Source organism: Bradyrhizobium sp. LMTR 3 (genome assembly GCF_001693485.1).
GTDB lineage: Bacteria > Pseudomonadota > Alphaproteobacteria > Rhizobiales > Xanthobacteraceae > Bradyrhizobium.
In genome coordinates this window covers 115,344-173,014 of sequence record NZ_MAXC01000053.1, presented here as the reverse complement: position 1 = coordinate 173,014, position 57,671 = coordinate 115,344, and the positions used below count along the sequence as shown (strand labels likewise).

The 57,671-nt window shown below is 58.9% G+C and carries 37 protein-coding genes and 7 pseudogenes (1 of these 44 only partly in view); 29 read left to right on the top strand and 15 right to left on the bottom strand.

Going from position 1 to position 57,671, the window contains the following annotated elements; genetic code table 11:
* The 4 genes and pseudogenes from hemN to LMTR3_RS37115 form a co-directional block, all read left to right on the top strand.
* Window positions 1–587 carry the end of an oxygen-independent coproporphyrinogen III oxidase gene (hemN, locus tag LMTR3_RS33000; RefSeq protein ID WP_065749130.1) on the top strand. It extends 748 nt beyond the left edge of the window, so only the last 587 of its 1,335 coding nucleotides appear in the window; the start codon falls outside the window, past its left edge; it ends in the stop codon at window positions 585–587.
* A 1,370-nt stretch (window positions 588–1,957) separates the two neighbouring features.
* Window positions 1,958–2,167, top strand: a complete 210-nt coding sequence (locus tag LMTR3_RS37120) for a transposase domain-containing protein (protein WP_141686928.1) — start codon at window positions 1,958–1,960, stop codon at window positions 2,165–2,167.
* A 287-nt stretch (window positions 2,168–2,454) separates the two neighbouring features.
* Window positions 2,455–2,670, top strand: a pseudogene (locus tag LMTR3_RS40470) (hypothetical protein); the annotation flags it as partial.
* Between the two features lie 464 nt (window positions 2,671–3,134).
* Window positions 3,135–4,727, top strand: a complete 1,593-nt coding sequence (locus LMTR3_RS37115; RefSeq protein WP_084029960.1) for a carbohydrate porin — start codon at window positions 3,135–3,137, stop codon at window positions 4,725–4,727.
* A 591-nt stretch (window positions 4,728–5,318) separates the two neighbouring features.
* Here the strand turns inward: LMTR3_RS37115 and LMTR3_RS32990 are convergent.
* Window positions 5,319–5,750, bottom strand: a complete 432-nt coding sequence (locus LMTR3_RS32990; protein WP_065749129.1) for a hypothetical protein — start codon at window positions 5,748–5,750, stop codon at window positions 5,319–5,321.
* A 476-nt stretch (window positions 5,751–6,226) separates the two neighbouring features.
* Window positions 6,227–7,132, bottom strand: a pseudogene (locus LMTR3_RS32985) (TauD/TfdA dioxygenase family protein); the annotation flags it as partial.
* 1,415 nt (window positions 7,133–8,547) lie between these two features.
* Between LMTR3_RS32985 and LMTR3_RS38195 the strand changes: the two are divergent.
* The gene (locus LMTR3_RS38195) at window positions 8,548–8,958 is read left to right on the top strand and encodes a hypothetical protein (protein WP_141686926.1); all 411 of its coding nucleotides are present in this window, start codon (window positions 8,548–8,550) and stop codon (window positions 8,956–8,958) included.
* A 1,628-nt stretch (window positions 8,959–10,586) separates the two neighbouring features.
* On the opposite strand, the gene LMTR3_RS32970 is transcribed toward LMTR3_RS38195, so the two are convergent.
* The 4 genes and pseudogenes from LMTR3_RS32970 to LMTR3_RS40465 form a co-directional block, all read right to left on the bottom strand.
* Window positions 10,587–10,976: a response regulator transcription factor gene (locus tag LMTR3_RS32970; protein ID WP_065749337.1), complete on the bottom strand. Its 390-nt coding sequence runs from the start codon at window positions 10,974–10,976 to the stop codon at window positions 10,587–10,589.
* Window positions 10,977–11,073: 97 nt separating this feature from the next.
* On the bottom strand, window positions 11,074–11,748 hold the full coding sequence (locus LMTR3_RS32965) for a response regulator transcription factor (protein ID WP_065749126.1): 675 nt from the start codon (window positions 11,746–11,748) through the stop codon (window positions 11,074–11,076).
* Entirely contained in the window at window positions 11,745–14,345 is a 2,601-nt protein-coding gene (locus tag LMTR3_RS32960; protein ID WP_065749125.1) for a PAS domain S-box protein, read from the bottom strand. The genes LMTR3_RS32965 and LMTR3_RS32960 overlap by 4 nt, the downstream gene beginning before the upstream one ends.
* Before the next feature lie 597 nt (window positions 14,346–14,942).
* Window positions 14,943–15,030: pseudogene (locus LMTR3_RS40465) on the bottom strand (IS5-like element ISRhru5 family transposase); the annotation flags it as partial.
* 493 nt (window positions 15,031–15,523) lie between these two features.
* Here LMTR3_RS40465 and LMTR3_RS32950 point away from each other — a divergent pair.
* Entirely contained in the window at window positions 15,524–17,620 is a 2,097-nt protein-coding gene (locus LMTR3_RS32950) for a prolyl oligopeptidase family serine peptidase (RefSeq protein WP_141686925.1), read from the top strand.
* A 277-nt stretch (window positions 17,621–17,897) separates the two neighbouring features.
* A complete protein-coding gene (locus tag LMTR3_RS32945) occupies window positions 17,898–19,862 on the top strand; it encodes a glycoside hydrolase family 127 protein (RefSeq protein WP_065749123.1) in 1,965 nt (654 codons plus the stop codon).
* Window positions 19,863–19,894: 32 nt separating this feature from the next.
* On the opposite strand, the gene LMTR3_RS32940 is transcribed toward LMTR3_RS32945, so the two are convergent.
* Entirely contained in the window at window positions 19,895–20,974 is a 1,080-nt protein-coding gene (locus tag LMTR3_RS32940) for a hypothetical protein (protein ID WP_176722048.1), read from the bottom strand.
* Window positions 20,975–21,664: 690 nt separating this feature from the next.
* Here LMTR3_RS32940 and LMTR3_RS39665 point away from each other — a divergent pair.
* The 11 genes from LMTR3_RS39665 (at window position 21,665) to LMTR3_RS38805 (ending at window position 38,739) form a co-directional block, all read left to right on the top strand.
* Complete coding sequence (locus LMTR3_RS39665) at window positions 21,665–26,551, top strand: Ulp1 family isopeptidase (protein WP_065749121.1); 4,887 nt, start codon at window positions 21,665–21,667, stop codon at window positions 26,549–26,551.
* A gap of 4,104 nt (window positions 26,552–30,655) precedes the next feature.
* On the top strand, window positions 30,656–30,844 hold the full coding sequence (locus tag LMTR3_RS32925) for a hypothetical protein (protein WP_176722047.1): 189 nt from the start codon (window positions 30,656–30,658) through the stop codon (window positions 30,842–30,844).
* A 940-nt stretch (window positions 30,845–31,784) separates the two neighbouring features.
* The gene (locus tag LMTR3_RS40460; protein WP_084029956.1) at window positions 31,785–32,162 is read left to right on the top strand and encodes a sigma 54-interacting transcriptional regulator; all 378 of its coding nucleotides are present in this window, start codon (window positions 31,785–31,787) and stop codon (window positions 32,160–32,162) included.
* A gap of 530 nt (window positions 32,163–32,692) precedes the next feature.
* Complete coding sequence (locus tag LMTR3_RS32910) at window positions 32,693–32,887, top strand: 4Fe-4S binding protein (RefSeq protein WP_065749117.1); 195 nt, start codon at window positions 32,693–32,695, stop codon at window positions 32,885–32,887.
* Between the two features lie 10 nt (window positions 32,888–32,897).
* Window positions 32,898–33,083: a hypothetical protein gene (locus tag LMTR3_RS38185; RefSeq protein WP_141686924.1), complete on the top strand. Its 186-nt coding sequence runs from the start codon at window positions 32,898–32,900 to the stop codon at window positions 33,081–33,083.
* A complete protein-coding gene (gene sufB, locus LMTR3_RS32905) occupies window positions 33,077–34,576 on the top strand; it encodes a Fe-S cluster assembly protein SufB (protein WP_065749116.1) in 1,500 nt (499 codons plus the stop codon). Before LMTR3_RS38185 ends, sufB begins: the two co-directional genes overlap by 7 nt.
* A 5-nt stretch (window positions 34,577–34,581) precedes the next feature.
* Window positions 34,582–34,770 (top strand): hypothetical protein, encoded by a 189-nt coding sequence (locus tag LMTR3_RS38180; RefSeq protein ID WP_141686923.1) that lies wholly within the window; start codon window positions 34,582–34,584, stop codon window positions 34,768–34,770.
* Window positions 34,771–34,798: 28 nt separating this feature from the next.
* Window positions 34,799–35,554, top strand: coding sequence for a Fe-S cluster assembly ATPase SufC (sufC, locus tag LMTR3_RS32900; RefSeq protein ID WP_065749115.1), 756 nt, complete (start codon window positions 34,799–34,801; stop codon window positions 35,552–35,554).
* Window positions 35,555–35,571: 17 nt separating this feature from the next.
* The gene (gene sufD, locus LMTR3_RS32895) at window positions 35,572–36,897 is read left to right on the top strand and encodes a Fe-S cluster assembly protein SufD (RefSeq protein ID WP_065749114.1); all 1,326 of its coding nucleotides are present in this window, start codon (window positions 35,572–35,574) and stop codon (window positions 36,895–36,897) included.
* Window positions 36,894–38,141 (top strand): cysteine desulfurase, encoded by a 1,248-nt coding sequence (locus LMTR3_RS32890; RefSeq protein WP_065749113.1) that lies wholly within the window; start codon window positions 36,894–36,896, stop codon window positions 38,139–38,141. Before sufD ends, LMTR3_RS32890 begins: the two co-directional genes overlap by 4 nt.
* Window positions 38,142–38,523: 382 nt before the next feature.
* On the top strand, window positions 38,524–38,739 hold the full coding sequence (locus tag LMTR3_RS38805) for a hypothetical protein (RefSeq protein ID WP_176722046.1): 216 nt from the start codon (window positions 38,524–38,526) through the stop codon (window positions 38,737–38,739).
* Between the two features lie 222 nt (window positions 38,740–38,961).
* Here LMTR3_RS38805 and LMTR3_RS39660 read toward each other — a convergent pair whose 3' ends face one another.
* Together LMTR3_RS39660 and LMTR3_RS32875 are read right to left on the bottom strand one after the other, a co-directional pair.
* Window positions 38,962–39,285 carry a DoxX family membrane protein gene (locus tag LMTR3_RS39660; RefSeq protein ID WP_245320088.1) on the bottom strand — a complete coding sequence of 108 codons (324 nt, stop codon included), beginning with the start codon at window positions 39,283–39,285 and terminating at the stop codon, window positions 38,962–38,964.
* A 139-nt stretch (window positions 39,286–39,424) separates the two neighbouring features.
* Window positions 39,425–41,725, bottom strand: coding sequence for an NADP-dependent malic enzyme (locus LMTR3_RS32875; RefSeq protein WP_065749111.1), 2,301 nt, complete (start codon window positions 41,723–41,725; stop codon window positions 39,425–39,427).
* Between the two features lie 728 nt (window positions 41,726–42,453).
* Between LMTR3_RS32875 and nifD the strand changes: the two genes are divergently transcribed.
* From nifD to fdxB, 8 genes are all read left to right on the top strand, one after another.
* Window positions 42,454–43,956, top strand: coding sequence for a nitrogenase molybdenum-iron protein alpha chain (gene nifD / locus LMTR3_RS32870; RefSeq protein WP_065749335.1), 1,503 nt, complete (start codon window positions 42,454–42,456; stop codon window positions 43,954–43,956).
* A gap of 69 nt (window positions 43,957–44,025) precedes the next feature.
* Window positions 44,026–45,585, top strand: a complete 1,560-nt coding sequence (nifK, locus tag LMTR3_RS32865) for a nitrogenase molybdenum-iron protein subunit beta (protein WP_065749110.1) — start codon at window positions 44,026–44,028, stop codon at window positions 45,583–45,585.
* 99 nt (window positions 45,586–45,684) lie between these two features.
* A complete protein-coding gene (gene nifE, locus LMTR3_RS32860; RefSeq protein WP_065749109.1) occupies window positions 45,685–47,349 on the top strand; it encodes a nitrogenase iron-molybdenum cofactor biosynthesis protein NifE in 1,665 nt (554 codons plus the stop codon).
* Window positions 47,350–47,358: 9 nt separating this feature from the next.
* The gene (nifN, locus tag LMTR3_RS32855; RefSeq protein WP_065749108.1) at window positions 47,359–48,765 is read left to right on the top strand and encodes a nitrogenase iron-molybdenum cofactor biosynthesis protein NifN; all 1,407 of its coding nucleotides are present in this window, start codon (window positions 47,359–47,361) and stop codon (window positions 48,763–48,765) included.
* Complete coding sequence (gene nifX / locus LMTR3_RS32850) at window positions 48,762–49,157, top strand: nitrogen fixation protein NifX (RefSeq protein WP_065749107.1); 396 nt, start codon at window positions 48,762–48,764, stop codon at window positions 49,155–49,157. The genes nifN and nifX overlap by 4 nt, the downstream gene beginning before the upstream one ends.
* 7 nt (window positions 49,158–49,164) lie before the next feature.
* The gene (locus LMTR3_RS32845; RefSeq protein ID WP_065749106.1) at window positions 49,165–49,635 is read left to right on the top strand and encodes a NifX-associated nitrogen fixation protein; all 471 of its coding nucleotides are present in this window, start codon (window positions 49,165–49,167) and stop codon (window positions 49,633–49,635) included.
* Between the two features lie 9 nt (window positions 49,636–49,644).
* Window positions 49,645–49,845, top strand: a complete 201-nt coding sequence (locus LMTR3_RS32840) for a CCE_0567 family metalloprotein (protein ID WP_065749105.1) — start codon at window positions 49,645–49,647, stop codon at window positions 49,843–49,845.
* 13 nt (window positions 49,846–49,858) lie between these two features.
* The gene (gene fdxB, locus LMTR3_RS32835) at window positions 49,859–50,158 is read left to right on the top strand and encodes a ferredoxin III, nif-specific (RefSeq protein WP_065749104.1); all 300 of its coding nucleotides are present in this window, start codon (window positions 49,859–49,861) and stop codon (window positions 50,156–50,158) included.
* Between the two features lie 1,622 nt (window positions 50,159–51,780).
* On the opposite strand, the gene LMTR3_RS32830 is transcribed toward fdxB, so the two are convergent.
* The 5 genes and pseudogenes from LMTR3_RS32830 to LMTR3_RS40455 form a co-directional block, all read right to left on the bottom strand.
* On the bottom strand, window positions 51,781–52,395 hold the full coding sequence (locus tag LMTR3_RS32830) for a hypothetical protein (protein ID WP_065749103.1): 615 nt from the start codon (window positions 52,393–52,395) through the stop codon (window positions 51,781–51,783).
* Window positions 52,396–52,481: 86 nt separating this feature from the next.
* On the bottom strand, window positions 52,482–53,363 hold the full coding sequence (locus tag LMTR3_RS32825; RefSeq protein ID WP_141686922.1) for a hypothetical protein: 882 nt from the start codon (window positions 53,361–53,363) through the stop codon (window positions 52,482–52,484).
* Between the two features lie 245 nt (window positions 53,364–53,608).
* Window positions 53,609–53,833, bottom strand: a pseudogene (locus LMTR3_RS37095) (Y-family DNA polymerase); the annotation flags it as partial.
* Window positions 53,830–54,488 (bottom strand): annotated as a pseudogene (locus tag LMTR3_RS32815) (SOS response-associated peptidase family protein). The pseudogenes LMTR3_RS32815 and LMTR3_RS37095, both read right to left, overlap by 4 nt.
* Window positions 54,489–54,636: 148 nt before the next feature.
* Window positions 54,637–54,840: a DUF6894 family protein gene (locus LMTR3_RS40455; RefSeq protein WP_035727945.1), complete on the bottom strand. Its 204-nt coding sequence runs from the start codon at window positions 54,838–54,840 to the stop codon at window positions 54,637–54,639.
* Window positions 54,841–55,476: 636 nt separating this feature from the next.
* Here LMTR3_RS40455 and LMTR3_RS32805 point away from each other — a divergent pair.
* The 3 genes and pseudogenes from LMTR3_RS32805 (at window position 55,477) to LMTR3_RS32795 (ending at window position 56,705) form a co-directional block, all read left to right on the top strand.
* Window positions 55,477–55,743: a hypothetical protein gene (locus LMTR3_RS32805; protein WP_141686921.1), complete on the top strand. Its 267-nt coding sequence runs from the start codon at window positions 55,477–55,479 to the stop codon at window positions 55,741–55,743.
* 390 nt (window positions 55,744–56,133) lie between these two features.
* Window positions 56,134–56,338, top strand: a pseudogene (locus LMTR3_RS32800) (hypothetical protein).
* Window positions 56,339–56,351: 13 nt separating this feature from the next.
* On the top strand, window positions 56,352–56,705 hold the full coding sequence (locus LMTR3_RS32795; RefSeq protein WP_065749098.1) for a hypothetical protein: 354 nt from the start codon (window positions 56,352–56,354) through the stop codon (window positions 56,703–56,705).
* A gap of 298 nt (window positions 56,706–57,003) precedes the next feature.
* On the opposite strand, the pseudogene nadC reads toward LMTR3_RS32795, so the two are convergent.
* Window positions 57,004–57,655, bottom strand: a pseudogene (nadC, locus tag LMTR3_RS32790) (carboxylating nicotinate-nucleotide diphosphorylase); the annotation flags it as partial.
* Window positions 57,656–57,671: the final 16 nt, after the last annotated feature.

Sequence of the window (57,671 nt, the reverse complement as noted above, 5' to 3'; positions counted from 1 at the left end):
TGATCGATGAGGCAGCACTGCCGGACAGTGCTGCCCGCGCCGATCAGGCCGCGGCCGTGGCCGATACGCTGATCGCCGCTGGCTACCTCCAAATCGGGCTTGACCATTTTGCCTTGCCAGACGATGAGTTCGCGCTGGCGCAGAAAGCCGGTCGCCTGCGGCGTAACTCCTTGGGTTACTCGGCCGACACCTGCAAAACCGTAATCGGCTTCGGCACGTCGGCCATCGGCCGTCTCGGCGACGGTTACGTCCAGAACAATGTTGCGACAGGCTCCTACAGCCGGCACATCAGAGCTGGCCGTCTGGCGACGTCAAAAGGCTACCGTCTCACCGATGAAGACCGCGTCCGAGCCGCGATCATCGAGCGGCTGATGTGCGATCTGGAGGCCGACGTGCCGGCAATCTGTGCCGCCCACGGATTTGATGCGAACCCTTTTCTCGATTCAGCTGAACGCTTGGCGATGCTCGCCGAGGACGGGATAGTCGACATCGAAAAGGGTTTCGTCCGCGTGAGGCAGGAGCACCGCTTTGTGATTCGCGCTGTTGCTGCCGCATTCGACGCTTATCTCAACCGTTCACCTTATTAATAAGCCGCGTAAACGGATCCAAAAGCATCACCGCTCGTCGCTAACAGGACGGGCGCCTCGACCATGTAGAAATGGTTCTATGCAATCTGATCCAGACTGCCCTCGGTGCGGCAACGATGTCGACGGCCTCTGCGAGCGTCACGTTGGAGACCTGGCACTGCCGCAAGCCTTGGTGCCGTAATCGCCCGGCTGGCCGCTTGGCGAGAAACGAACAACGGCGTTGAGCGGGAGCTGGCGGGCTGGATTAGCCTGTAGCACTCTGGGACGTCATCAAGGCTCGTCTGCATTCGGTCCTGAGATCAGTGGCGCGCCCCCGACGGAAACCGGCCCTTGTGGTTTAGTCGATCGCACGGGTTTCCTGGCCGACTCCGAAACGGCATGGCCAGGACGATGAACATGAGGAGAAGCCGTGGGTACCGGATTCTGCAACGAGTCGACTCGTAAAGTGAGCGCTGCGATTTGATCCGAGAGTCGTGTTAAATCGGCCAGCTGGGCGCTGATGCTGCGGCTGAGTTCCGCGAGCTCATCGCTAGTCTTCTGTTGTCCCGACTGAATCTCCGACAGGGCCGCTCTGTCCTCAGGTGACAAGCCTGGCATTGGGGCAACTTCACGGGCCGCCGACGTCTCGACAAAGTGTTCGACGTTGGTCCAAAAATAGGCTCCTGCAGCGCACAGGCCAACGAGGATAACTACGAGCATTAAAACCCACGGAACGCGTCTCGGCGACGTGTGCAATACCGGCGGCAACTCCGAACCGGTTGCTTGATCCATCATCTCCATCATCCCTCGCTCGATGTCGCGGCCCGTGTTGGCTTTTCTCGTTGACGCGCTATCGCACGATGGTCAAGAGCTGCAGCGAGCCGCGACCATCCACAAATCGTTATCCGCAACGGTGCCCTCATCGTTTGGTCATCCACTCCTATGATCGGTGCGATGTGACACTTTTTGCGCATGGCCGGCTCCTACATCATAGCGCTACCGCAAAGCAATACTTCTCGTCTTCATCGGCCATGGCGCAGCATTTCCTCGCCATTCAGAAAAACTCTGCGAACAATCTCCATTTGCCGGCCCGAATGCGAGCCAGTCGTTATTTCCTGAATTATCCTTCAGGCTCATATCGAGCCAGGCATCGCCACTTACCGTGGTCCGCAAGTCCATCCCTTGACGAGACGCGCCACTTAGAGCTCTACGAGCTGTCGGTTGGGTCCACTCTTCACGCGCCGGAATACTCGGCTCGTGCCCAAATACTCTTGAAGCTATCCTGGCCTGCGCAGTCGAATACGGAGCACAACGCCAACTGTGTTGAGCCCAATTACACAGAAAAATCTTGGGAAAACAAATCCATTCGACGGGTCCGGCGGTCGGCATAAATCTGCAAGCTCAATGACGTTCTTCCTCTCGCCTACGTCACCGACATGCTGAGGATGATCGTCAATGGTCATCCGAACGACGAACTCAGCCAACTTCTTCCCCGGGCCTATCCGGGCAACCCTTCAAAGCCGTCGCTTGAAAACGACGCTAATGATGCAGATCAACAAATCGCGGTTTCACTGCGTTCCCGCCGAGAGATGGGCGCGTAAAGAGTTGAGCGGCTGCAGCGCTCACGAGTGACCGCCGCCCGGTTTCCACCGGACCGATGCCCATCGCCGGAGTTCGTCTAGTTGCCGAGGAGGCCTCATCCCGAGCAGCGAAACAGCCACGATCCCTGCATCGAGAGGCAACGCCTTGCGACCCAGTCAACTACTAACGTTAGCAGTTGGAGGAGATGACGGACACATGGCAATCGACGGTTGATGAAGGTCGCGCGGGTCACACGTCAAGGAACTGGGATGCAATACAGAACTGGCCGCTCCAACGGCCCTGATGGATGTGTCAACGCGTCTACAGCTATCAAATCGGCTTCAACCGCGATCTCTCCTTTCTTGTGGAAGCCCATGATGGACTTTCCGGCGCGATCGCCGAGCGCACAGGTTTCAAAGGTTTCTGGGCTTTGGGCCTGTCAGTTGCCTCGTCTCTCAGTTACCGCGATGCCAGCGAACGATCACGGAGCCAACGCGTCGTCGCTGACGCGCGAGCCCTGCCTTCTGATGACTGCTAACTTCTCGAAGGAGGCTTCTTCTTCGATCAGAATGCTGCGCGGCCGAAATCCTCATGCTTGTGGTGGAAGAGGCGGGTCGTTCGCAGTGTATTGGTGGCGAGGACAGCAAGGCGCCGTCCGCCCGTCGCCACTATCTCGCCGAGCGAAGGCACCGAATAAAGCCGGCCGCTCTCGACACCGAGGCAGCGCAACAGAACTGCGTTGGAACAGTCGATTAGCTTGGCCGCGGTATGGCGTGCTCGACACGTGCGTCGCCGATCAAGCCAATAGCGTGCCGGCCGGTGACGAGGTCGGGAAGGCTCAGCGGGTATCGCTGAGATAGACGGACCGATTGCTGCCAAGCATCAGCCCCGGAGCCTACGGACATAAGAAGGTTGGGGGGCAGCTCCGGGCCAATCAGGCCGGAGCGCAATCCATTCAAGACTAGCAATACGGACGCGGAGTTCACTATGCATGGTTACTTTGTCGTGGCGACGGCTGCGGCACACGTTTTCAGCTGTCGATCAACTACAAAGCAAAGAGGGCTTGCTATCGCACTCTCCCTAGCAGCGAGCCTCGTCGGCAGTTCGGCGCTGGCACAGACTGCCAATGGGCCTAAGCCAAAACGCGACATTCCAGATGAGGTTGCTAAAAGAAGGATTCAGAGGGAGTCCGATTCGGTCGCAAAATTCCGAAGCCGCCAGCTCAAACGAGCAACGCTTCTCGTCGGTAACTCGGCGCTAGCACAAACTGCCAGTTTGCCTTCCGCAAAGCGGGACAGTGCGGATGAAATTGCTAAGAATAGAACTCAAAAGGAGATCGACCCATTCGCAAAGTTCGAGAACCTCCGCGAAAAAGGTATGTGGCTCAATATTCCTGGTCCTGCCGATACGATAGATCAGGATAAAGGCGGCGTTAGATCCGCGCTGGCAGACGTCGGGATCGGCTACGTTGGCGGGACAGTAGTCAGCGTCATAGACAATCAACTGCCAAATGCAGCCAGAGCCACCACCGCCAATCAGCTATATATGGGCCAGAATCCGACATTTAGTACTGTAAATTTCATGATTGTGACCTACGATCTCAGCCGCTTTGGAATTCCCGATGGTCAGATCATCGTGGGAGCCCAGCAGCAATACTGGACATGGAAACCCGGCGGGCCAGATAGAGCAGGTCTCAATACGTTGGCCTACTACCAGACGTTCTTCGACAGGAAACTCGAACTCAAAATGGGTTACCTCAGAAATGTAAATGAGTTCGCAGGCACATTGGTCGGAGGGAACGCAGGAGCAAGCGTTTTGGCCCCCTCGTCGAATATCCTGTATCAAGCTGGCATGAGCAACAATGCCGCGCCTACGCCAGCTCTCAACGTGAAGTACAATTTTGATGATCACCTATATGACAAGGTCTCAATCCAGCGCTCAATCAGTCCAGACGGTCAGTATGCGCAGATCAGCGAAAATCCCGCCGGCTTAAGCTGGAGCACGGCCAACGCGGGCATTTTTTTGCTTGATGAAATTGGCTACAAGAACAAAGCTGCTCCGGGCTCACCCGAGACCTGGTTGCGGGCAGGCGCCGGTTTCAATAACAGCAGCTACAAGAGCTTGCAGTATCCGCAGCAATCGATAGCCGACGCGAACAGCGTCTACTACGTCGCAGCGGACAGGCAACTCTGGCAGTCTGATGTACAGGGCTCGCCATATCGTGGTATCTATGGTGGGTTCTCCGTAATGTACGCTCCACCTGACCTAAACAAAGTAAATCAATATTACGAGCTTCGCCTCTATGCGAAGGGACTGTTTGACAGCCGGCCCAGTGATCAGATTGCTATTGTTGCCACTAACACCGTCTGGAGCAACTTTGCAGTGGACGCTGCCTTGGCTAAAGGGAATCTCGTGCATCGCGACAGCACAGCCATCTTGGGTACCTATACCGCGCATCTGGCACCCGGGATATATGCAAGTGTAGGACTGGCATACATCAACAACCCGACGAGCATTACACACACGCGCCAAACGGGACATGCTCTGAATTTGTTGGTGTCTACCTCGATATTTTTCTAAGTCCTCAAGTCTAGTATGACTCTAAAGTTCGCCACATAAAGTCGCTCCAGCTAAGGAGCAGTCCCAAACGCTGCATGACGCCGAACACTTCATCGCAAGCTGCCAAACGCTAGCACGAGCGCGGCGGAACCTTGGTGGACAAGATTACTGTGGTCCATCCGATCGGGCCTGGCGAAATTGCCGAAATTGCAGTAGCGCTCTTCTGATCACAATCGTCGGATCGCGCCCCGCGAGGCTGACACGAGCCCATGAGCATCGGTCGAAGGCCATCGCCAACCCTGTCCGATTCACCTGAGATAGTGTTGCAAAAGTAGAAAGTTGCAGGGCTCAAGATTTTTCGCGAAAGCACTAAGCAGCAAGCGATCGCTGATTCGTATGACCTCAATCGCGTTATCGAGTCGCATGTGAATTTTGCGTGAGGCCGTGAGGTCCCTCACATTTCGTACACGAAAGTCGCGCCGACTGCCCGCAGAATTTTGGTGATCGGCGAAAATCGACTTTGCAACACAATCCCCCAGAAACCGGACCGCGCGTCCTTAGTGATGGTCTTCGGCTTGAGGCTAATAGCCGGCGTTCAGTTCGCTCCTAGCCCTAATCGCGTGGGCCCTGCCGCGGCTGCGGATTGTTGGCGGGGTTGGTATCGTACTTCGATATTCGCATGATGAGCCCGCTAGTGGTGAGCGGTTGCAAGTCCGCCTCCAGCGCGTCGGCAATCTCCTTGGCATAGATTTCCCGGTCGTCTACGTAGAGTGCAAAGGATTTCAAATACTTTTCCTTCTTCACTGGATTCTCGATCGTCGCCTTTGTCCACTGGTAGAGCGGATAATTTTCGACTCCGTGCTCTTCTGCCGCGGCGACATACTCCGCAAAGGCATCGAACTGGCATTTCGGTGCAGCGCGATGCTTGGCAAGAATATCGAACAGCGGTGCCAGTGCCGGAACACGAAGCTTTCGGCCTACCGCTTCCGCCGTAGCGGAATCATTCACATCGAACCTAACCTGATACTGCCAGTGAGAAGCCACGCTATGCTCGCCTTCGCACTCAATTTTCTCCTGTTGCCATCGCAAGGCGTTACCGCTTCCTCACGAGCAGCTCGGCATGCATTGTATCACAAGCTGGCCGCAATGTCAGGCCGACCGTTGCGTTAGGAGCTCATCATTTTCAAGGCTCTGGTTGGACGAACGAAAGTCGATCACCCCGGGAAGTGCCGCTGCCGATCTCCTCTATGCCATCGCTTGCCGGCACCTTGAACTCAACTCGTTACCCTCGAGTTGATTACCTCGGCCGTCGCGCACACGCAGGTGGCCTGCAGGCGTGGCGGCGTAGTGCTGTACGTCTACTGCAGCGCCGACCGCGCTCTCGATGAGGCTCGCGAAAATCAGATCTTCGTCAGACCCGCGCTGGCCGTTTGACCTCAACTAGTACAAGCAGCGAGCGCGGGAGCATAGTCCATAACGGCCGGATCTCCGTGAATGTGCGAGCGCGTCATGGGCGGCTGCTTGGTGACCTTTACGCGCGTTACACTGCACCGGCCATCAATGCTGACGGGCACATCACCCTCGATGGTGGCGCGACGAACGACGCGATGCTGGTCGCCGTAATCATTGACAGCATAATGGAGCGTGGCGCGGTTATCCCAGATCGCGACATCGCCCTCCCTCCAGTTCCAGCGCACGGTGTTTTCGGGCGCGGTGATGTGAGACTGGAATATATCAAGCAGCTTTTGGCCGTCATATTTGGGGATGCCAAGAAAACGCTGTACCAAAGCGCCGAGCACTAGCGTCCGCTCTCCGGTTTCGGGGTGGACACGCACGACGGGATGCTCGGTCTCGAAGATGGTTCTGGTGAAGACCTCGTCAAAATGCTTCTGATCGACCTCACGGACTCGGGCCATTCCGGCATAGTCGAAGACGTTGCTGTGAACGGCCCAGAGCTCGTCTGCAAGCCGTCGCAGCGGTGGCGGCAGATCGAGATAAGCGGCCGCGGTGTTCGACCAGACCGTATCGCCGCCGAATAGTGGGATCACAACGGCCCGCAGCACCAAAATCTTGGGATAGGCATCGGCGAAGGTCCCATCGGCGTGCCACACATCGGCTCGGCCACCACCGCGAGCGGAGTCAAGCTCGAGGAGCGATGCCGTTCCCTTGGCAACGCCAAGCATCGGATGCGGCACCAGCTTCCCGAAACGGGCAGCAAATCGCTCCTGCTCGGCGTCACCGAGATGACTTTGGTCGCGGAAGAAGATCACCTTGTGATCGAGCAGCAAGCGGTTGATTGCAGCGATCGTCTCGTCCGGCAAATCGCTCGAGAGCTTGATCTTTCTGATTTCGGCGCCGATGCGCGCTGCGCGTTTGACGATATCGGTAAGCGGAATGACATTCTCGATCAAGGTCGTTTCGCTCATGGATGTTCCAGCCTTTGCGGTTTTTTCACCATACGAACGTATTCAGCTGCGACCCGGAATCGGTGAACGCGAGATTGCTAATCATCAAAATCCGCGGCAATCGGCCAGTCGGAGCGCTGTTCGTGCGACGCCAAGCACGTATCGCAGCTGATCCGTACCATCTTCGATGGGATGCGCCTGAAACTCGCCGGTACACCTTGCCTCCGTGCAGCATTAGCTTGATTGAGGATCGACGATCCGGCACTTTCAACTTCGAAAAGTCTCATCGAAATTCCTTCGATCATTGGTTTGCTGAAACTTCTCTACTATCGCGGATACGATCTCGTCCTTCTAAGAACATACGAAGCCGCCTGGTTGCGGGCGGACGGCAGGTGACGTCACCGGGTTTCAAGGCAGACCTCGCATTTAGCGAGTGATCTCCAGCAAGCACCGTGCCAGCCGCGAAAACGAGCCGCGAACGATTACCTGCCGGCAAGAGCGCCAAAGGAATCGGGAAAACCGCCGCGACGGTCACGGATTAGGCCGATAATTCGACCAGATAGCCGGCTAGCCCCGATGGCCAGCGCGCGCGAAGAAGCAGAGCCTAACGATACGTGAGGTCGAGCGCCTAGGTCGGCGCCAACGGCACAGGGACGCATGATCGTCAGGCATCCGTCCGGCTCAGCTGCACGAGAGGCGATAGTCATCAGATGACCTTCCATCTTTCAACATCAGAGACGTCGGGTTCAAGACGGAGGTGTCGGAGATCTGACAACCTGCAGCGTCGATCCAAAGGCATGCTGGCGGCTGCGCGTGTTTCCTCTCGTGAAGCAAGGCACACACCAAATTCCGGCACCATCGCGGCACCCTGATCTCGATGTGGTGGCACCTGTCTGCTCCGGCGATAGCCGTCCGCCCGATGCGCGTAGACCCAGATCGAGTTACGGGGTGCTGGTCGACAATACCGCCGGCGCATTGTTTGCAGCTCTCCGCGAGTGATCGAAGATCCCGTCACGAGAACATCGCGGTTCACGTTTGCCGAGGTTATTCCCAGGAGAAGAGGACCGTGACCCCGCCTCGCTGCTAGTGTTCTGTCCCGCAACTTCGTAGCATGGTTATTGCATGAGTTCCGGGTATCCCGATGAAGGAGATACCGATGCGCACCGGACGGGAAGGCGATGCTGACGATTTCCAGCGACGAAGACACGCAGCTCACGGCCATAACACGGTCGCGCTCGCTGTCGCGGCGCTGACGCAGCGAACAGAGATCGTGCTGGCCTGCCAACGTGAGCCGAGCAACATCGTCTTGGCCACGCGGCTTGGTGGTCGGCCCCATAGGATCGGCAAGCGGCCCAATCGCTTTATCGCAAATCGCATCGCCGATCATCCACGATGAGACGCGTACCAGCGGACCCCGCACGGTTGAGGATGAGGCTGTGGCCGAGCTGATCAGCAAGACACTGCTCGCAGGCCCAAAGCCGCAATCCATTGGATCGTGCGCCGATCTAAAGGGACGGAAATTGCCAAAAGCACCGTTCATCGCCTGTTCCAACTCTTCGGTCTGCGGCCTCACTGTACCAGCAGCTTTAAACCATCGACCGATGCTTTTTTGTCGAGAAGTCCCGCTTCCGGAAGATTGGAAGGCGATGGAGGAGATTGCTCGCATGAGTGAGAAGGGCGATGACGCGGCCTCCATCGAGGAGCTGCTCCAACTGCTGATCGACATCCTATCGTCAGCAACGCGGCTTCCGCGCGGCCCAGAAAGCGATGCAGCGTTACTGCAGATAGGGGAACTTCAAAAAAGTGTAGGCGTGGTCCTGCTGAAGCGGTTTTACGATAAAGCATAGCGAGCTCCCATTGCAGTGGGCAGGGGCTGCCTGCGGACAATCTGCTTCAACTTACAACGGAGCCGCCTAAGGCCCGCAACGAGATTTCGGATCTCGCTTGGCGCTTATGACTTCAGGCGAATCTATACCCACCCCATCGGCCGCCCAAATCGTTACAGTCAGCAATCTCGGCGAAGCACAGTGATGGAGCGCGCAGCTTCGGCACGGAGGCGCACATCAGAGTCGAGCTCTTGGGCTGCCGCGAGACTTGGCATCGCTGCACTTCACCTGCCAGCGTGGTGAAGACGTGAAGAAAATGCAAGGGGCTATCCGCCGAAAGGCGAGAATGCACAACAGCTCCCATACTTTCCTCCGCGGTCCAGTAAGGGGGCCGCGATATGCGACAGAAAGTTCGCTGGTTGCGAGCGGCTTGATAAATGGGGCCCATAACCAGGCAGACCTTGAAGGGAGCACATTGCATATCGCGCACAACGTTCTGTTCGGATTTTATCTTCTAGACACCTCTTGCTGAAGCACCATCGGCTATTTTGTTTCAGGGGAGGGTGAGAGATAGGACAATGCAAGCGCTAAGCGTCTGCGGACCACCGGCGCGGCCGTAAAGTGTCTGAACGCCGCCGAGCGGCGGCGGTTTGCTAGAGCCGGCCACTCGGGTCGCTTGCGAAATCGCACGCTTTCTCCGCTAGCTTCACTCAGCGGCAATAGAACCATTGAAATCCTTCTATCGGCGCTGGCCGCCATTGAACTCGATAGCTGCATCGTAACTGTCCCGACGCTCAAACGCATCAAGCCAGCTATGCTAAAAAGCCTGGTACTTTCCGCGATGTGTGCTGTGATGATTCCGTTTGATTACGCGTGCTCGAAAAGGGCCCATCGCCGACATCGAGTAGTACATCGAGAGGCTTGTTGAGGCTGTCGAACCCGTGATCTTGCGGAGCTATCAGAGCTGCCGCACTGGCCGACGCCCGCATTTATCATCGTGAGGAAGTTCGCACGCATGACCACGGGGTGGTGATCGAAAGATTGCGGATCATCACCGTTGGCGGGCATTCCTATTCCAACGGACTCGTCGATTTCTTGCAGGAATATCTTACGTACCGGATGTCAAAATCCGAACGTGTGCACTGTCGACTCGACGGGTCCTACCATGACGATAGAATCGGATCTTGAAGGAGCTCTTGCAGAGGCCAACCAGCACTCTCGCATCGGCAGTCTCCGGCAGCCCTTACCAAGAGGGTTGAGGAGGCGGCCAGCCTAATCGCGCCGGCTGTGCTTTTCGGCAAGAAAAACATCAATCTCTTCTTCAACGTGCTGGTTTTTGGCCAAATTAGAAAGCTGAAGCCCAGTTAAGCAATTTCGGTTAGCTAGAATCGTGCAACGGAGGACTGGCCGGACGGCTTCATCGGAGACCTCAAAGCACTCAGGAGAGCAGGTGATGCAGGCCGGCCGCAAGCGACGTGACGAATAGCGAACGAAGAATGTCAATAAAAGAGCTCGATGGCCAAGGCTTGCTGACGAGTTGCGCCATGAGGCCGAGGTCCTCATCAACCTTGTGGTATGGCGAAGCGAGCGGTTCCGCGGGCCGCGCTCACAATCAGACCCAAACTTGAACAGACTGCACGCTCATCGTCTCATGCGCTGGCTTCGCCGCGATGCTTATCCAATGCGGTATCAAGGCACTTGATCAAGTGCTGTCCGGCAAAGGGCTTGGCCAGGAAGCAAATCGCTCCGGCGCTCAACGCACGGGCGCGAACGCGATCATCGGGAAAGGCAGTAATGAAAATGAACGGTGCACCGTAGCCCTGGGCCCGCATATGTGTCAGCAGGTCCAAGCCGCTCATAATCGACATCTGCACATCCGCAATCACACACGATGTTCCGTTCAGGTGGGGCGAGCGCAAGAACTCCTCGGCCGACACAAATGTATGAACGATATAGCCGCGGGACTTCAAAAGATTATTTATCGCAGCACGTACCGACCCGTCGTCATCGACGATGGAAATGAGCGGAGGCGTGGACAAGACGATCCCCTCTAACGCGGGAAAGGCGCTTGCCGAAGCATAGTCGCCTGGGCCAAGGGTGGGCTTGCGGGATGAAATTGTAAAGTCATACTTAGGCTTATTCGGCGTGGTTGGCACAAATTCCGAGGGTCTCAGCCATTCTGATTAAATCGGCCAGCGACCGTGCGCCCATTTTCTTCATCACCCGTCCGCGATAGATCTTGACGGTAATTTCGGCGAGCTCGAGCTCTGCGGCTACTTGTTTGTTCATAAGGCCAGCAGCGACCAGTTTCATCACTGCCTGTTCGCGAGGGCTTAAGGTCTCGAACAAGGATTGCAGGTTCGCAACCGTCGTCTCAACCTCCCGCCTCTTGCGATCCCGTTCGGTCGCGGCGACGACGGCATCAAGCAGCTCCTGATCGCGATACGGTTTGGTAAGAAAATCGACGGCTCCACCCTTCATGGCCTTGACGCTCATTGGAACGTCGCCATGGCCAGTGATGAAAATAATCGGAATGTGAAGGTTCAACTTGGCTAGCTCGGTCTGCAGCTCGAGGCCGCTCAATCCCGGTAGCCTGACGTCAAGGACGAGGCAGCTGGCAACCTCCGGAAGGTTGCCCTGCAGCATTTCCTGGGCCGATCCGAACGTAGCAACGTCCAAGTTCACCGATTGAAAAAGATTCGCGAGTGAGCGACGTATTGAGACGTCGTCGTCGATCACAAACACGATCGCCCTTCCGCTGGGCTTCTCGGCCTTCACGACTTGGTTCGGCGAGTCGGAGCGCCCGGTCATGACACGACCTCTTTGTGCAACGGCAGGACGAATTGAAACGTCGCGCCCGGCTCTTGCTTGCGGGCGATCGACAGGCTCCCTCCGTGAGCCTCCACGATCGAACGGCAGATCGAAAGGCCCATTCCAAGGCCGCTTGATTTAGTCGTAAAAAAGGGAGTGAACACGCGATCCGCGTCGTCCTCGGTGATCCCGACACCGCAATCAGTCACGGCGAGTTGCACGCGTCCCATATCGTCTTGGGATGACCGAATTACCAGTTCGCGCGGCCGGTCCTTGACAGTTTGCATGGCCTCAATCCCGTTAATCACCAGATTTGTGATCACCTGTTGCAGTTGAACCCGGTCACCCAGGATCATGGGGAGGGTCGGCTCCAACTCAGTGCGCAACGACACCCGATGGCTGACCAGCTCGCGTGTCAGAAGCGCGATTACCTCCTTGACGATGTCGTTGATATCGAGCGGCACCATCTCGATCTCGCCTTTCTTCGCAAGCGCGCGGATGCGGCGGATCACCTCGCTCGCCCGGATCCCGTCCTCGATGATCCACTCCACTGAGCAGCGCGCCGCGGAAAGATCAGGAGTTTCGCGACCAAGCCAACCCAGACAAGCCTCGCCATTGGTGACAATGGCGGCGAGCGGCTGGTTTATCTCGTGGGCGATGGAGGTTGTCAGCTCGCCCAGCGTCGTCACGCGCGTCATGTGCGCGAGCTCTGCCTGTGCCTTCCGCAGTTCTCGTTCGGCCTGATCTGCGCGGATGCTTGCGGTGATGTCGGTGCTGACGCCGCGATAGCCGAGGAAATTGCCGTCAGCATCAAAGAATGGCTTGCCGCTGCTCCGGACGTAAATTGGAGATCCCATCCGGGTGATGGTGCGATAGATGAAATCGCGAAATGGAAGACGTGCATCGAGCGTCGCCCGATGCTGTCGCCACTTCTCGGGTTCTGCCTCGACATCGCCCGCAATTTCCCAGCGAAGCAGGCCGACGACCCTTGTGGCCAGAATGCCTGCTGCGCTGGTGTGCTCCGAAAAGCGGGTGATCCGGTGGTCCGGTCCGGTCTCCCAGAGCCAGTCGGAGGCCGTTTCGGCGTAGTCGCGAAACCGCTGCTCGCTTTCGTGCAACGCAGCAAGAGCCCTTTCCAGTCGTTCCCTGGCCGCATGTTGCTCGGTGACATCCATATGCGTTCCGATGAGCTCGCTGACGTTGCCATCGCTGCCGACCACGGCGTGCGCAACGGAATGTATGCGCCTTATCGCGCCATCTGGAAGAAGAATTCGGAAATCATGTTCGAAATGCCCTCCCTTGTCTTCGATAGCCCGGCGCGGCACTTCTTGAACCCCCGGCAAGTCGTCTGGATGGATACGCGAGCGGATGGTCTCTATCGATACAGCCTCTTGCGGATCGAAGCCAAACAGACGATCAACTTCGGCGGAGCGATACACAAATTCGAGACGGTGGACGTCCCACGACCAACTGCCCGTGTGGCTGAGATGCTGGGCTTCGGCCAGATAGGCCTCGCTACGACGCAACTGCTGTTCGGCCTGCTTTGCGGCCGTAATGTCCGTCACTGCGCCGACAAACTCGATATCACCAGAGGCGGTTCTAATGGCTCGTGCCTGCGCGTGGAGGTGCTTCACCGAGCCGTCCGGCATCAGCAGTCGGTATTCGTGCTCGAAATCCTCTTCGTTTTGGAACGCTCGATCGATGGTCTCTCGCACGGCAGCCCGATCCTCTGGATGGGTTCGATCAACGACGAGTTGCGGGGTCGGTTTCGTCGACGGTTCGTATTGGAAAATCCGAAAGGTCTCCTTTGACCAGTGGACCTCGCCGGTGGCGACGTTCCAGCCGAAGCTGCCGGTGCGGCTCAGTTCCTGTGCCTGGGCTAGGTGGGCTTCGCTCCGCCGCAGGGCAGTTTCCGTCCGCTTTCGCTCGGTGATATCTTCGCAGGCGATAAGGACGACGAGCTTGTCTTCTGCCCACTGCATGGCTTTGGCGTTTTCGCGCACCCACAGCACTGAGCCATCCTTCCTGATCTTCTGGATCTCCCAAGTGTGCGATTGGCCGACCGTTTCAATGCACAGCCCGAGGCGCTCGCGAACAAACGGATGATCTTCTTCCAGAAATACCTTCAGCACGGAATGCCCGACAAGCTCCGAGGGCGCATAGCCGAGCTGTGTTGCGCCAAACGTGTTGACGTTCAGGACCATTCCGGTGGCATTGACCATGAAGTGCATGACCGGGTTATGCTCGAAGATTTCGCGCCACTGTTTCTCGACGTCGCGCAACTCAGCCTCGCTGCGCCGGAGCCCGGCTGCGGCCTCAAGCGCAACCTCTCTCTCTCGGCGGACTTTTCCGATCAGGTGCGTTCCAACAATTGAGGCAAGAAGAAAGGCCACGACCACAGGAAGATCCTGCGGATCATTATTGAAAGTGGGCGGCGCAAAGAAGTAGGCCAAAGCAGCGAAGGGCAAGATCAAAAGCATGGCAGAGGGGATGAGGCTGCCCATCAGAGAAAACACCAATATCATTTCCAAATAGCCGATCGCCGTCGGGGCGAACTGGGTGTGAAGGTACAACGAAGTTAGCGTCATCAATGCCAGCGCGAAAAACTGCGTGGCTGAGCGTCCGAACTTGAAACTTAGTAAGCTGGTTACGCATTATCCTAAACTATCGAAAGGAGCTGGAGAACTATACGAATGTTTTAACCCGGCCCTCGCGCTGATTTCGGCAGCTAGCGCTAGCATTATCGTACCTCGGCACAATTCAGCCACTATCTCAATGGCTTACGCGGAAGAGCGACTTCCGTGCTCCCCGGCTTTGATGACGGTGAAAGAAAACGTCGCTAAATGCCGTCGAGGCGGCCATCAAGACCTTCTTAGAACCACTCGGCAGTGCGCGTAGAACCAGTAGAGCGCAACAGTTAGGCCGGCACTTCGAAACCGAGTATCAATCCAGGGAAAGCCTTTTGCGAGATGCCTATGTTGGCCAGTCTCCTAAATCGAGGCCTCGAGCAGGGCGTCGGCCAGGTGTCGTGGACCTCACCGGGCGAGATCTGGAGGCGGACCGCGCGGCCTTTCGTGTCGACCCACGCGTGGGTCTTGGTGGTGAGGCCTCATCAGCTTCGGCCCACACAACGATCGCCACTCTTTTTTGGCCCCGGAGGCGTGCTGATGGACGCCGTGAGCCTTGACGACAGCATTCATCAGGCCGATCCCAGATAGCCGCCTTGCGCCACCGGTTGAACCGATTGTAGGCGGTCGTGTACGGCCCGTATCGTTCCGGCAAGTGAAGGCCGGTGCCGCAGTCGAGTAGAGTTCATTGAACATGGCCACAACAACGCGACCACGCATAGTGAGCTGCTTTTGTATTGTTAGATCTGATCGATTGCGCTCCGACCTGTTTGGCCCGGAGCTGACCAGCATTTGGCGTCTGAAGGCGGTCCGGAGTGGCGCTTTGCAGGAGCGGTTAGCATCTACGGTGTCGCCCAGGCCGCTCGGCAATATCGTCCCACTCGGCAAGCAAAGCCGCGCTCGCATCGAAGAGTTGCCCCCGGCGGCTTGGGGTCCAAGGGTTGAGGATGTCCGTCATGCCAGATGCGTCCGAGCGCGCCCAAATCAACTACCAACTTCAGCAATTGATGGAACTGACGGAGACATGGCAATCAGCATCGATGAACCCAGCACGGCGGGCACATCAAGGGACTACGGATGCAATATATCAAAGCTTTGATGCGGTGCCGTGTCGGGAGTGCGCGTCAACGCCAGGGATGGAGTGAAGCGTGATCAAAGCAAGCGCGACGCCAAAGTCGCTGGCTGGAAAACCCACGCTTTCCGCTCCCGACGATGATCCCTATCTGTGGTTGGAAGAGATCGAAGGTGCGCGGGCGCTGAACTTTGTCGAGCGGCAAAATAGCAGAACGCTCCAGCTGTTGGGCGGAGCGGCAGCTGGGCGAGATCGTGACGCGCTGACGTCGATTTACGACCATCCGGACAGTATCCCCTATGTCAGCCGGCGCGGCGGCTATCTCTACAATCTCTGGAAGGACGCCAATAATCCACGCGGCCTCTGGCGACGAACCACTCTGGAAGAATTTCGCACGCCGAAGCCGTCATGGGAAGTTCTGCTCGACATCGATCAGCTCGCTGTCAGCGAAGGCGAGGACTGGCTTCTGAAAGCGACGGCCTCACTGGCCGGGGATCATAGACGGACGATTTTGAGCCTCTCGCGCGGCGGCAGCGATGCCGTCACTTTGCGTGAGTTTGATACGGACGCGAAGGCCTTTGTGAGCGATGGCTTCGTCTTGCCGGAAGCCAAGGGCGCGGTTGAATGGCTCGATCCCGATACGCTGGTGCTGTCGAGCTCGCATGGGCAGGGCATGGCGACGATCTCCGGCTATGCACGTACGGTGAGGCTGTGGCGCCGCGGTACGCAGGCCGATCAAACGACAGCGATCTTTGAGATCGCAGCCGATCATGTCGGAGTAGGCTGCAATGTCGACCACACCGTTGCGCCGCCGCGGATGTGGTTCGTCGATGGGGTAGACACCTTCAATTTTGCCATCTGGCTCGGTGACGAATCCGGCGCCACGACTAAACTCAATCTGCCAAGCAACATCTGGATGTTCCCCCATCGCGATTGGCTTGCCATCAAGCCGCGCGAATCCTGGTCTGTTGCGGGACGGACCTATGCCGCGGATACTGTGCTCGTCACCTCGTTGGCGGCGTTCCTTGAAGGCAACCGTCAGTTCGAGGTTCTTTTCGAACCAGGCCCGCGCCGCGCGCTGCAGGGGTTCTTTTGGAGTGCCGGCAAGCTTGTGCTTTCCATTCTCAACGAACTGCGGCCGTTCTTCGAGATCTGCACGCCATCCGACAAGGGGTGGAGCCGCGCGCAGCTGCGCGGGTTTCCCGACATCGGGGTCGTCGACCTCTGGCCCCTTGATTGCGATCCATCCGAAGGCAATGGCGACCTGCTCGTCGGGAGCCAGGATCCGCTCACGCCAGCTTCGCTTATGCTGATCGAGAATAACGTCGCCAGCCCGACCGTGCTCAAGCAGGCGCCGAAGACCTTTACCACGGATGGGCTGGTGGTCACCCAACACGAGGCCATTTCGATTGATGGCGAGCGCATCCCCTATGTACAGACCGGTCCGGCCGACGAGACGGGCGATGCGCCCGTCCACATGAGCGGCTACGGCGGCTTTGGGATCTCGGTGAGGCCGTACTACAATTCAGCGCTTGGCAGGCTTTGGCTCGAGCGCGGCGGCACCACGGTGCAGGCGAATTTACGCGGCGGCGGCGAGTTCGGTACGCGCTGGCACGATGCCGGCCGGCTCGGCGGTAAGAAATTGTCGCACGACGACTTCGCTGCCGTTGCCGCCGATCTCGTGCGTCGCGGCGTGACGGCGCCGAAGCGGATCGCAGCCCAGGGCGGATCGAACGGCGGCATCCTCATCACCAATATGCTGACGCGCTATCCGGAACGCTTCGGCGCGCTGTTCTGCACGATCCCGTTGATCGACATGCGCCGCTACACCAAGCTTCTGGCAGGAGCAAGCTGGATTGCTGAATATGGGGACCCTGATAAGCTCGACGAGTGGGAGTGGCTCAAGACCTATTCCGCGTATCATGCCGCCAAGCGCGGCCTTAAGTACCCGCCGATCCTGATCGCCACTACGCGGCGGGACGATCGTGTTCATCCCGGACACGCGCGCAAGATGGCCGCGAAGCTCCAGGCGATGGGCTACGAGGCCTATCTCTACGAGCCGGCGGCGGGCGGCCATGGTTACGGCCGGGACAACAGGGAGCGCGCCGGCTTCGAGGTGCTGGGCTTTCGATTCCTGAAGAGCAAGATCGGCTGGCTTGACGGCGAGGCTTAGGCGGGCCCGGCTCTTGTGATCCCACAGACTCCAGCGTGATTATTTCATGACATTTCAGCGGTAGGAGATTGGAAAGAAGCTCGGTCTGACCAGCCCTTTCTGAGGTTTACGCCCTCCAGCGGCATAGGGGGCAGCCTTTCCATTTCTAGCGCTTCAACGTTCGCGTGGAGAATATGATTGCGCAGCCGCCAATTTCGAGGCCGCAACCTCAACAACGATCATGGCGAGCTGGCTTGCCTGGCTAGGCGCCGTTCGCCCCACACGAAGGAGAAACGAGATGAATCAGCGGGATGTGGCCGAAGTCAATCTTCACGACCTACAGGTCTCGGATCCGTTGATTGGGAAATGCCAGCACTTGGTCAGGGAAGTGACGATTCCCTATCAATGGGACGCGCTGAACGACCGCAATCCCGAAGCGACACCGAGCCACGCGGTAGAAAACTTCCGTATTGCCGCCGGACGTGCGAAGGGGGAGTTCTACGGCACGGTTTTTCAGGACAGTGATGTCGCAAAATGGCTAGAGGCCGTTGCTTGGTCGCTGTGCCAGACACCCAATCCGGACCTGGAGAAAGTCGCCGATGAGCTGATTGAATTGATTGCGGCCGCCCAATGCGACGACGGCTATCTCAACACCTATTTCATGCTAACGGCGCCTCAGGACCGCTGGAGCAACCTAGCCGAATGCCATGAGCTTTACTGTGCCGGCCACTTGATTGAAGCGGGTATCGCTTTCTTGCTAGCTACTGGCAAACGACGCCTGCTGGAGGTCGTTTGCAAGCTTGCTGACCACCTCGGCACAGTCTTCGGTCCCGAGCGCGATCAGTTACACGGCTATGATGGCCATCCAGAAATTGAACTTGCATTGACGCGCCTCTACGAAGTGACGCAGGAGCAGCGATATCTGACGCTAGCCAATTATTTCGTGGAGCAACGCGGCACAGAGCCGCACTTTTATGACATAGAACACGAGAAACGCCGGCAATCCTGCCACGTCAAATCATCTGCCATGCCCTGGACGGTGAAAAATAAAGCCTATAGCCAGGCGCACCTGCCAATTTCGGAACAGCGGACCGCAACCGGCCATGCGGTTCGGTTTGTATACCTCATGACTGCGGTCGCTCATCTGGCGCGTCTGCGTCAGAACGAGCAGCAACGCCAGGCTTGCCTGCGGCTATGGCAAAACATGGTGCAGCGCCAGATATATATCACCGGCGGTATCGGCTCGCAAAGCTTCGGCGAAGCGTTCAGCAGCGATTACGATCTGCCGAACGATACTGCGTACGCGGAAAGTTGCGCGTCGATTGGCCTGATGATGTTCGCGCGCCGTATGCTGGAGATGGAAGTGGACAGTCGCTATGCCGACGTGATGGAGCGCGCGTTCTACAATACGGTCCTGGGCAGTATCGCCTTCGATGGGCGTCACTATTTCTATGTTAACCCGCTCGAAGTTCATCCCAAAACGCTGCGGTCCAATGGCATCTACAGTCACGTCAGGCCGGTGCGGCAACGCTGGTTTGGCTGCGCCTGCTGTCCGCCGAACATCGCGCGCATTTTTACATCAATTGGTCATTACATCTATACGCCATGCTCAGACGCACTCTATATCAATCTCTATATTGGCAATAGCGTGGCGGTATCGGTCGGCGGGCATACGCTGCGGTTGCTCGTGAGCGGCAACTATCCTTGGGGGGACGAGGTGGAAATCGCTGTGGAATCTACACAGCCAATCGCCCACACGCTCGCCCTGCGCCTGCCGGAATGGTGCAGCGCGCCGGAGACGACCCTGAACGGCGAGCCTGTCAATTGCGAGTCGCGCAAGGGATATTTGCACATTCACCGCACGTGGCGGCACGGAGACCGGATCAAACTATCGCTGCCGATGGAAGTACGCCGCGTATACGGTCATCCGCAACTTCGCAATTTGGCGGGCAAGGTGGCTATCCAGCGTGGCCCTTTGATTTATTGTCTGGAAGAAGCCGACAACGGGACCGAGTTACACAACGTTTGGCTTCCTGCAGAAAGCCGGTTTTCGCTTATCGAAGGCACTGGTCTCTTTAGCGACAAGATTTTGCTGCAGGCTGATGGGGCCCGGTTGCAACACACGCATTCTGAAGAAAGGGCGCTTTATCAGTACGACAAAGTGCCCGGACACCTACAACCGCAGCCGTTGACATTCATTCCGTGGTTCAGCTGGGCTAACCGCGGCGAAGGCGAAATGCGGATTTGGATTAATGAGCGTTGACGCGAATGTCTGAGTGGCGCGTCAAGGTGCGATCAAGTTTGGCCGTGATGATGCCGTATCATCTCGGGCGTATCGGAGCTGACCCTTGCTTTCTTGACGGGCGGACCATCTTGCAGTGCGTCAGCCGTGTTCGGATTATCTACGCTGGCTGTCCGATAGTCAGCTAGATTGCCGCCCAGAAACAAGACCTCGGTCTCCTCGGTCGGTATTCCCCTCACCCAAACTCGCAATTCCTCATCTCCAGGAGCATGCCCGCGCTCTAAAATACCGTTGATTTTTTTGGTCGGCCAAGCGGTGACACTCGGTACCGTGTAGGTGTGTAATTTCTTAGCGTTCTCTGCAATTGCCTTCGCGCCATGCTCGGTCTCGTCCTTTGAAAGGAGCAGTCGTGAGGGGTCCTCGCACAATGACACAAAAGCACTCTCTGTAACGCCTTGGGTGTGCAATGCAGCGAGGCGCGCCTTATCAATTTCGTCCTCTCTTTCGTCGTCCGAGCAGATAGCGGCCTTAGAAACATGCGGGCTAGCGTGAGCACGCAAATCCGCTAAGAAACGCACATGCGCGATGGCACTCACCTCCTTCTCTATGAGCGGCTCGCAATCGATGTCCTCGTTCTGAAAACGGTGTAGCGGCAGATACGATGATGACAACACGTCCTTGAGAATGCGGTCGCCATCGATACTGCCCGCGGAAAATCCGGTTGTTCTTGGCCACTGTGCTGTTCGCTGCTCAGCCAGCCTGATCTCGTTCCTGAGCGCCTCAACGTTCGCTCCGGCCAGTGATGCGGCAAGTTCGGCGCGCCCTCGGATGAACGATGGGGCCGGGCACCGTTCGCTTTCCTGGATAGCGCACGTTCCCAGATCGCTTTTCGTCATGATCGAGGGCGCTCCAACTTCGGAAGCTGTCAAAGCGGTAGCTGAATCAGACGTTTGGTGGATTGGCCGAAGATCACTTAGCTGCTGCTCAAAGTTCGCTTGGTGCGCGGACGGGTGTGCTGGTGACCTGGTTTGTCCGCTCAGGTCGTCCGGCTGTTCCGGCGCCCGTTGATGCTGCTGCAGGGGACCGTAAGCTTGAACAAAGTCTTCTGCGGTGTTCGGTGTATCGATATTCATTATTTTCCCCGCGAGCATGCTACATCAGGTCCTATTTCTGTAAGGGGGGCGGCTTTCGAGAAGCTGACGAGTCAGAGAAAGGAATGCCACTGACGCCCAAATTTTTCGATCGCTTCCCGCTCAGCTGCCATCACTGCGGAGGAGAGCGCCCCACGAACCTGCATCGGCGGCGCGGATCCACCCTCCGCCACGAAGCGGACGATTCGGAGCCTGCAACAGCACCACCACAGGATGTCAGAGCCGTGCGGGCTAGAGGGCTCTCTCCTCTCTAGTCGCGCTCGGCGTCGTGGCTCGCTGCGGCGCCTGCGGCCGAGGCACCCGCAAGATCTATCGAGCTCAGCCGCAGCGCAAGCATCGGCCGGGCAAGGCTCATGATTTGATTTCGAGTTCAGCATGATGCCTGTACGGCCATAGTGCGATCCGCTGCCCCGTACTGGGCTCCTAGTGGAGCGGCAAACGGAGGTTGGAATTGCTTCACTTTCCCGACTCAAAACTCTCTCATGCTCATAGCAGCCTTTCTTCGGCAGACACCGATCCTGCTGCACCCGCAGAAAGAACACTTTGGCCATTGGCTCATATTCTATTTTCTCTAAACCGCGTCAGCTTCTCGAAAGCTAACGGTAGTAGCGTGGGAGGTAGAGAGCGAACGAGCTGCTCAGATATGCGAAACGGCTCCAATCCGACGGGAACATGGCCCCATTTAACAATATCAACCCGTTCGACAGAGATTTTGCTGCCTACGACTCCACGGTCCAACAGCAGCAACGGCAGCAAGCGGAATTTGAGCAGCACTTGGGCGAGATGCCACAGGTCGATGCCGCAAATCTCGGCAGAGAGCCTTTTGATATCTCGGAGGAAGACGATCGCCTCATCCAAGCCGCCGCCGCTGCAGCCCGTGATCGGGGGGTACCGCCGAGCACCGTCACTGTCGGCATTTATGATCGTCGTCTTCGCAAATTGGCTGATGCGCTCAAGCGTCGTTCTGGCGAAAGTATTGCTACGCTCGATGACGAGTCGTTGCTCGATCACGCTAAACGGCTGTTTCCGAACGACAAGGTAATCGTCCCCGCGTTGTCAATGCTTAGTCGGTATCGTGATCCCGGTGCCCCCGCTCGCCCCATTACAACACATTATCGTGCTTCCAAAGAAGACGACCGCCTCATCAGGGCGGCAGCCGAAGCAGGCTTTGGTCGAGGGATCGACCGGAAAACCGCCGAAAACTATTCTAGCAATCTTCGCAAGTTATCTGCAGCACTCCGGCCTTTCTCAATTGCTATGCTCGGTCACGATTCGCTGGTCGGCCACGCTAAGAGGTTGTTTCCGAATGACAACAAACTCATCTACGCGTTGAATAGACTTCGTGAATACCGCGAGAGCACGGGGCAGGGCACTTCGCGCGGAGAGGGAGGCAGTTCGCGGTTGCCACTGGAGCCGGCCGCCCATTCGCCCGTGCGAAGTTTCGGCCAGGAGCAGCTATTGGGTAGTGCCGCGGATCTGGGCGGTGCGGTGCCGGCCGACCGATTCGACGCGCCAGAGCTTTGGCAGGGAATGGGTGCAGCACCCCTCTGGCCCGTGCAAAGTGTCGACCAGGAGGAGCATTTGGATGCCGTGGATCTGGGCGGCCCGCTGCCAGCCGACCGATTCGATTTGGCCTCAACGAACTGGGGGCGTCAACAATCGGGCAGCGCGGGCGGACAAGAGAGCTCACCGGCGCCCCCGTCCGCCGATGCGGTGGCCTTTGGGTGGCAGCTGAGCGAGATCGGCAATTCAGGCGATCGCGTGCTGATGCAGGCCCCTATCCATCGCGTGGGTGCATCGCCATGGGAGGCGCAGCCCGTGATGCAGGGGAGCGGGCACGAATACATCTCAGCGCCGCATGGCGGAGGCGGTGGGGCAATGCTGGACGCCTCGGCGCTGCAGCCGGGTCAGTCAATCGGGGTTTACGTGGGTGACAGCGCGCGCCCTCTTTATTCCGAAGACGCGTCCCTTATCTTGGGGCTTGAGGAGACGATCAGCGGGTCCAATGGAGAACATCTTCTTGACTTGGGGCGTTGGCTCTTTGAAAACAACAAGCCGGGCATTGCTGCTCGACTTGACGACGAGACGCTGACCGAGGATGTCGAGGAGTTCGAGAGAAACGGTGGTTCCTCGTACGTCGCTACGGCATTAGCTCATCTCAAGGCCTCCCTGTCGGCGGGCGTAGCCCCGCCGATTGTAGAACGCGCTGTCCTGAATCCTTATCCCGAAGATACGGCCCTCATCGAAGCGTACAAAGCAGCGCCTGCGGAAGGGATCATTCAAGATACCGTCAGCAATTATGCAAAACGTCTTAGAAGGTTCAGCGACCACCTTCGCAAAAAGAACAAGCCGCGGATTGCTGCTCGCCTTCACGACAAGTCGCTGGATAAAGATGGTAAGGACTATAAGGACTCTGGTGGACTCGACATCAGTGCCGCACTGGCTCATGTCCGCAAGTCGCTGCCGCGCGCCGGAGCGTTGGAACTCGGGCAGCACAGTGCCCGCGTTCCTCATCCCGAAGACGCGGTCGCAAGGCGCGTCGGGGACGCCGCCGCGCAGCACAGCGCGTCGGATGGAGCTGTCAACTGGCCAGAGGTCCTCCTCCCTGCGGAACGTCACGATCAGGATGTGGTTTCGGGGATGATGTACGAAGCCGACCCATCGTTGCCGTTCGAGCCAACCGCGCGCCATAACCAGGCACCGGATCCTGGAGAGGCCGTTCACCCCTTGAACTGGCCCCGGGACCATCAGCCGGCTCCGGACGAGCTGACCGGGAGCAACCTCCTGCCACGAGACGAGGTCCCCATCGATGAGGATTACACGGGGCAGTTGAGGCCAGCGAAGAGGCGGAGGACGCTGAGCAATCCGCAAGGAGATGCCATTGGGCGGCAGCTGAGCGAGATCGGCAATTCAGGCGATCGCGTGCTGATGCAGGCCTCCATTCATCAATTGGGTGCTTCGCCATGGGAGTCGCAGCCCATGATGCAGGGGAGTGGGCACGAATACATCCCAGCGCCGCATGACGGAGGCGGTGGGGCGATGTTGGACGCCTCGGCGCTGCAGCCGGGTCAGTCAACTGGGGTTTTGGTGGGGCGCAGCAAGCGCCCTGTTTATTCCGAGGATGCGCCCCTCATTTTGGGGCTTGAGAAGGCACTCATCAAGGGTGGGGCCAAGGAGCTCACCGCCAAAAGTCGTGTAGGTCAACTTCTCAGCTTGGATCGTTGGCTCTTTGAAAAGAACAAGCCGGGCATTGCTGCTCGGCTTTACGACAAATCGCTGGACAATGATGTCGAGGAGTTTTTGGAAAGAGGTGGTGCCCCACACGCCCGGACGGCACTGGCTCATCTCAAGGCCTCTCAGTCGGCGGGCGGAGCGGCGCCGATTGTGAGCCGCGCTGTCCTTAATCCTTATCCCGGCGACGCAGCCCTCATCAAAGACTTCGCAGCAGCGTCTGGGAAAAGGACGTATGCAACTGCTCTTCGTGCTTTCGGCCACTACCTGCGTGAAAACAACAAGCCGGGCATTGCTGCTCGGCTTTACGACAAGTCGCTAGATGAAGATGCCGAGCACTATGAGGCCTCCGGTGGGTCCGAATACGCCAGTGAAGCACTGAGTCATCTCCGAGGCTCGCCGCTGAAATTCGAGCGCCGGTATAGCCGCATTGCTACTCCTGAGGATGCGGTGCTTATCGAGGCGGCCAATAAGTGGGCACTCGCGGCAGCCACTTCGCAAACGGAACGAGAAGCGGTCTGGAGGAGGGCTAGCTCCGTTCGCGGGTTCAGTCAGTGGCTCCAACACAACGGCAGGGAGCCCATCATTGGCCGACTCAACAACCCTGATGCGTTGAAGACAGATCTTAACGACTTCAAGCGTGCTACCAATGAGACCCAAGTCGGCAAAGGTTTGGAGCTGCTTCGTAAGTACCAACAAGCCGTCGGAGCAAACAATCCGCTTGGATTACAATACCTTGAGCACGGGGCTGTCGGGTCGCCAGTGGTCCTTCCCGCGGAGGGTTACGATCAGGATCCGCCTTGGGGGGTGATGGAAGAAGCCGGCCCACCGTCGCCTCTCGGGCCAGCTGTCGGTTCGCCAGTGGTCCTTCCTGCGGAAGGTTACGATCAGGATCCGCTGTGGGGCGTGATAGACGAAGCCGGCCCACCGTCGTCTCTCGGGCCAACCGCGCGCCATTCCCAGGCTCCGGATTTCGGAGAGGCCGTTCGTCACCTCAACTGGCGCCACGGCCACCAGCGCGCCCCGGACGAGTTGATCGCTGCGCTGGACTGGAGCAACCTCCTGCCGACGCAGGAGACCCCACTGACCAGCTTCTTCGTCAACGGTGAGCACTACACGGCGGGCTTGATGCCAGCAGGGGTGACGAGGCAGAGCACCCCACTCAATCCGCGAGGTGTTGCCATTCGTCTCAGATATCGACCGGAAGGCGCTCCGCAGCCCAGCTCGCGGCCGGAGAATCCCGCCTCGCCAGAGCTGTTCGGCCGGACGATGGAGCCAACCGGGCCGGCGTGCGCCAGGGCTGCGGCAGCGTCCCCCGCGGTCGACGAGACTTTTGATGTTTCATTCGCCGCTCCCGAGGACTTTTCCCACCGCACCCAACCGGTCCCGGATAGGATGCTCTCGAGGTTGCGCCAGTTCGGCTTCTTGCCGAGCGCAGCGCAGCGGGTAATGAGCTACGACATTCGTGGTGAGCGCTACACGGCCATCTTGGGGCCAGGAGGGCCCAATGACGTTCAGCTCATCCATCACCCTCGAGTTGGTAGTGAAGCTGCGCCAGCGGCACCGGCGAGGGCTCGGTCAGACATCTACAGCGGTCTTGAGTCACTGGTTGATTTGACGTCCACTCCGCAGGAGCTGCGTGATGACGGCAATTATCCGTCGGTGTTTTCGCGCACACTGTCTGATGCTCAGATCGGGGATTTGGGTCCGACAGCCTCGCTCCACGACCGCAGCGGACTAGAGCTCGGCGCCAGGGACTGGCTGGGCGATGAGCATATCGCGGCGGACTATGCGCTCCTCGAGCAGGAGCTGCGGAGGGACAATCCGAATCTGGCCGCGCGCACGCGGTTCGTGGATCCCCTCGTAGCCCATTATCATCTGCGCTTGGGCACCGAGAGCATCGCACTAGGCGCATTCCAGCGCATAGTCCATAATCAGAATGGTAGCGACACCGCCGACTTCCTTTTCCTGCCGGTGAACGATGCCAGTGCTACAGATCCTAATCGCCGCGGCACCCATTGGTCGCTGCTGCTCGTTGATCGCCGCGAGCAGGCAAGGCCGGTCGCCTATCACTACGACTCCTACGGGATCACCAACCGTGCCATTGCAGCAGAGCTCGCACAAAGGCTGGGCGCTCGCCTGGAGCCAGCCCGCATGGCCCAGCAGCGGAACGGTTATGATTGCGGCGTCTTCGTGGTGGACGGCACGCGGGCGCTGGTTGGACGATTGGCGCAAGGAGAGGGGTCAGAGCACGAGCCGCTGCACCTCGACAACCTTGTCGCCGATCGGCAGGCACTCCAGGACCGACTCAGGGCACATCCGGGCTGATGGAGCTGGCTGGAACGGCTCTCGCCCACACCAGACTGTGCAGTGGCCTGAACCAGCGGATCAGGGCGACGACGACCTCTCTTTGCTCTGAGGATCGGCCGGTCCGTCGGTCGAGACGCGCCCTCTTCCCAAATCGTTGGCAAGCTGGTGAGGAACATGTCGATGGCGGGGCCGCAGTAATCAATCGCCCGTCGACTTCAGGTCGGCCAGGTGTTGCTGCGCCAGCAACTCGACCATATCTAAGCTATGCAGATTACCGGCAGTCGGACCCGAACCTCGTCGGAGGTACGGTTGGCTACCAGTCGCTAATGCAGCGTCGGCGCACCATGATATTTCTGGACGCGTGCGCCATCGCGTTGCACATGGTTCGAGTTGCAGACGATGCTCATTCTGTGCCGGCGCCTGACTTTCCACCCTCGTCGGCCAGGCCAGCACGAGGGCATCACCAGGTCCCGCAGCTGCCTGATGTCGGAGAGTTCGTCGGCCACGGCTGGCGCCACGCCCCGAGAGGCCTGGTCCGTCCAGATCGACATGCTCTTGGCCTGCTGCCGAGGCAGGACGGCCCAATGACATGTTTCTTGATCAGTCGACCTTACAAAAAACCTGCCCAGAGCGCGTTCTTCTCTTCCATCGCCCGCTAGCTGGCTGAACGAGGCCTTGGACTGAAACCAACGAGTCAGTGGGTCTGCGCATCAAGGCGGCTACGCGGCGGAAAGGCAAGTTGTCCGGCGAGAAAAGGTGCCGGCCGCTGGATCTCAATCCGCGAATCTTCTTAGCATCGTTCGCCGATGTCCAGCGCCTGAAATATTGACATTTCTCTAGGCCTGAGGTACGTGCGCCCAAAAACGTTCTCGCGGGGCTTTGCCGATTCGTTTTGGATTGTCGTTCTACGAGACCGGTTGGTTGAGGTGCGCGCTTGCGGGGTTTTGAGGGAACTGCGCCGGGCGAGCACGACGAAGTGCATTCGCTTCCGACGGATCCCCCGTTCAGCTTTCAGATTTCGCTGCGTCGCATGGGATCGTCCACCGGTCGTTCCTGGCTCTTGGGCTCAGTCTTCTCCAAAATACCAGTGCGGTGTTGATCTGCCCAAGCTGACGTCCGATCTGGTGTCGCTCGTGAGCGTCTTCGGTGACGCCCAGTTGCTCGATGAGCTTCTTTACGCACGAGAAAATTCTTGATGAGTGTGGTCACCGAACGGCCCAGATGCAGCCAACAAGCATCGCGGCGAAAACGACTGCGGCGCTGATTCCGAGGGCAATTTCCATCGCATTACTCCGTCATTCTCTACACGGTTCCCATCAGCCGGTTTATGCAAAGAACCAGTCTTCCGGCAATCGAATATAAGGGCGTGATTTTCAGTGCCTTCACCGAGGAGTGGGTTGAGGTGTCGTAATCAAAACTGCTGTATGCTCGCAACAGCCTAGCCTTGCCACGTGATGTCGCACCGTAGTGAAACATGTTCGCTAACGAACCGCTGACTTCGCATTGATTGTCATGGTCGTATCCGTTTGCTCGGCTCGCGCGTACGGAGACACTGATCCTGTCGTACCCACGGGTTTCGTGTTCATGCACGAAGGACATCACGGCGCAGAGCGCGAGCGAATGCGACCGCAGCCTCTCCAACATGCTGTTTCATTTCGCCTCACAGCAAACGGCGGGGCGCACCGGACGCTATCGAGCACGTGCAAAGTCCTCCCGTAACATTAGCGGTCCCACATGTGATAAGATCAGTCGTTGTGGTTGAACGAAGCAAGCGGCGTGCCGATTCGAAAATTGGAGGTTCTACAGTCGCTTCGTATTGGGTGTAGGTAGCGGTAGCGTCAAGTTGTGGGACATTGGTCTCAAAGCTGACAAAACGGCGCCGTTAGTGTCCGAATCTTCGCAAAGTTTTGAAGAACGGTGAATGCACCGTGCCTCAGAAACGACCGGTGCCGGCTCGGCCGCAGTGCCAGTTCGCCGATGCGCGACCGGTACATATTGGCCCACGCTGATTTCTCTAGTCAGCTCCTTGAAAGCTTGAGGCGCCGACGCGCCTACAGCCAGGCCTTTGGGAAGGACATGGCCCTTATTCGCGAAGCCAAGCGAGCAGCCTGCGACAAAGGCGTACCAGAGCGTTTCCGTCACGAACCCGGGAGACCGAGTACAAAATCCAAACCGGCCGTAAGCCGTCCGGAATCCTCCCGCCCGGTAAGCGGTTCAGAGGCATATCACGTAGCGACCTGATTTCTGTTTCGCCTTCCTGCAGGACTTTCCCCCGGCACCTGACCAGCTGCCGGACGCGGGCAGGGGAGGGCAATTGGTCGGCGTCAAGGCCAGTGGCGAACTAGCCGACATTGTGGCTCGAGATGGATTGGTCGCACTGAGAGACTTCGAGATTTGCAAGAGCGATTTAATCGGCGCGAATGCGAGATTGACTGCGTCGCTGATAATCAATGCGGCAGAACCCACGCTGATAGTGCGACTTTCTGTCGCCAGGGCTCGCCTTCGCATATTGTTGATGACGAGCTTTGGAATCGCTGCCGGCGGGAAAACGATCGGGACTTTATGGCCGCAAACCCAAAACCAAAGCGATCCTGAGGATCCCAGGAAATCACACCATCGCTGTTGCGGGAAGGAGAAGCGCGGCATTCCGCCTTCGGCCGCCAGTGCAGCAGTTCAAGTGCCCGGGCGATACGCAAGATGTCGCGCGCAGGTCACCACCCTTCACATCCGTAGCAGCTACGACAGGATTCCTGCACTGTCCGCACCGCGACACGCGCCAAGATAGTTGGATCCGATTCACCCCCTGCGGCCAGAGTTAAGACCTTCTCAGCAAGGCATGCCTTCAACGAAGAGGTCCGCCTCGCTTCGGGCACCATCCGGACAGCATGCTCCAGAACACCCCTCAACTCAGCACACACTTTATTTTGCGAGGATTTTGCAGGCGTCATGATGCTACTCCACAAAATAGAACCTTTTCATGGGGGCTCCGGCCTACACAGCCAGTGTGCCCGAAAAACTTGGAACTCGGCGCCTGATGGCCCCTTCCGCCAAGTGAGTGTGGCAGTCGGGTGGGGGACGGTCACGCCGACGAATACAAGAAATATGATGAGCTGATGTGACAGTTGGACGAAGGAATCACTGTGGCTCGCTGGGATGTAGTACCACTCGATCTGCCGGTGCTGCGACCAGCGCAACGTTGCCATGCTGGTGAGCCCGGTGCCGCTATCAGGGACGATCATCGCTGGAACAAACGTGCAATGCAATCACAGCATCGAGCTCGCCCGACCCGCAAGACTGGCGGCGCACTATAAAAAATAAGCAAGACATTCCCGCGTGAAGTCATTGACAATAGCCAGGATGCGGAAGCCAAAACAGATCTCAACTTCTAACTGGTTGAGAGCGACCGGGCCCTCATCGCGCTCTTGGGGAGCTCAGTTCATTTAGCCGAAGACCGAAGCGCTCCGGCACCCCGGGGACGGCGCGCAGCCGGCCAGCAATGGCTTCAATGCTCTTTTGATCGCGTCCCGATCAGCCAACAGCTTTACCTTCGTCCACCACCAGATCGTCGTCTTGTCCATGCCGATACCAGTCCAGAGAAGAATACGATGCGCTGGCTGCCTCCGCCTCGTTCTACGCGCGAAGTTTGCGCCACAGCCCCTTGCCGCTCACCACAGCTAGCCCAAATCCACCCGGTATCGCACTACGGTTCACCCGAAGATGTGCTCGATGCCTCCTTTTGGCAGACGAGAAGCGTGTAATCATATCGTGATGAGCCTTGGATATGTGTGATCAAATTTTCCCCGGCGCTTCGCGAGGTAACGGCTATCCTGCATTAATTATGTGTCTGGACAACATACTAGCGGCGCTGAATCAGGTAGACGAGAAGAACGGCCGGCGGCCAAGCGGAGGTTGGCCACGTGGCGGCCACTGTGACTGCACTGCTGCTGACGAACCACAGCCTTTGTCGACAGAGACGCTGCGATGAGTGGCATCGACATAAACTTCGCGCACACCGAATCATTCGAGATGAAGACGCGACGCAAATGTACGGTGGCTTGCTGAAGAATGGCACGATTGGGCAGTTTTCAAGGTTAGTTTCTAAACTAAGTATCGGAATCCGGGATGACTTCGATTGATGATAGCTTAAGTGAGATCAAATCCGTGCGGAACGACATTTGGCGTGTTCGTACGTTGCTTCAAACCGAGTTGCCTGATGCGGAGCGAAAAATCGTTGAGAAGCGCCTGCTTGAACAGCGTTCCGCCTTTGAACGGCTCTTAGCGACCACATTTCCTTTGACGTTGAGGCTCTGAAGTCAATTCGGAGTCCGTGCCGCTCAAAAGGTAACTAAACGACGGACGTTTGAACTTCTTGTTGACCGAGAGCATCTCGTGATTGGGAGTGGATTGTATGCGGGCCCTCCGGCAAAGCTCAGATGGAGGCAAAACCGAATCGCCAAAAAATGTCGCGGTGATAACCTGCCTTGTTCCTTGTCTTGCTTTCCACAAGTTTGATTAATTCTCCGATCCGCAGTCTGCCGATCCCTGATCAGCGGCAGACCAATCTGCACTCTTTTCGGCCGCCTTCGATGGCCGATCTTGGCGATTGCCCGTTGCATTCGGGAGCTCAGGACACCAATTCGGCAGAACGATAAGCAGGTAAGGGCGATGTTTTTTGCGATCGCGACGAATCCGGTGTTTGGCCCGACAACAAAGATGCGCTCGGCGCTTCCGAGGAAACGCGCGGCGTTCATCGGTGTTTCAATTCGCAATGATGCAACGGTTGCGGGCAGATCGGTTGCTGGAAGACCGCTCGCCATGTCGGCTGTCGATTTCCGACGGTCGCCCTCTGGCCATGATAAGCAATTTGGTCGGCCAAACCGTGAAGGTGCATTTCCTGGTCGCGCGCGTCCTCCAGCTATTTGGCGCAGCGCTCCTGCAGAAGAGGCTATCAGAGCTGAAGCCCACCCTCGACTGCAAGAGGGTCCATTAAGACATCATCGGCAACAGTCCCCGCGGCCTCTCGAGAAAATCGCGGTCGTTGCACAGTCCAACAGGATCGTGTTGTTGCGGGGCGTTCTGCGACCGGCAAGGAGCTGGTCCCCACGCGTGCACGAGCTGTCGCCGCGCGGCGGGGGACCCTATATTCGAAGAATTGCGCCGGGCTGCCAGAGACGGTGCTTGATCGAAATTGTCCGCCCGTGAGAAGAGGTCTTCACCGGAGCGCTGAACCCGCGCCAGATGATTCAACTCGCTGACAAGGCAACCCCTCGACGAGATCGGTGAGATCTCGCCACCGTTCCAAAAGCTGCTCCGTATTCTGGAGGAGCAGGAGTTCCAGCGCGTCGACACATCGGACTATCAAGGTCGCCGTACTGTCACTGACTCGATCAACCGCAATCTCGAGAGGCGGTGGCGCGAAACAAGTTACGCGCGAGACCTCTACCATCGCATCGTCGTGCCCATCCTGCTGCCGCCCTTGCGCGAGGGCCGCAGTGAGATCCCGCTGCTCGCGGCCGAGTTCTTGGAGAATTTCAATGGCGAGAACGGTCGTGCATTGAGCTTCGCTACACTGCATGGACGTGCTAGTAGTGAATTGCGTTCTGTGCGAGCAATTGAGACTTGCGTGTAGCGGACGCGACGCTGGCCAAGAAACTTGCGATCATCAGAACCGACTTTGCCAGCTCCTCACGGTGGGTGCCTGTTGGCGATGCTGTGGAGCCGCGGATCGGACGAGCTATCACTGCCGCAGCTGCTGATCGTGCCGCTGTCGCCGAAGCGCCGGCCGGCTTCCGGGGGAACTGGTCACCGCATCCGATTTCGAGTTCGCAAGTTGCGGCCAAACCCGGGGGCGAGACCGCCGAGCATTTGGGAGCGGCGCGAAAATGACCGACCGCGACCACGTTACCGCGGCGATCGAGAAGTCGGGCTGGGTGCAGGCGGGAGGCGACTCGCCTCCTTAGGTTAACCTACGCCGGCTGCGCGCTCAAGAAGTACGGCCAACCAGATCAAGCGTCTGTGAGCCGAGTGTCGCGGTCGCGACACGCTGTCTGGCCCAGGACATGCACAAGAGGGAAAATAGCCGAGATAAATCAGCTCGGCGTTTGGCACGAGCCTTGAAGGGAAGAACCGTCCCGTCGCCCGCCCAAGGAATCGGAGTTTATGGCCTACAAGATAATCGCCTCCCAGTGCACCGTCTGCGGCGCATGTGAGTTCGAATGCCCGAACGCAGCAATCAGCCTCAAGAACGACATATATGTAATTGATCCGAAGAAGTGCACCCAATGCGAGGAGCATTGCGACACGCCGCAATGCGCCGTTATCTGCCCGGTGCCCGGCACGTGCGTGCAGGCATAAGGAGCGGCCGATGAGCGGGTCCGCTGCGCGCAGCAAGATTGAAACACTATCGGCGGCGTTTCTGATTAGCGGCCTGGTTGGCCGCGAGCTGCGTGTGACTTACGCGATCGCCCATGCGGTGAAGGGGGCGCGCCGCCGCCGTCGTCGGACATGGTCGGAGTTGTCCTTGCGCGAGCGGCGGAGCGGACAATGGTAGCAGCCGTAAAAGACACGGCCGACCGGGTGCGCTCGATCGACGTCGACCAGTATCGATATGGGTTTGAGACTCTTATCGAATCCGAGAAGTCGCCCAAGGGGCTCTCGGAAGACACCGTGCGCTTCATTTCCGCGAAGAAGAACGAGCCGGCCTGGATGCTGGAATGGCGTCTGGAGGCCTATCGGCGCTGGCTGACCATGACCGAGCCGACCTGGGCGCGCGTCAACTATCCCAAGATCGACTACCAGGACATCTATTACTACGCGGCACCGAAGCCGAAGAAGACGCTGTCCTCGATCGATGAAATCGATCCCGAAATCCTCAAGACCTACGAGAAGCTTGGCATTCCCTTGCGCGAAGTCGCCATTCTCGAAGGTGTCGAGCCCCCGCCCGGTGGGGAGCCGTCGGCCAACCGCAAGATCGCGGTCGACGCGGTGTTCGACTCGGTTTCGGTGGCGACCACCTTCCAGAAGGAGCTGAAGGCGGCCGGCGTGATCTTCATGCCGATCTCGGAGGCGATCCGCGAACACCCCGAGCTGGTGAAGCAGTATCTCGGATCGGTCGTGCCGACCTCGGACAATTACTTCGCGACGCTGAACTCGGCGGTATTCTCGGACGGCTCGTTCGTCTACGTGCCGCCGGGCGTGCGCTGCCCGATGGAGCTGTCGACCTATTTCCGCATCAACGAGCGCAACACCGGCCAGTTCGAGCGGACGCTGATCATCGCCGACAAGGGTTCCTACGTCAGCTATCTGGAAGGCTGCACCGCGCCGCAGCGCGACGAAAATCAGTTGCATGCAGCGGTCGTTGAACTCGTCGCGCTCGACGACGCCGAGATCAAATATTCGACCGTGCAGAACTGGTACCCCGGCAATTCCGAAGGTCTAGGCGGCATCTACAATTTCGTCACCAAGCGTGGCGACTGCCTCGGCAACCATTCGAAGATTTCCTGGACCCAAGTCGAGACCGGGTCGGCGATCACCTGGAAATATCCGAGCTGTATCCTGCGCGGCGACAATTCGCGCGGCGAGTTCTATTCGATCGCGATCTCGAATGGTCATCAGCAGGTCGATAGCGGCACCAAGATGATCCACTTCGGCAAGAACACGTCGAGCCGGATCATCTCCAAGGGCATCGCGGCGGGCAAATCGCAAAGTACCTATCGCGGCCTCGTCACCGCCCATCGCAAGGCGACCGGCGCACGGAATTATACGGCCTGCGACTCGCTCCTGATTGGCGACAAATGCGGCGCGCACACCGTGCCTTACGTCGAGGCGAAGAACTCGTCCGCGACCTTCGAGCACGAGGCGACGACGTCAAAGATCTCCGAGGACGTGCTGTTCTATTGCACCCAGCGCGGCCTCTCGCAGGAAGAATCCGTCGGACTCGTGGTCAACGGGTTCGTGAAGGACGTGCTGCAGCAACTGCCGATGGAGTTCGCGGTTGAGGCGCAGAAGCTGATCTCGATCTCGCTGGAGGGCAGCGTCGGTTAAGCCAGATGATCAGCAACATCTTCGCATTTGTTCGTTTTGCGCCACTTGCGATCTTCTTATGTGTTGCGATCGCTGGGGCATTTGCGGCCCTGATCGGCGGCTTGGCAGGATGGGTTGATGTAACGAATACGGCAAGTTGGCCGCCGGCGGCGGGGCTCTGGGATTTTTCGTCTGGTTTTGTTTTCCGGCTCTAATTCGGGCGTTGTAGGCCAAGGAAAGAAAATGACTGCGTTGCTTGAAGTCAAAGATCTGAAGGTTCGTGTCGAGGAGCGCGAAATTCTCCATGGGCTGACGCTGACAGTGAACCCGGGCGAGGTGCATGCGATCATGGGGCCGAACGGCTCCGGCAAGTCGACGCTGAGCCATGTCATCGCCGGCAAGCCGGGCTATGAAGTCACCGATGGCCAGATCCTGTTCAGGGGCGAGGACCTCCTGGAGATGGAGCCGGACGAGCGCGCCGCGAAGGGCGTGTTCCTGGCGTTCCAGTATCCGGTCGAGATTCCCGGCGTCACCACCTGGAATTTCCTGCACACGGCGTTGAACGCGCAGCGCAAGGCGCGCGGCCAGAGTCAGCTTTCGTCTCCGGAGTTTCTCAAGAAGGTCCGCGAGGTCGCAAAGTCGCTCAACATCCCGCAGGACATGCTCAAGCGCGGCGTCAATGTCGGCTTCTCCGGCGGCGAGAAGAAGCGCAACGAGATTCTGCAGATGGCGCTGTTCGAGCCGGCCGTCTGCATTTTGGATGAAATGGATTCCGGCCTCGATATCGACGCGCTCCGGATCGCAGCCGATGGCGTCAACGCGCTGCGTTCGCCGGAGCGTGCCATGGTGGTCATCACGCACTACCAGCGGCTCCTCAACTACATCGTGCCTGATTTCGTGCACGTGATGTCGAGGGGCAGGGTGGTGAAAAGCGGCGGCAAGGATCTGGCTCTGGAGCTCGAGGCTTCCGGCTACACCCAGTTCGACGACGCGGCCTGACGCAAAGCGGATTTGTGATGAACCTGGTTTTGGCAAAGAACGAAACCGGACGCGCGCTGAGCGACAGCTTTGCGGTCGCGCGCGACCGGCTGCCCGGTGTCGGCAAGGTGGCCGAGGCGCGAAGCGCTGCCTTCGAAGCCTACGAACGCACAGGCCTGCCGCATCGCCGGATCGAAGACTGGAAGTATACCGATCTCCGCGCGCTGATGCGCGAAGTGCTGCCGCTGGCCGATGCGCCGGACGCTGCCGCGCTGAAACGCGCTGCCGCGGCCGTAAAGCTGCAGGCGATCAAGGGCGCGCGTCCGCTCGTGCTGGTCGATGGCGTGTTCGTGCCAAAACTTTCCGAAGTCGGTGGTCTGGAGAAGGGCCTTACCGTCCGCACGCTGCGCGATGTGCTGGAAGCCGGCGACGCGGCGCTGCAGGCGCAGCTCCTCTCGCCCGACAACGCCAATCCGATGGTAGCGCTCAACAGCGCGATGATGACCGACGGCGTGGTGGTCGAACTCGCTGACGGCGTCGTGCTGAAGCAGCCGCTGCATATCATTCATGTCGCCAGCGGGTCTGCGCCGGCGGCGATGTTTACGCGGTCCCTGCTGCGCCTTGGCAAGGATGCCGGCGTTACGCTGGTCGAAAGCTACATCGCGGCCGATGGCGCCAAGGCCTATCAGGCGCACGATTCGCTCGTTGTCGCGATCGGCGATAATTCGCGGCTCGACCAGATCAGGCTGGTCGAGGACAGCCGTGACGCCTTCAACATCTCCTCCGCCACGGTGACGCTGGGCGCGCATACATATTTCAACACTTTTGGCATGACCTCGGGCGGCGCCGTCAGCCGCTACCAGGCGACAATTGCGTTCGCCGGAGAACATTCCCGGGTCGAGACCAACGGCGTCAATCTGCTCAACGGCCGCCAGCACGCCGACACGACGCTATTCTTGGATCACGCTGTGCCACACTGCGCCAGCCGCGAGGTGTTCCGCGCCGTGGTCGACGACCGCGCTCATTCGGTGTTCCAGGGTCGCATCATCGTACGTCCCGATGCGCAGAAGACCGACGCCAAGATGATGACGCGGGCGCTGCTGCTCTCCGACGAGGCCGAGGCCAATAACAAGCCGGAACTCGAAATCTTCGCCGACGACGTCACCTGCGGCCATGGCGCGACCACCGGCGCGCTCGACGAGAGCCTGTTGTTCTATATGCGCGCCCGCGGCCTTCCGGAGAAGGAAGCCCAGGCGCTGCTGATCCAGGCGTTTGTCGGCGAGGCGATTGAATCGATCGCTAGTGACGATCTGCGTGAAGTCGCGATTGCGGCGGCGCGGCGTTGGCTGGAGGCACGGGCATGACGCAGCATCCAGCGGTCAAGAATGGCGCCTACGACGTCCACCGTGTGCGGGAGGATTTTCCCGCGCTGGCGATGAAGATCTATGGCAAACCGCTGGTCTATCTCGACAATGCCGCCTCGGCGCAGAAGCCAAAGGCGGTGCTCGATCGCATGATGCAGGCTTACACGTCCGAATATGCCAACGTGCATCGCGGCCTGCATTATCTGGCCAACGCCGCGACCGACGCCTATGAGGGCGCCCGCGGGAAGGTGGCGCAGTTCGTCAACGCGCGCGGCACCGAGGAGATCATCTTTACTCGTAGCGCCACCGAGGCGATCAATCTGGTCGCCCAGACTTTCGGCCGCGAGCGCATTACAGCGGGTGATGAGATCGTTCTCTCGATCATGGAGCACCACGCCAACATCGTGCCATGGCATTTTCTAAGGGAACGCTATGGCGCTGTCATCAAATGGGCGCCAGTGGACGGGGAGGGCAATTTCCTCCTCGAGGAGTTCGAGCGGCTTCTGACCGAGCGCACCAAAATGGTTGCGATCACGCAGATGTCCAACGTGCTCGGCACCGTGTTGCCGGTGAAGGAAATCGTGAGGATCGCGCATGCACGTGGCATCGCGGTGTTGGTCGACGGCTCGCAAGCCTGCGTTCATCTGGATGTTGATGTCCGCGATATTGATTGCGATTTTTACGTGATGACGAGCCACAAACTATATGGGCCGACCGGCATCGGCGTGCTTTACGGTAAGTATGCGCATCTGGCGTCGATGCCGCCGTTCAATGGTGGCGGCGAGATGATCCGCGAGGTCTCGCGTGGCGGCGTCACCTACGGTGATCCGCCTCACCGGTTCGAGGCTGGCACGCCTCCGATCGTCGAGGCGATCGGTCTGGGCGCGGCTGTGGACTATATCAATTCAATAGGAAAGGCACAGATCCACAAGCACGAAAGCGCACTGCTCGCTTACGCGCAGAAGAAGCTGCGGGGCATCAACTCCCTACGTATTATCGGAACGGCGGCTGAGAAGGGCGCGATCATCTCCTTCGAAATAAAAGTCGCGCATGCACACGATTTTGCCACCGTCATCGATCGCGCAGGCGTGGCGGTGCGCGCCGGTACCCATTGCGCGATGCCGCTGCACGAACGTTTTGGCGTGCCAGCGACCTGCCGCGCTTCGTTCGCTCTCTACAACACCCATGAAGACATCGATGTGCTGGCGGGCGCGCTTATCAAGGCGCAGGAGCTGTTCTCATGAGCGAAGGGGCTGGCCCCGGACCATGAGGCGCGCGTGTATACGCGAGTTGCCGCAGCAATGCGCTAAGCATTGTATCGCAGGACTTCCGCCGGGCGAGTGGGTCCGCTACTTTACGCTGATTAAGAACGGCGCCTGGATCCGCCCAAGGATGTTGGTGAGCCGCTGGTCTTTGCGGGCGAGACTCGAACCGTGCGGCAGATCTGTACTACGCCCTTGGGTTCATAGCGCGGGCCGTCTTCATCATCAGTCGCGCTCACGGGATGATTCGTCTCGGCGAGAGGGCGGATCTCTCGGTGGAATCGAGGGATTAAGCCTAGATCATGATCCGGAAAAGTGCAAACCGGTTTTCCGAAAGATCCTGCTCAAACAAAGACATGGGATCATGATGCGAATTCCATCTAGTCGCATCATGATCGAGAGCCTGCCCGCGCGTGCCGCCCGAATTGACCGGTATGCCGCCGACCGAACCATTTCCGAAGGCGGACCACCGTTCACCGTGACGCGCCTTGATGCGCTGATCGAGCCGACCATCTCTCGCGCACCCGCATGTGTGGTCTCCCGGCAACAATGGCGCGAGAGGGACAAAGATCTGGGGTAGATGCTGCAACGTTGTGCAGCAGGGGGCTCGTCCTCAAGTTTGATCTGAGCACGGCAGCGCCCCAATTGGGCGCGGTGGCCTGCCGATCCTCGCTCGCCATCTGCCTGTCGCGCGAAACCAAGAGCCGCGGGGCCTACACGTCCCCGTAGGCTGCCTCGACATTCTTCCGGCGGCGGTCATAGCTTGCGATCATGAACAACGCGCCGATGGTCGCGAGGTTCTTCAAGACATCGACCAGCATCCTGCGTTGCCGTGCCCCGGCTGATTCCGGAAGTCGTACAAATAACAAGTCGAGATCCCGACATGGAGGACCGAGACAAACAGAAAGAAGCGCGCACCAAAGTTCAACGCGATCACCAGCGCCGCGAGGAGTTCGAGCGAATCGACCACAACCGCCAGAACTTGCGGCGTCGGCATTCCGGTCGCGCTCTCAAGCGGCGCGGTGTAGGACGCGAACGCCTCGGGAATTGAAAATTTGGTCGCGATGAGATCGGCGGTCTGCTGTATGCCGAACAGCTTCGTCGCCCCCGCGTAGATGAACAGCACAGAACTCGCCCGAAGGTAACGAACGCTGGCTGGTGGACCTGACTGCAGTGCGGACGCGGGAAGAGCGGAACGTTTATGGTCGTTCCGCTCTCCGCCATCAAATCGAATCCGTCTGCGCCCGGAAGGCGACCGCCTTCAATTAGCCGAGTTGCGAGCGGCCGGCGCGCTCCTGGGCCTCGACCGCGGCGACCGCCGTCATGTTGAGGACGCCGCGCGCGGTCACCCCGGGCGTTAGGATATGCGCCGGCCGCGCCGGACCGATCAGGATCGGCCCCACGGGAAGCGCATCCGCCAGGACCTTTACCGTCTGATAGGCGATGTTGGCAGCATCCAGCGTCGGCATGATCAGGATGTTGGCCTCGCCGTCCAACCTCGATTGCGGCAGCACCATCCGTCGTGCAGCGGCCGACAGCGCGGTGTCGCCCTGCATCTCGCCGTCAGCCTCGAGCCCCGGGTGCTTCTCTTTCAGAAGCTGGGTGGCGCGGCGCATCTTGCGCGAGGAATCGGTGTCATAGCTGCCGAAGTCGGAATGCGACACGAACGCGACCTTCGGCTTGAAGTTGAAGCGCTGGACGTGGAGCGCCGCCAGCGAGGCCATTTCCGCCAGTTCCTCCGCGCTTGGGCTGGGCCGCACCTGGGTATCGGCGATGAAATAGGAGCCCTTGCTGGTGATCATCAGCGCCAGCGCCGCATAATCGCTGGTCCCCGGCAAGAAGCCGATGATCTCGCGCACATGCCGCAGGTGGCTCATGTACCGCCCCTCGACGCCGCACAGCATGGCGTCGGCTTCCCCACGCACCACAGCGAGGGCCGCGATCACCGTGTTGTTGGTGCGCACCACCGTGCGCGCCGCATCCGGCGTGACGCCGTGGCGCCCTGCGACGTCAATATAGGACTGCACGTAGGAGCGATAGCGCGGATCGTCCTCAGGATTGACAAGGTCAAAATCCTCGCCCGCCTTCATCGAGAGGCCAAACCGTTTGATGCGGGCTTCGACCACCGAGGGCCGCCCCACCAGGATCGCCCGCGCCAGCTTCTCCTCGAGGACCACTTGCGTGGCGCGCAGCACGCGCTCGTCCTCGCCCTCGGCGTAGATGACGCGCACCGGCTGCGTCTTGGCCTTGGCGAACATCGGCTTCATGACGAGGCCGGAGCGGAACGCAAACCGCTCGAGCAGCGCGCGATATTCGTCGAAATTCTTGATCGGCCGCGTCGCGACGCCGGAGTCCATCGCAGCCCTCGCCACCGCCGGCGCGATGCGCAGGATCAGGCGCGGGTCGAACGGGCTCGGGATCAGCGATCCCGGCCCAAAGCCCTGCGTCTCGCCGGTGTCGAAACCGGAAGCCACCGCGTCCGACGGAGGATCGCGCGCAAGCTGCGCGATTGCATCGACCGCCGCGTGCTTCATCTCCTCGTTGATTTCGGTGGCGCCGACATCGAGCGCGCCGCGGAAGATGAAGGGAAAGCACAGGACGTTGTTGACTTGGTTCGCGAAGTCCGAACGTCCCGTGCAGATCATCGCGTCGGGACGGCTTTTGCGGGCCTCGTCCGGCATGATCTCCGGCACCGGGTTGGCGAGCGCCATCACCAGCGGCTTGTCGGCCATCTGCTTGACCATTTCCGGTCTCAGCACGTTTGGCGCTGACAACCCCAAGAAGATATCCGCACCGGGAATGACATCCGCGAGCACCCGCGCATCAGTGTTCTGCGCATAGACGGCCTTCCAGGGGTCCATCGAGGTATTGCGGCCTTCATGGACGACGCCATCGATGTCGCAGACCCAGATGTTCTTACGCTGCGCACCCATCGACACCAGCAGGTTGAGACAGGCGATCGCGGCCGCGCCGGCGCCGGAGCAGACGATCTTCACGTCGGGCAGCTTCTTGCCGTTGAGAAGCAGCGCGTTGACGATCGCAGCGCCCACGATGATGGCGGTGCCGTGCTGGTCGTCATGGAAGACTGGGATCTTCATGCGCTCCTTCAGCTGCGCCTCGATTGCGAAGCATTCCGGTCCGCGGATATCTTCGAGATTGATGCCCCCGAAAGTCGGCTCCAGCGCCGCCACGGTGTCGACCACGCGCTCGATGGTGTCGGCCTTGATCTCGATGTCGAACACGTCGATGCCGGCGAACTTCTTGAACAGCACCGCCTTGCCTTCCATCACGGGCTTGGACGCCAGCGGGCCGATATTGCCGAGGCCGAGCACGGCGCTGCCATTACTGACCACGGCAACCAAATTGGCACGTGCCGTCAGAGAGGCGACCTCAGCGGGGTCTTTGGCGATCTCGGTGCAGGCGGCGGCAACGCCGGGCGAATAGGCGAGCGCAAGGTCGCGCTGGTTGACGAGCGGCTTGATCGCCTGGATTTCGAGCTTACCGGGTCGCGGCAGCCGGTGATAGGCCAGCGCCGCCGAAAGGAGATCTTCAGAATGGGATGACATGCTACTCTCGCGTTTCCTAACCCCAAGCTTCTAATTCTGTGCTCGTCTAACCAAAGTCAGTTGTCCAGTGGATGGAGCCGGATGTGAAGCACGCCCGGCAGCCTGGATGCAACATCGGATCGCACCCCCATCAACAGCCCCCATTACGTCAAGGCGCATCAGCTAGGGCGGTCTGGGCGTCGACGCGCATGCAGAAGCCCATAAAGCGGAAATCCCACGAGCGCTGTGGCTTGAGGTGCTCGGGCAGTCGAACAACGCCTGCGGGCCGGCCGCGACGATCTCTCTGGCTGGTCGGCCCAATAGGATTGGGATCAGGATGAGGGAGGCCAGGCGCAATGTGCGCACCACCGGCGCCAACGAGCTGAGCAGCGGTCACGCATCACGACGATGGTGATCCAGACTGGCTGACGCAGCCTTGCAGCTGGGTCACCTCGTCACGTGCCATTTCCAGCAGCGGGCCCGTGTCGCAATGTTCTCGCGCTCTTGTGGGGCAAATGCGGTGCAATATCGCGCGCGCCCGCCCTTGTTTTTGTTTCGAAAAGGATCAAACGAGCACGGTAGACACGCTCGATGTCGGGTTTGCAACAACAGTCCGGTTACTCGCGCGAAGGTGGCTATCTACTTTCAACTGCGCTGTTTTTTGCGCTCACGTCGCGGCTGGCACGGTCGTTGCAAAACTCTTGGCCGAGAGCCGCCGTCGCAACAGGAAACCTTTGAAGGATATCAGCATGAGTCTCGCCACGACCCAGAGCATCGCAGAAATCAAAGCCCGCAACAAAGAGCTGATTCAGGAGGTGCTGAAGGTCTATCCGGAGAAGACCGCAAAACGGCGCGCCAAGCACCTCAATGTTCACGAGGTCGGCAAGTCGGACTGCGGAGTCAAGTCCAACCTCAAATCCATCCCTGGTGTGATGACGATCCGCGGTTGCGCCTACGCGGGCTCCAAAGGTGTGGTCTGGGGACCGATCAAGGACATGATCCATATCAGCCACGGTCCGGTCGGCTGTGGACAGTACTCGTGGGGCTCGCGGCGTAACTATTACGTCGGCACGACAGGTATCGATAGTTTCGTGACCTTGCAGTTCACATCCGACTTCCAGGAAAAGGATATCGTGTTCGGCGGGGACAAGAAGCTCGTCAAAATCATTGATGAAATTCAGGAGCTGTTCCCGCTCAACAACGGCATCACCATCCAGTCGGAATGCCCAATCGGTCTGATCGGCGACGACATTGAGGCGGTCTCCAGGGCAAAATCGAAGGAATATGGCGGCAAGACCATCGTGCCGGTCCGCTGCGAGGGTTTCCGCGGCGTGTCACAGTCGCTCGGCCACCATATTGCCAACGACGCGGTGCGCGATTGGGTGTTCGACAAGGTCGCCCCCGAGAGTAAGCCGACGTTCGAGCCGACGCCCTACGATGTCGCGATCATCGGCGACTACAATATCGGCGGCGACGCCTGGTCATCTCGAATTCTGCTTGAGGAGATGGGCCTGCGCGTGATCGCGCAGTGGTCCGGTGACGGTTCCCTGGCCGAGCTCGAGGCAACTCCGAAGGCGAAGCTTAACGTGCTGCATTGCTACCGCTCGATGAACTACATCTCGCGCCACATGGAGGAGAAATTCGGTATTCCCTGGTGCGAATACAACTTCTTCGGGCCCTCCAAGATCGTGGAGTCGCTGCGCAAGATAGCCGGTTATTTTGACGACAAGATCAAGGAGGGTGCCGAGCGGGTGATTGCAAAATATCAGCCGCTGGTGGACGCGGTCATCGCTAAATATCGCCCGCGCCTGGAAGGCAAGAGCGTGATGCTGTTCGTTGGCGGACTGCGTCCGCGCCATGTGATCGGCGCCTACGAGGACCTCGGAATGGAGGTCGTCGGCACCGGCTACGAGTTCGGCCACAATGACGATTACCAGCGCACTGCCCAGCACTACGTCAAGGATGGCACGCTCATCTACGACGACGTCACGGGCTATGAGTTCGAACGCTTCGTCGAGAAGATCCAGCCTAACCTGGTCGGCTCTGGCATCAAGGAAAAATATGTCTTCCAAAAGATGGGCGTGCCGTTCCGCCAAATGCACTCCTGGGACTATTCGGGTCCGTATCATGGCTATGACGGATTTGCGATCTTCGCGCGCGACATGGACATGGCCATCAACTCACCGATCTGGAAAAAGACCAAGGCGCCGTGGAAGGAGGTCCCGAAGCCGAAGCTGTTGGCTGCCGAATAACTCAAGTGGCCGGCTCACTGCTGAGAGCCGAACCCAATACTGATCACGATTTTCGAAAGGATCCTACCAATGGCGCAGAGTGCAGAACATGTGCTCGATCATGTCGAGCTGTTCCGCGGTCCGGAATACCAGCAGATGCTGGCCAACAAGAAGAAGATGTTCGAGAATCCCCGCGATCCCGCGGAGGTAGAACGCATCAGGGAATGGGCGAAGACGCCCGAATATCGCGAAAAGAATTTTGCGCGGGAAGCGCTCACGGTAAATCCAGCCAAGGCTTGCCAGCCGCTGGGCGCGGTGTTCGCCTCGGTTGGCTTCGAGGCCACGCTGCCCTTCGTGCATGGCTCCCAAGGCTGCGTGGCCTATTACCGCAGCCATTTGTCGCGGCACTTCAAGGAGCCAAGCTCCTGCGTCTCCTCGTCGATGACGGAGGACGCTGCGGTATTCGGCGGGCTGAACAACATGATCGATGGGCTCGCCAACAGCTATAATATGTATAAGCCCAAGATGATCGCGGTCTCCACCACCTGCATGGCGGAGGTGATCGGAGACGACCTCAATGCCTTTATCAAAACGTCCAAGGAAAAAGGCTCGGTGCCAGCTGATTTCGATGTGCCGTTTGCGCACACGCCAGCCTTCGTGGGCAGCCATGTCACCGGGTACGACAATGCGCTCAAGGGCATCCTCGAGCATTTCTGGGACGGCAAGGCGGGGACAGCCGCCAAACTCGAGCGCGCGCCCAACAAGAAGATCAACCTCATCGGCGGCTTTGACGGCTATACCGTCGGCAACATCCGCGAGATCAAGCGCATCTTCGAATTGATGGGCATTCAGTACACCATTCTTGCCGATAATTCCGATGTGTTCGATACACCGACCGACGGCGAGTTCCGGATGTATGATGGCGGCACGACTTTGGAAGACGCCGCGAAAGCAGTTCACGCTAAAGCAACGATCTCGATGCAGCAGTGGTGCACGGAAAAGACGCTGCCGTTCATCGCCGATCATGGCCAGGAGGTCGTGGCCTTCAATTATCCGGTGGGCGTGTCCGCAACGGATGAGTTTCTGATGGCGCTGTCGCGCATCAGTGGCAAAGACATTCCGGAGGAACTGACTCGAGAGCGCGGCCGTTTGGTCGACGCGATGGCCGACTCTAGCGCGCATATCCACGGCAAGAAATTTGCGATCTATGGCGATCCAGATCTCTGCTATGGGTTGGCTGCCTTCCTGCTCGAGCTTGGCGCCGAGCCGATCCATGTGCTGTCCACGAACGGCAACAAGGCCTGGGAGGAGAAAATGCAGGCGTTATTTGGGAGCTCGCCGTTTGGGCAGAACTGCCATGCCTATCCGGGGCGAGACCTCTGGCATATGCGCTCGCTCCTGTTCACCGAGCCGGTCGACTTCCTGATTGGTAACACCTATGGCAAGTATCTGGAGCGCGACACCGGTACGCCGCTGATCCGGATCGGTTTCCCAATCTTCGATCGGCATCACCATCACCGCTCTCCGGTGTGGGGCTATCAGGGGGGCATGAACGTGTTGGTGAAGATTCTCGACAAGATCTTCGACGAGATCGACAAGAAGACCAACATTGCCGGCAAGACCGACTATAGCTTCGACATCATTCGTTGATGACGAACGGCGCACGCCATCGCCGGCAAACGTCGGCGATGGCCTAAGCGACACGATGGACTGATCTTCGCGAACAAGCTCGGTTGGGAGGAGAGACGGATGAGTTCGCTATCGGCCACGATCCAGAAGATCTTCAACGAGCCGGGCTGCGCCAAGAACGCCAACAAATCGGATGCCGAGCGCAATAGGGGCTGCACCAAGCAGCTGCAGCCGGGCGGCGCCGCAGGCGGCTGCGCCTTCGACGGCGCCAAAATTGCGCTGCAGCCTTTTACCGACGTCGCCCATCTCGTGCACGGTCCGATCGCCTGTGAGGGTAATTCCTGGGATAACCGCGGTGCGGCTTCGTCTGGCGCCAGCATCTGGCGCACCGGACTCACCACTGACATGAACGAAACCGATATAGTATTTGGGGGCGAGAAGCGTCTCTACAAAGCAATCAAAGAGATCATCAACAAGTACAACCCGCCGGCCATTTTCGTCTATCAGACCTGCGTTCCCGCCATGATCGGCGACGACATAAATGCGGTTTGCAAGGCGGCTTCGCAAAAGCTCGGCAAGCCGGTCATTCCCGTAAATTCACCGGGCTTCGTCGGCTCCAAGAACCTCGGCAACAAGCTCGCCGGCGAGGCCTTGCTCGAGCATGTCATCGGCACGCAAGAGCCGGACTACACCACGCCCTATGACATCAACCTGATTGGCGAATACAACCTCTCCGGCGAGCTTTGGCAGGTCAAGCCGCTGCTTGACGAGCTCGGCATCCGCATCCTCTCCTGCATCTCGGGGGACGGCAAATATCGCGAAGTCGCCTCTTCGCACCGGGCGCGCGCTGCCATGATGGTATGCTCGAAAGCGATGATCAGTGTCGCGCGCAAGATGGAGGAGCGTTACGGCATCCCGTTTTTCGAAGGGTCGTTCTATGGCATCCAGGATTCCAGCGATTCGCTGCGCCAGATTGCCCGGCTGTTGGTCGAGCGTGGGGCGCCTTCCGAACTGATCGAGCGCACCGAGGCGGTGATCGCGCGCGAGGAGGCGGGCGCCTGGGCCGCGATCGAACCGTACAAGCCCCGCTTTGCCGGCAAGAGGGCACTTCTGATCACCGGCGGCGTCAAGTCCTGGTCCGTGGTGGCGGCGCTGCAGGAGGCAGGGCTCGAGCTGGTCGGCACCAGCGTCAAGAAATCGACCAAGCAGGACAAGGAGCGCATCAAGGAGCTGATGGGGCAGGATGCCCACATGATCGAGGACATGACGCCGCGCGAGATATACAAAATGCTGAAGGACGCGAAAGCGGATATCATGCTCTCGGGTGGCAAATCGCAGTTCGTTGCGCTGAAAGCGGCGATGCCCTGGCTCGACATCAACCAGGAGCGCTGCCACGCCTATATGGGGTACGTCGGTATGGTGAAGCTGGTCGAGGAGATCGACAAGGCGCTGTTCAACCCGATGTGGGAGCAGCTGCGTCGACCAGTGCCGTGGGAGGAGGTGGCCAAGAATCGGCAGACCAAGGGGATGGCTCAGATGGACGCGCAGGCCGCCGAGGTCGCCGCCGATCCGGAAACGACCCGGCGCGCGAAAAAGGTCTGCTTCTGCAAGGAAGTCGATCTCGGCACCCTCGAGGATGCAATCCGCTCGCATGGCCTGACCAGCGTCGAGGCAGTCAGACAGCACACAGACGCGTTCGGTGGCTGCTGCAAGAGGCGTATCGAGGACATCCTGGCGAAAATGCCGGTGTCCTCACCGCCTGCCATGCTGCAGGCCGCGGAATAGGACGGCGTCATGGCCATCGTCACCACGCCGAAGAAGGCCTGCGCGGTCAACCCGCTGAAGATGAGTCAGCCGATTGGCGGCGCATTCGCCTTCATGGGCCTGCGTGGGGCGATGCCGCTTCTGCACGGCTCGCAAGGGTGCACATCCTTCGGGCTCACGCTGTTCGTGCGGCATTTCAAGGAGGCGGTGCCGCTGCAGACGACTGCGATGAGCGAGGTGGCGACCGTGCTCGGCGGTTATGAAAATGTCGAGCAGGCTATCCTCAACATATACAATCGTACCAAGCCGGAGATCATCGGGATCTGCTCGACCGGAGTGACCGAAACCAATGGCGATGACGTCGATGGCTACATCAAGCTGATCCGCGAGCAGCATCCGCAGCTCGCCAAATTTCCTCTAGTCTTTGTCTCGACGCCCGATTTCAAGGATGCCTTCCAGGACGGGTGGGAGAAGACGGTGGCATGCATGGTCGAGGTACTGGTGGAGGCGCCGGCGGTCGGGGCGGAGCGTGATCCCGCGCGGGTGAATGTCCTCCCCGGATGTCACCTGACGCCGGGTGACCTCGACGAACTCAGGACGATCCTGGAGGATTTCGGCCTGAAGCCATCCTTCCTGCCTGATCTCGCGGGATCTCTGGACGGGCAGATCCCGGACGAGTTTACGCCAACGACCATTGGTGGCATCGGGGTTGACGAAGTAGCGGGCATGGGCCGGTCCAGCTGGACCATTGCCATCGGTGCGCAGATGCGGCGCGCGGCACAAGCTATGCAGGCCAAGACTGGGGTGCCGTTTCGCCTGTTCGAGCGGCTGTGCGGCCTCATCCCCAACGATGAATTCATCGCTTTCCTGAGCGACATCAGTGGCCGCCCTGTGCCAGAAAAATATCGGCGCCAGCGCGGCCAGCTCAGCGATGCGATGCTGGACGCCCATTTCCATGTCGGCGGCCGCAAGCTCGCGATTGGTGCCGAGCCTGACCTCCTGTTCGACCTGTCTAGCATGCTTCACGAGATGGGCGCGCAGGTGACGGCAGCCGTGACGACCACGCAGTCGCCGGTGCTGGAGCGGATCGGAACCAACGAGGTGCTGATCGGCGATCTCGAGGATCTGGAAGAGCTTGCTAGGACGAGGAATTGCAACCTGCTGATTACGCATTCGCATGGCCGCCAAGCGGCGGCGCGGCTGAAGATTCCGTTTTATCGCGCGGGATTTCCGATGTTCGATCGAATCGGCGCGGGACACCAGCTATCCGTCGGCTATCGCGGCACGCGCGATGTGATCTTCGATATCGCCAATCTCGTGATCGCCGACCGCGAGGAAAATCATCAGCCTACGCCCGATAGCTGGCAGACCTCGAGACGGTCCTTAAAGCCCGGCCGCCGCAGCTTCGTTGACGCAACAGAGGGGTCGATTGCATGAAGGTCGCATTCGCTACCCAAGACTTGAGGCGCGTCGATGCGCATTTCGGCTGGGCCAAGTACATCTCGATCTATGATGTTGGGCCGGGCGGGCACGTATTTCTGAAGGCAGTTCAGTTCGACGGCGATCTCAAGGAAGACGGCAACGAGGACAAGCTCGCGCCCAAGATCGAGGCAATCAAGGATTGCGCCATCCTCTATGTCGCGGCCATCGGCGGCTCCGGTGCCGCGCGGGTAGTGGCGAACAATATACATCCGATCAAGGTAAACAAGCCCGAGAACATCCTGGTGCTGGTCGAGAAGCTTCAGCACGTGCTGAAGGGTACGCCGCCACCCTGGCTGCGCAAGGCGCTGGCAAAGGACCAGGAGCGCACGCTCGATTTCGAAGAATGAGGACGACATGACTGAAGCCGCGGATATCGTGCAAACCGATCGCGCGCTCGATGCGCCATTCGTGAGAGAACTGATCAAGATCTGGCGCGCCCAGGACGTCCACGGCGCGTGGGACGGCAAGAGCGATCTCGATCTGCTCGAACCGTATATTCTGGACAAGGAGAAACGGCGGGCGCTGCCGATCGTCGGCGATCCCGATCCGGATACGGTCTGGCGGCTGGAGCTGTTCTTCAATGCAGTCGCGCTCTCGATCGAGAAGGCGACGGGTGTGATGATCCAGCCGATGCTGAAGATGCACCATGAAGGCTTTGGCCGCATCGTGCTGATCGGCGGCCGGCTGATCGTGGTGAACAAGCAGCTGCGCGATGTGCATCGCTTTGGCTTTGACAATCTCGCAAAGCTCGCCGCCGAGGGTGGCAAATACGTTGAAGGCGGCATCGAGATGACCCGGAAATTTCCTGACGTGGCGAACTATTGAGGGCAGCTCATGAGCGAACTTGAAATGCTGAAAGAAGAAATAAGAAAGCTGTCGGTGAAGGCGACCAAGGCCAAGATGGATCTGCACGATTTGTCCGAGGAACTTCCCGCCAACTGGACCTCGATCTTGGCGGTGGCGCAGAAGGCGCACGATGCCTTTGCCGAACTGGAGCGCAAGCGCGAGGATCTCAAGGCGCTAGAAAAGGCCTAAAGGGTATCCGATCATGCCATTTGCAACGCGCGACGGCCGCGACTGGACGCCGAACTACCTGATTTCGATTGATCCCAAGAAGTGCATCGGTTGTGGCCGCTGTTTCAAGGTCTGCGGTCGCGACGTCATGACGTTGAAGGGGATCAATGAGGAGGGCGATCTTGTCGATCTCGACGATGACGAAGACGATGAGATCGAAAAAAAGATTATGGTGATGAATGACCAGGGCGCTTGTATCGGCTGCGGCGCCTGCGCCCGGGTTTGTCCGACCAACTGCCAGACCCACCAGCCCGCCGCAACGGAATCCGCTTGACAGCGCCTCTGTCCGCCTTTCCCGCAAGCGGGAGTTGGACGGCGAAGCCTCGGCTGAAGGCTCTCCATGTGCTGCGCTCGGGGATAGAGCCCTTGGCGCCGATCCATTCCCGCCAGCTTGCGGGTGCCGAGCCGACCCCAGGGTAGAATCATGCCCTCGTCGCCCGCAGGTATCGAAATTCGTCATCCCGATCACTATGTGGATATCCCATTCACACAAGTCGATGGTGACCTTATGATTGGTCTATTCGGTGAATTGCCGTACGAATAGCTTAGATTGTCGCGAGCCCGTGGGAGGCTGTCTTTCTTCTTCCTCTTTGACATTCCGCCGGAATTTCCTCGCAGAGGGTTGTATGCGCGGGCAGCGCGGGTAGATTATTTGAGTGCGACACTGCACCGCCGAGCATCCTTTGAGTTTGATTGCATCGATGCGGATTTTGTCGACGGCGTTGGGTCGCACCTTTTGGACGCATTTCGCGTCGAACAGACGAAGCCGTTCGCACTTCTACGTGTGGTGACAACTCCCATTCGATTTGGCGACTTCGCGGGCGATACGCCGACGCCAGGAGACTGGTTCTATCTCGAGATTGCGCCCAACGGCTCCGGTCCGCCAGCCTGGCACGCTCAACTTGGGGGCAATGGCTACTCGAACCACGCACGCGGCGTCTTAACTTACGCGCGACGGCTAGCGTCCCCGGAAGACACCCCAGGCCCGAAATCAAGGCCCCAGACTCTTGGCGCCGCTGTTGCCCCGCGACTAGTGTTGCCGAGTTCGCTCGTCGCAGCATGTGCGGCACTGCCAAGGCCGACAAAACGTTCTGCAATATCTTCGGTCCTTGCAAGCATTCCGCAGGCGGTATCCGTCTTGGTGAGGGATGTTGGCCAGGCCAACTTCATCTCACTTCGCGACGACTGCGGCCGTGCTATTCTGCACTTTGATGTTGGATTTCCGATCTCCTTCAACGCCCATACGTTTCCTCCCGACTTTGACATCGACCGGAACGAGAAGCCACCAATCATCCTGTCTCACTGGGACTGGGATCACCTTCACGGCGCCCTTCACCTCCCGCATTTACTTGACTGCCTCTGGATTGTTCCTGATCAGCGATTAGGTCCTGGCGCTGCTCGCCTGGCAAGAATACTTGCGGACAAGGGTAATCTGCTCGTCCGACCGGCCAACGCCAGACGCCGTTTTAGGTTCGGGGAGTTGGTGAAAAAGCCAAGGGCTCTCCAGCGATATGAACAACAGCGGCCTAACACTTTTGGTCATGCTCATCAGCGGGCGATCGGCTTTGCTAACGGGCGACGCAGATTATTCGCGCCTCATGCATGCCAAGGCTAAGAGCGTGGATCACCTCGTTGCCACACATCATGGCGCCCGCTTCACTGCTGGCGTGACGTCGGTGCCAATGCCGAACAACAAGGACAGTGCGTTCGTGATTTCTTACGGATATCGTAACGTCTATCGTCACCCCCATCCGGAGGCTCTCCGAAAGCATGCGAGTGCGGGCTGGACAAAGTATGTGACTACCGCGGGACGAAAGAGTATCGCCGCCCGCGGAGATCGCAGCATCACTTGAAATCGGGATGAGCTTGTCTTGAAAATCCGAAGCGTTCCGATGCTCAATATTTCTCGTCACTTATTAGCACGGTAAGATGGCGCAATTCGTTCGCCATGCTCCGAGCGCGAGCCACATGGGACTTTAATGAGACGATGCTCGAAGTCTTCGGGTCCGCACAGGCCCCTCTTGCAGTGACGGCGACTTGGCAAAGTGTCCATGCGCTATCGATGGCCATGTCGAGCAGGTTTCTGTCGACGTGGGCATCGTGGCTCGGCCGCTTTCGAACTTCGCCGTGCCAAGCAGGGTTTCGAATGAAGGTTGGCATAGTTGGTGAGGCAAGCATTGCGCCGTGCACGACCGCATGCCGGTAGTCCATCAAATCAAGCGCTGCGAGTGAAGCCATCTGAAGGATTTGTTGTGCGGGAACAGGAAACCGTGACCATGGTTTGCCAAGTTCCCTAATCCAGTCGCTAACGGACGTCTTATCGGTCCACGGACGAATACCCGCGACCTCATCAGCGCGCAGCGCCCAAATCGTGGTTTCGAGATTGGACTCAAACTGGCCCCACACCAAAGTGAGAGCGCCGATCCGCTGCAATACATCCTCGGGGAAGCCCCAGTTTGCCACTCTCGCGAGAATCGCTTGTGATCGCTCGGTGTGCTTCGGCAGCTTCATTGGAGGAATTTCCATTCGCATTGATGGATCAAATGTCAAACAATCGGAGGTGAAAAGCGATGAACTCTGCTCCGCAATTCCAGCCGTCAGCCGCGTGTCGGCCATTGGCCTGGAGTTGATTTGATCAGGTCGAGTCTGCCATTGGCGTTAATCTCAATTGGTTTATGCCAGACATGGGGTAACGATTCGCCTTCAAGCGAAAGGAGCGTGCCTTCACGGTGGTTTTCCGGTTTGAGTGTAGTCAGAAACATGCAGACCGGTGCGAGGATAGGTTTCGGCGCGTCGTCAAACCGGATTTGCACCTTAACCTCGAGCAAGCCGTGGCGATTTGAGAAGCCGGCCAGCAACTCGCCACGTGTGTCGTTGTCGAACTGGATGACAGAACCGTGCATGCAGGTGATTGCATATAAGGTAATGAACACCTTGGCGCTGGCGAGTGAGGCAATGTCAGCGTCGGCAATGATGCCGTTCTTACGCGACACCTCGCAGAATTCATCGAATAACTGGTTATCGTTAAATGCCGGCTTCCAGATGAAGCGATTGCCAAGAAAGAGAATGACTTTCAATTCCTCGTCGCTGATCGTTTCTCCGCGCTCGAATTTGGCAAGGCCACTCTCCAGTTTGCGCTTAACGGCAGGACGCCGCAGACCACAGCCGTTCTTGAGTTGCTGATCCGACGCGAGGCGGAAGTTCGCTTGCGCAGCTCGGACAATGTCGCATTTCGACGTGTTCTTGTTGCGGAAGCCGAGGCTCCAAACGCTCACGCTCGTAAGGACATCGCGGGCGACTTGCGTGACGAGGCCTTTCTGGCACTCTGCTCGATGTGCCGCGAAATCCCCAATTTCACGGAAGCTCTGCTTTCCGTAATGCCGATCGCGCTGACCAAGGAAGAGCCGGTCGAGATCTTCGACACGGTTCTGTCCTGCCACTAAGCGCCCGGCGCGCTGGCGAAGATCGTCATCAATCATAAGAACACGATGCCGCGTCGCTCTTGCAAACGACAGTTGTAATTGAGTAGGTCCTGTATCATTCCACAATGCCTAGCCCGGTCGCGGAATGCCCAGCAGCACGCTCGCGTCATTGCGACCCAGGCCAAGAATAGCATTTTACCTGGTCCTCGTAAGAACTGGTGCATTCGCCCGTCGCCTTCGATCATGGTTAGCTCCTTTATGGGACGCCCCCGATCAAGCCGCCGCTTGCCGTGCCACGCAACGCGTCGACGCACCGTGATCGCCGACCGGACGCCAAACTTGCGGGCCTCATAGCTTGCCGCAGCCACAACGCCGCGCACCCGCGAGCCGCCGACAGCGACTGGCTTGCCGCGGAGTTCTGGATTGTCGCGCTGCTCGACCGACGCGTAGAAGGCGTCCATGTGGACGTGGATGGTTTTGCGCTGACGGGGCGAGGGCTCTGCCTGGTCGTCGCCCTCGTCCGTCACGTTGTCTGCCCGGCCGGGTCTTCCTTGATGCCGGGGCGACGATCCGCAGCGACCCGTCCGGAAGGGGCCGCTGCAGCTTCAAGGCCTCGTCTGGAGGAGCCGTCATCCAGGTCTCGACTTCGTGTGGCTTAGTGAGGTCACCGGCATCGCCTTTGGACGGCGCCACTTTCGGCGTTCGGCTCCGTCGTGAGGAACGCGTAGAGGTCATTGGTCGTCTCACCTTCCTTGGCCTTCCGAACGGACGTCCAGTTGGTCCAGATGCCGGCGAAGCAGGCGAGGGGACGTGTCTCATCGAGTGCGAACCAGATATCACCTCCTTCAGCCTTGTTGAACTCGCTGAACGAGTTGAGCGGCACCACGCAGCGGTTTTCAGCTTCCAGCCATCTCGTCCAGTGCTTGCTCTTCACATTGCGGATGTTGGTCGTGCCGCCATCCGGCTCCATCCGCAGCAGTTCCTTGAAATCGGCCGGCTTGCCCCTGGCCTGAAGCTTTTCGGCCCGCTTCTTCGTGGCATCCATCAGCGCCTTTGACGACGATGGCATTCCCCACCGCGCCGTAGCGAGCTCGCGGCCCTCGGCCCCGTTGCGCAGGATCGGTGCATTGTAATCGGGAAAAACCCCGGCATCGGCGCCAGATTGCCAACGTATCGGTTCACGACGCTGCGTTATGATAGTGAGCGGTTGGTAGGATTGCCTCGACTTGAAAATGGTAGGCCTCGAAGATGCGCTACCGTGATCGGCCATACGACGCCGATGCACGTTCGTACAGCGATAGCTTGGAATTCGCTTTGGATGGAATGCCGATCACACGCTTATGTAATACACTTCATCTCGGTCCTTGCATGTTACGACTACACTGGTGGTACCCCGTAGAAGAGGGTGAGTTCTCGCTAGCTCCTCTGCCAAGCGCTCGGCCGCACGGAAGGCTTGCACCTCGTTTTCGAATGCCAACCCGCAGGGGTCGTCGACATTCCGCTTTCCTGCGAGATTGAAATAAAAACGAAGCATTGCTCGCCGGCCTTGTTACACGTGAGAAAGAAAACAGATTTTCATAAACGAGATGCGGTGATCGCATGTCACCCATAACGAAGTGTGCGCTTCCGGCTACCTAGCTCGAGGCTACTACGGGGCGTCAGACGATGAGCAGAGTGGGCGCCAATCACTTAGACGGCGCAATCTCGGCGGCATTGTAGCTCATGGGTTTATCCTTGGTTGTTTTCGCCTACCGCAAATGAAGAAAAGGCACAATGCCGCTGGAGAAAAAACAAATCAGATAATTGGTACGCTTCGGACGAAAGTGAAGCGTGCCGACTACAGCAACGACTTAAACGCGCGTTCCGTACAGTACGTACAAGCTTAACGATCAGGAAGGCTCTCAAGAGGTCCAATAAAGGCCGAAGCTTCGTTCTCGCGAAGGGGTGGCTCCTTCGCAGAACCAGAATCGGACGATGCTCACGACGACTCGGTCGGAGAGGAATTCTCAATAGATATGACGGACGGTAGGGATCGCCCTGAATCATCAGTGACGACAGACGAACAGCGCGAGCTGGAGTGCTGCAAGCAGGAGATTGCGCATCTCAAGCAGTTGGTTGTGCGGCTTTCGGAGATTGTTATGCGCAACGTCGTACGGCGCACCGAGGAGGCATGGTATGTCAGCGTTCCATTGCTTTCCTCTCCATAGCGCGGATTTTTAACAGGGACAACGCTGTCAGCGCGAACTCCCGCATGGGCATCTATGCTGAGACGTTGTTTCGGCGCAGCAAGCGCGATAAGCAGGAAAGAATCTGGCTGCAGTACAGCCTGATGCGGCTTGGCAGCGAACTAAGGCAATCCGAGCATTGGTCCAGCGCAGCGGGCCGGTCGGTCCTGCATGGAAACGATGCGGCTGAAGCCGTCGCCAAACTGGTGTAACTCCGTCTGGGATAGCAAATTGAGCTTGCTCAAAGCCGCAACCAGCGCATTTGGCGCTGTGCATCAAGCGGCTAGCGCCTCACATGCTCACCCAGAGGGCATGATGCGGCCCCAGCGTCATCTCGGCGGATCTCAGAACGTCGTATTGAGCCTTTGAATTGTGTAGCAAGAGTGGTCCGCCTCTCTATGCAGGGCCGCGCTGGAATTATTCGAGAGAGCTCAGAGGCAGCGCGAAATCATGGGCTGGAGGAAGCGGAAAGAGGAGCTGGAAACCGCTGCGCGGCGGACACTTGAAAGGCGGTTTTAGATTCCGCGTAACTAGCTCACTTGAATTCAGGAGCGCGCGATCCGTATTATCTTCCTCACTACAGGGATGAGGGAGATCTCAAAATGTTCGATGCCGCTACCACCGAGCTTCTACGCGCGGTCCTCGACGAGATCTGTGAGAAAGTTTCCCGGGACGAGACCGGCACCCGCGCGCATGTCGCCTCTAAGCTTCTGGAAGCCGCCCCCAGAGGTGAGACGAGGCCCCGACCGCCTCAAACAGATCGGTCGCGAAGCGCCGACCATATGGCGGTCGGCGCGGACAACATGATTTTGTCACTCAAGTGAATTTCCAGGTCACAGTCCTGAAGATCCTTGTGAGCTATCCGGACGGGTTCGCAGCCGTGGCGGAGCTCAAGCGCGACATGGCCATCTTAGCTACGAGCGGTCGGGACTGGGCCGAGCGCACCAAGGGATTGGCCGCCCGTGTGCCGCACCTCGACATCTTTTCGCAGAAACTCATTGAGCGCATGAACGGTGGCTGGCGCATCACCGAAGAGGGACGTGCCCTGCTCAAATTCATGGAAGCGCGCCCGATCGAGGCCGGGCTACCGGGAGAGAGGGAGGTGGCGGCTCCCGAGCAATCGCAGCGAATGATACCTCGGTTGTTTGCTGTCGAAGCTGGCCGGCGGCCATAAGAGTCCCAGCAGCAACAGCACGTGGCCGGCAAGCGAAAACGTCCCACCAGGCCTTAGCCCTCGCGCTCTTCACCCGCCGTTTGCGTTGCGAGCGGACGTCGTCTTGGGGGGCGTTTTGCCGAGTCGCCTCCAAAAAGATCAACGCATAGTGCGACAGCGGCTCAACGCGCTGCCCTGTCGAGCCCGGCCGTTTGAAATAGCCGCCATCCCTGCCGGTCTCCACCTTCGGCAGGCGGTTTGAATCCCCAGACGATTGAGGAATTCCGATCGATTCACACAGGTTGGCGAATGCTCTGTATCAAACGTAAACCAGGCCGATGTCGAGCGCGGCCGACGAATGCGTGATCCGCCGGCCGAGATCAGGTCGACGCCGGTTACGGCGATGGCAGGCGCGATGGCGGCGGCGATGCGACCGGAGGCTTCGATGATCGCCTTGCCGCGCACCATGGTTACGGCCTGCTCGATATCCTCGACCGTCATGTTGTCGAGCAGCACCGCATCGACGCCGAGCGCCAGTGCGCCGCAAGCTGGGCCAGGCTGTCGACCTCGACTTCGATCTTGACGAGATGCCGACACGAGCCTTTTGCGCGCTCGATTGCAGCCTGGATACTACCGGCAAACGCAATGTGGTTGTCCTTGATCAGGACAGCGTCGTCGAGGCCAAAACGGTGATTGCTGCCGCCGCCGGCGCGCATCGCATATTTTTGCAACGCGCGCAGCCCGGGCATGGTCTTGCGCGTGCAGACGATCTGCGCACGCGTTCCTTGCACCGCCGAAATAAGCGAAGCGGTCGCCGTTGCGACCCCGCTCAGATGGCAGAGGAAGTTGAGCGCGGTGCGCTCGCCGGTTAAAAGCGCGCGGGCAGGGCCGTTAATGATGGCGATGGTATCGCCCGCCGAGACGGCGCTGCCGTCGGGCCGCTCAGTCTCCATAAGGACCGTCGGCGAGACCAGCAAGCCAAGGCCG

Bases quoted from the DNA above. Each gene is read 5' to 3' on its own strand.
- LMTR3_RS32910 (WP_065749117.1), top strand. From the start codon at position 32,693: ATGGCCTACAAGATAATCGCCTCCCAGTGCACCGTCTGCGGCGCATGT.
- LMTR3_RS38185 (WP_141686924.1), top strand. From the start codon at position 32,898: ATGAGCGGGTCCGCTGCGCGCAGCAAGATTGAAACACTATCGGCGGCG.
- nifE (WP_065749109.1), top strand. From the start codon at position 45,685: ATGAGTTCGCTATCGGCCACGATCCAGAAGATCTTCAACGAGCCGGGC.
- LMTR3_RS32805 (WP_141686921.1), top strand. From the start codon at position 55,477: ATGGTATGTCAGCGTTCCATTGCTTTCCTCTCCATAGCGCGGATTTTT.
- LMTR3_RS37115 (WP_084029960.1), top strand. From the start codon at position 3,135: ATGCATGGTTACTTTGTCGTGGCGACGGCTGCGGCACACGTTTTCAGC.
- nifN (WP_065749108.1), top strand. From the start codon at position 47,359: ATGGCCATCGTCACCACGCCGAAGAAGGCCTGCGCGGTCAACCCGCTG.
- LMTR3_RS32875 (WP_065749111.1), bottom strand. From the start codon at position 41,725: ATGTCATCCCATTCTGAAGATCTCCTTTCGGCGGCGCTGGCCTATCAC.
- LMTR3_RS40455 (WP_035727945.1), bottom strand. From the start codon at position 54,840: ATGCTTCGTTTTTATTTCAATCTCGCAGGAAAGCGGAATGTCGACGAC.
- LMTR3_RS38805 (WP_176722046.1), top strand. From the start codon at position 38,524: ATGATGCGAATTCCATCTAGTCGCATCATGATCGAGAGCCTGCCCGCG.
- sufC (WP_065749115.1), top strand. From the start codon at position 34,799: ATGACTGCGTTGCTTGAAGTCAAAGATCTGAAGGTTCGTGTCGAGGAG.
- sufD (WP_065749114.1), top strand. From the start codon at position 35,572: ATGAACCTGGTTTTGGCAAAGAACGAAACCGGACGCGCGCTGAGCGAC.
- LMTR3_RS32965 (WP_065749126.1), bottom strand. From the start codon at position 11,748: ATGACCGGGCGCTCCGACTCGCCGAACCAAGTCGTGAAGGCCGAGAAG.
- nifX (WP_065749107.1), top strand. From the start codon at position 48,762: ATGAAGGTCGCATTCGCTACCCAAGACTTGAGGCGCGTCGATGCGCAT.
- LMTR3_RS32940 (WP_176722048.1), bottom strand. From the start codon at position 20,974: ATGAATATCGATACACCGAACACCGCAGAAGACTTTGTTCAAGCTTAC.
- LMTR3_RS38180 (WP_141686923.1), top strand. From the start codon at position 34,582: ATGATCAGCAACATCTTCGCATTTGTTCGTTTTGCGCCACTTGCGATC.
- LMTR3_RS32925 (WP_176722047.1), top strand. From the start codon at position 30,656: ATGACTTCGATTGATGATAGCTTAAGTGAGATCAAATCCGTGCGGAAC.
- nifK (WP_065749110.1), top strand. From the start codon at position 44,026: ATGGCGCAGAGTGCAGAACATGTGCTCGATCATGTCGAGCTGTTCCGC.
- LMTR3_RS39665 (WP_065749121.1), top strand. From the start codon at position 21,665: ATGGCCCCATTTAACAATATCAACCCGTTCGACAGAGATTTTGCTGCC.
- nifD (WP_065749335.1), top strand. From the start codon at position 42,454: ATGAGTCTCGCCACGACCCAGAGCATCGCAGAAATCAAAGCCCGCAAC.
- LMTR3_RS32840 (WP_065749105.1), top strand. From the start codon at position 49,645: ATGAGCGAACTTGAAATGCTGAAAGAAGAAATAAGAAAGCTGTCGGTG.
- sufB (WP_065749116.1), top strand. From the start codon at position 33,077: ATGGTAGCAGCCGTAAAAGACACGGCCGACCGGGTGCGCTCGATCGAC.
- fdxB (WP_065749104.1), top strand. From the start codon at position 49,859: ATGCCATTTGCAACGCGCGACGGCCGCGACTGGACGCCGAACTACCTG.
- LMTR3_RS32830 (WP_065749103.1), bottom strand. From the start codon at position 52,395: ATGAAGCTGCCGAAGCACACCGAGCGATCACAAGCGATTCTCGCGAGA.
- LMTR3_RS32890 (WP_065749113.1), top strand. From the start codon at position 36,894: ATGACGCAGCATCCAGCGGTCAAGAATGGCGCCTACGACGTCCACCGT.
- LMTR3_RS32945 (WP_065749123.1), top strand. From the start codon at position 17,898: ATGAATCAGCGGGATGTGGCCGAAGTCAATCTTCACGACCTACAGGTC.
- LMTR3_RS32845 (WP_065749106.1), top strand. From the start codon at position 49,165: ATGACTGAAGCCGCGGATATCGTGCAAACCGATCGCGCGCTCGATGCG.
- LMTR3_RS32825 (WP_141686922.1), bottom strand. From the start codon at position 53,363: ATGATTGATGACGATCTTCGCCAGCGCGCCGGGCGCTTAGTGGCAGGA.